Source organism: Actinopolymorpha sp. B9G3, assembly GCF_040120725.1.
Lineage (GTDB): Bacteria > Actinomycetota > Actinomycetes > Propionibacteriales > Actinopolymorphaceae > Thermasporomyces.
The window spans coordinates 1-56,649 of sequence record NZ_JBEEAB010000022.1; the positions used below are offsets into that span (position 1 = coordinate 1).

At 67.4% G+C, this 56,649-nt stretch carries 52 protein-coding genes, 1 tRNA gene and 3 pseudogenes (1 of these 56 only partly in view); 29 read left to right on the forward strand and 27 right to left on the reverse strand.

The window, feature by feature from the left end; translation table 11 throughout:
* From ABNF93_RS28060 to ABNF93_RS28070, 4 genes and pseudogenes are all read left to right on the forward strand, one after another.
* Positions 1–126, forward strand: a pseudogene (locus ABNF93_RS28060) (IS5-like element ISMt1 family transposase); the annotation flags it as partial.
* Between the two features lie 735 nt (positions 127–861).
* Positions 862–1,224, forward strand: coding sequence for a MerR family transcriptional regulator (locus tag ABNF93_RS28065; protein WP_349331215.1), 363 nt, complete (start codon positions 862–864; stop codon positions 1,222–1,224).
* A gap of 120 nt (positions 1,225–1,344) precedes the next feature.
* Positions 1,345–2,004, forward strand: a complete 660-nt coding sequence (locus ABNF93_RS35050; RefSeq protein WP_502877636.1) for an ATP-binding protein — start codon at positions 1,345–1,347, stop codon at positions 2,002–2,004.
* A 333-nt stretch (positions 2,005–2,337) separates the two neighbouring features.
* Complete coding sequence (locus ABNF93_RS28070; protein ID WP_349331216.1) at positions 2,338–2,487, forward strand: hypothetical protein; 150 nt, start codon at positions 2,338–2,340, stop codon at positions 2,485–2,487.
* Positions 2,488–2,873: 386 nt separating this feature from the next.
* Here the strand turns inward: ABNF93_RS28070 and ABNF93_RS28075 are convergent, their stop codons facing one another.
* Positions 2,874–3,443: a hypothetical protein gene (locus ABNF93_RS28075; RefSeq protein WP_349331217.1), complete on the reverse strand. Its 570-nt coding sequence runs from the start codon at positions 3,441–3,443 to the stop codon at positions 2,874–2,876.
* 346 nt (positions 3,444–3,789) lie between these two features.
* Between ABNF93_RS28075 and ABNF93_RS28080 the strand changes: the two genes are divergently transcribed.
* A complete protein-coding gene (locus ABNF93_RS28080; RefSeq protein ID WP_502877637.1) occupies positions 3,790–4,227 on the forward strand; it encodes an Hsp20/alpha crystallin family protein in 438 nt (145 codons plus the stop codon).
* A 582-nt stretch (positions 4,228–4,809) separates the two neighbouring features.
* Here ABNF93_RS28080 and ABNF93_RS28085 read toward each other — a convergent pair.
* The 3 genes from ABNF93_RS28085 to ABNF93_RS28095 all read right to left on the reverse strand — a co-directional run bounded on the left by ABNF93_RS28085 (position 4,810) and on the right by ABNF93_RS28095 (position 7,549).
* Positions 4,810–4,992: a hypothetical protein gene (locus ABNF93_RS28085; RefSeq protein ID WP_349331219.1), complete on the reverse strand. Its 183-nt coding sequence runs from the start codon at positions 4,990–4,992 to the stop codon at positions 4,810–4,812.
* Between the two features lie 104 nt (positions 4,993–5,096).
* Positions 5,097–6,146, reverse strand: a complete 1,050-nt coding sequence (locus ABNF93_RS28090) for a hemolysin family protein (protein WP_349331313.1) — start codon at positions 6,144–6,146, stop codon at positions 5,097–5,099.
* A 5-nt stretch (positions 6,147–6,151) separates the two neighbouring features.
* Entirely contained in the window at positions 6,152–7,549 is a 1,398-nt protein-coding gene (locus tag ABNF93_RS28095; RefSeq protein WP_349331220.1) for a hemolysin family protein, read from the reverse strand.
* Between the two features lie 352 nt (positions 7,550–7,901).
* Here ABNF93_RS28095 and ABNF93_RS28100 point away from each other — a divergent pair, with 352 nt between their 5' ends.
* Both ABNF93_RS28100 and ABNF93_RS28105 read left to right on the forward strand, forming a co-directional pair.
* Entirely contained in the window at positions 7,902–8,918 is a 1,017-nt protein-coding gene (locus ABNF93_RS28100) for an IS481 family transposase (RefSeq protein ID WP_349331221.1), read from the forward strand.
* A 187-nt stretch (positions 8,919–9,105) separates the two neighbouring features.
* Entirely contained in the window at positions 9,106–10,350 is a 1,245-nt protein-coding gene (locus ABNF93_RS28105) for an MFS transporter (RefSeq protein ID WP_349331222.1), read from the forward strand.
* Here ABNF93_RS28105 and ABNF93_RS28110 read toward each other — a convergent pair.
* Entirely contained in the window at positions 10,292–10,786 is a 495-nt protein-coding gene (locus ABNF93_RS28110; protein ID WP_349331223.1) for a hypothetical protein, read from the reverse strand. The two genes, ABNF93_RS28105 and ABNF93_RS28110, sit on opposite strands and share 59 nt — an antisense overlap.
* Before the next feature lie 75 nt (positions 10,787–10,861).
* On the opposite strand from ABNF93_RS28110, the gene ABNF93_RS28115 reads away from it, so the two are divergent.
* On the forward strand, positions 10,862–11,581 hold the full coding sequence (locus tag ABNF93_RS28115; RefSeq protein WP_349331224.1) for an alpha/beta fold hydrolase: 720 nt from the start codon (positions 10,862–10,864) through the stop codon (positions 11,579–11,581).
* Positions 11,582–12,061: 480 nt separating this feature from the next.
* Positions 12,062–12,220, forward strand: a pseudogene (locus ABNF93_RS35055) (DapH/DapD/GlmU-related protein); the annotation flags it as partial.
* A 1,346-nt stretch (positions 12,221–13,566) separates the two neighbouring features.
* On the opposite strand, the gene ABNF93_RS28125 reads toward ABNF93_RS35055, so the two are convergent.
* The 5 genes from ABNF93_RS28125 to ABNF93_RS28145 form a co-directional block, all read right to left on the reverse strand.
* Positions 13,567–14,460 carry an SPFH domain-containing protein gene (locus ABNF93_RS28125; protein ID WP_349331226.1) on the reverse strand — a complete coding sequence of 298 codons (894 nt, stop codon included), beginning with the start codon at positions 14,458–14,460 and terminating at the stop codon, positions 13,567–13,569.
* A complete protein-coding gene (locus ABNF93_RS28130; RefSeq protein ID WP_349331227.1) occupies positions 14,457–14,687 on the reverse strand; it encodes a hypothetical protein in 231 nt (76 codons plus the stop codon). Before ABNF93_RS28130 ends, ABNF93_RS28125 begins: the two co-directional genes overlap by 4 nt.
* Positions 14,688–15,025: 338 nt before the next feature.
* Positions 15,026–16,954 (reverse strand): phosphoenolpyruvate carboxykinase (GTP), encoded by a 1,929-nt coding sequence (locus ABNF93_RS28135; protein ID WP_349331228.1) that lies wholly within the window; start codon positions 16,952–16,954, stop codon positions 15,026–15,028.
* Between the two features lie 220 nt (positions 16,955–17,174).
* A complete protein-coding gene (locus ABNF93_RS28140) occupies positions 17,175–18,287 on the reverse strand; it encodes a TIGR03621 family F420-dependent LLM class oxidoreductase (RefSeq protein WP_349331229.1) in 1,113 nt (370 codons plus the stop codon).
* A gap of 266 nt (positions 18,288–18,553) precedes the next feature.
* Positions 18,554–20,206: an FAD-binding oxidoreductase gene (locus tag ABNF93_RS28145; protein WP_349331230.1), complete on the reverse strand. Its 1,653-nt coding sequence runs from the start codon at positions 20,204–20,206 to the stop codon at positions 18,554–18,556.
* A gap of 16 nt (positions 20,207–20,222) precedes the next feature.
* On the opposite strand from ABNF93_RS28145, the gene ABNF93_RS28150 reads away from it, so the two are divergent.
* The 3 genes from ABNF93_RS28150 to ABNF93_RS28160 all read left to right on the forward strand — a co-directional run bounded on the left by ABNF93_RS28150 (position 20,223) and on the right by ABNF93_RS28160 (position 24,540).
* Entirely contained in the window at positions 20,223–22,319 is a 2,097-nt protein-coding gene (locus ABNF93_RS28150) for a TRAP transporter permease (RefSeq protein WP_349331231.1), read from the forward strand.
* A complete protein-coding gene (locus ABNF93_RS28155) occupies positions 22,319–23,377 on the forward strand; it encodes a TAXI family TRAP transporter solute-binding subunit (RefSeq protein ID WP_349331232.1) in 1,059 nt (352 codons plus the stop codon). Before ABNF93_RS28150 ends, ABNF93_RS28155 begins: the two co-directional genes overlap by 1 nt.
* Before the next feature lie 176 nt (positions 23,378–23,553).
* Positions 23,554–24,540, forward strand: a complete 987-nt coding sequence (locus ABNF93_RS28160) for a DUF5914 domain-containing protein (protein ID WP_349331233.1) — start codon at positions 23,554–23,556, stop codon at positions 24,538–24,540.
* A 117-nt stretch (positions 24,541–24,657) separates the two neighbouring features.
* Here the strand turns inward: ABNF93_RS28160 and ABNF93_RS28165 are convergent, their stop codons facing one another.
* Positions 24,658–26,985, reverse strand: coding sequence for an FAD-dependent oxidoreductase (locus ABNF93_RS28165; protein WP_349331234.1), 2,328 nt, complete (start codon positions 26,983–26,985; stop codon positions 24,658–24,660).
* The gene (locus ABNF93_RS28170) at positions 26,976–27,107 is read right to left on the reverse strand and encodes a hypothetical protein (RefSeq protein WP_349331235.1); all 132 of its coding nucleotides are present in this window, start codon (positions 27,105–27,107) and stop codon (positions 26,976–26,978) included. The genes ABNF93_RS28165 and ABNF93_RS28170 overlap by 10 nt, the downstream gene beginning before the upstream one ends.
* A 108-nt stretch (positions 27,108–27,215) precedes the next feature.
* Between ABNF93_RS28170 and ABNF93_RS28175 the strand changes: the two genes are divergently transcribed.
* On the forward strand, positions 27,216–27,617 hold the full coding sequence (locus tag ABNF93_RS28175) for a lycopene cyclase domain-containing protein (RefSeq protein WP_349331236.1): 402 nt from the start codon (positions 27,216–27,218) through the stop codon (positions 27,615–27,617).
* A pseudogene (locus ABNF93_RS28180) lies at positions 27,610–27,837 on the forward strand (lycopene cyclase domain-containing protein); the annotation flags it as partial. The gene ABNF93_RS28175 and the pseudogene ABNF93_RS28180, both read left to right, overlap by 8 nt.
* A 37-nt stretch (positions 27,838–27,874) precedes the next feature.
* Here the strand turns inward: ABNF93_RS28180 and ABNF93_RS28185 are convergent.
* Together ABNF93_RS28185 and ABNF93_RS28190 are read right to left on the reverse strand one after the other, a co-directional pair.
* Positions 27,875–28,993 (reverse strand): phytoene/squalene synthase family protein, encoded by a 1,119-nt coding sequence (locus ABNF93_RS28185; RefSeq protein WP_349331237.1) that lies wholly within the window; start codon positions 28,991–28,993, stop codon positions 27,875–27,877.
* Entirely contained in the window at positions 28,990–30,477 is a 1,488-nt protein-coding gene (locus tag ABNF93_RS28190) for a phytoene desaturase family protein (RefSeq protein ID WP_349331238.1), read from the reverse strand. Before ABNF93_RS28190 ends, ABNF93_RS28185 begins: the two co-directional genes overlap by 4 nt.
* A 320-nt stretch (positions 30,478–30,797) precedes the next feature.
* Here ABNF93_RS28190 and ABNF93_RS28195 point away from each other — a divergent pair.
* From ABNF93_RS28195 to ABNF93_RS28210, 4 genes are all read left to right on the forward strand, one after another.
* Positions 30,798–30,870 (forward strand) — tRNA-Arg (locus ABNF93_RS28195).
* A 1,791-nt stretch (positions 30,871–32,661) separates the two neighbouring features.
* Positions 32,662–34,536: a CHASE3 domain-containing protein gene (locus tag ABNF93_RS28200; RefSeq protein ID WP_349331239.1), complete on the forward strand. Its 1,875-nt coding sequence runs from the start codon at positions 32,662–32,664 to the stop codon at positions 34,534–34,536.
* Positions 34,537–35,016: 480 nt separating this feature from the next.
* Positions 35,017–35,229 (forward strand): hypothetical protein, encoded by a 213-nt coding sequence (locus tag ABNF93_RS28205; protein WP_349331240.1) that lies wholly within the window; start codon positions 35,017–35,019, stop codon positions 35,227–35,229.
* A 92-nt stretch (positions 35,230–35,321) separates the two neighbouring features.
* Complete coding sequence (locus ABNF93_RS28210; RefSeq protein WP_349331241.1) at positions 35,322–36,581, forward strand: ABC transporter substrate-binding protein; 1,260 nt, start codon at positions 35,322–35,324, stop codon at positions 36,579–36,581.
* Positions 36,582–36,721: 140 nt separating this feature from the next.
* Here the strand turns inward: ABNF93_RS28210 and ABNF93_RS28215 are convergent, their stop codons facing one another.
* The 3 genes from ABNF93_RS28215 to ABNF93_RS28225 form a co-directional block, all read right to left on the reverse strand.
* Positions 36,722–37,441 carry a response regulator transcription factor gene (locus ABNF93_RS28215; RefSeq protein WP_349331242.1) on the reverse strand — a complete coding sequence of 240 codons (720 nt, stop codon included), beginning with the start codon at positions 37,439–37,441 and terminating at the stop codon, positions 36,722–36,724.
* Between the two features lie 275 nt (positions 37,442–37,716).
* Positions 37,717–38,106, reverse strand: a complete 390-nt coding sequence (locus tag ABNF93_RS28220; protein WP_349331243.1) for a LytR/AlgR family response regulator transcription factor — start codon at positions 38,104–38,106, stop codon at positions 37,717–37,719.
* A gap of 332 nt (positions 38,107–38,438) precedes the next feature.
* Positions 38,439–39,488 carry a phosphotransferase family protein gene (locus tag ABNF93_RS28225; protein ID WP_349331244.1) on the reverse strand — a complete coding sequence of 350 codons (1,050 nt, stop codon included), beginning with the start codon at positions 39,486–39,488 and terminating at the stop codon, positions 38,439–38,441.
* A 408-nt stretch (positions 39,489–39,896) separates the two neighbouring features.
* Here ABNF93_RS28225 and ABNF93_RS28230 point away from each other — a divergent pair, with 408 nt between their 5' ends.
* Entirely contained in the window at positions 39,897–40,838 is a 942-nt protein-coding gene (locus ABNF93_RS28230) for a hypothetical protein (protein WP_349331245.1), read from the forward strand.
* 332 nt (positions 40,839–41,170) lie between these two features.
* Here the strand turns inward: ABNF93_RS28230 and ABNF93_RS28235 are convergent, their stop codons facing one another.
* The gene (locus ABNF93_RS28235; RefSeq protein WP_349331246.1) at positions 41,171–41,560 is read right to left on the reverse strand and encodes a hypothetical protein; all 390 of its coding nucleotides are present in this window, start codon (positions 41,558–41,560) and stop codon (positions 41,171–41,173) included.
* Between the two features lie 265 nt (positions 41,561–41,825).
* The gene (locus tag ABNF93_RS28240) at positions 41,826–42,380 is read right to left on the reverse strand and encodes a nucleotidyltransferase domain-containing protein (RefSeq protein ID WP_349331247.1); all 555 of its coding nucleotides are present in this window, start codon (positions 42,378–42,380) and stop codon (positions 41,826–41,828) included.
* A gap of 172 nt (positions 42,381–42,552) precedes the next feature.
* Between ABNF93_RS28240 and sigJ the strand changes: the two genes are divergently transcribed.
* The 4 genes from sigJ (at position 42,553) to ABNF93_RS28260 (ending at position 47,125) form a co-directional block, all read left to right on the forward strand.
* Positions 42,553–43,509, forward strand: a complete 957-nt coding sequence (sigJ, locus tag ABNF93_RS28245) for an RNA polymerase sigma factor SigJ (protein ID WP_349331248.1) — start codon at positions 42,553–42,555, stop codon at positions 43,507–43,509.
* Positions 43,503–44,642 (forward strand): NAD(P)/FAD-dependent oxidoreductase, encoded by a 1,140-nt coding sequence (locus ABNF93_RS28250; RefSeq protein WP_349331249.1) that lies wholly within the window; start codon positions 43,503–43,505, stop codon positions 44,640–44,642. Before sigJ ends, ABNF93_RS28250 begins: the two co-directional genes overlap by 7 nt.
* A 645-nt stretch (positions 44,643–45,287) precedes the next feature.
* A complete protein-coding gene (locus ABNF93_RS28255; protein WP_349331250.1) occupies positions 45,288–46,283 on the forward strand; it encodes a glycosyltransferase family 2 protein in 996 nt (331 codons plus the stop codon).
* Positions 46,284–46,453: 170 nt separating this feature from the next.
* Positions 46,454–47,125, forward strand: coding sequence for a hypothetical protein (locus ABNF93_RS28260; RefSeq protein ID WP_349331251.1), 672 nt, complete (start codon positions 46,454–46,456; stop codon positions 47,123–47,125).
* Positions 47,126–47,149: 24 nt separating this feature from the next.
* Here ABNF93_RS28260 and ABNF93_RS28265 read toward each other — a convergent pair whose 3' ends face one another.
* Positions 47,150–47,590 carry a hypothetical protein gene (locus ABNF93_RS28265; protein WP_349331252.1) on the reverse strand — a complete coding sequence of 147 codons (441 nt, stop codon included), beginning with the start codon at positions 47,588–47,590 and terminating at the stop codon, positions 47,150–47,152.
* 47 nt (positions 47,591–47,637) lie between these two features.
* On the opposite strand from ABNF93_RS28265, the gene ABNF93_RS28270 reads away from it, so the two are divergent.
* Complete coding sequence (locus ABNF93_RS28270; protein ID WP_349331253.1) at positions 47,638–48,012, forward strand: MerR family transcriptional regulator; 375 nt, start codon at positions 47,638–47,640, stop codon at positions 48,010–48,012.
* Between the two features lie 20 nt (positions 48,013–48,032).
* Positions 48,033–48,362, forward strand: a complete 330-nt coding sequence (locus ABNF93_RS28275) for a YnfA family protein (protein WP_502877640.1) — start codon at positions 48,033–48,035, stop codon at positions 48,360–48,362.
* 26 nt (positions 48,363–48,388) lie between these two features.
* On the opposite strand, the gene ABNF93_RS28280 is transcribed toward ABNF93_RS28275, so the two are convergent.
* From ABNF93_RS28280 to ABNF93_RS28290, 3 genes are read right to left on the reverse strand one after another with little or no spacing between them, the layout of a single operon-like run.
* Positions 48,389–49,156, reverse strand: coding sequence for an ABC transporter ATP-binding protein (locus ABNF93_RS28280; RefSeq protein ID WP_349331255.1), 768 nt, complete (start codon positions 49,154–49,156; stop codon positions 48,389–48,391).
* Positions 49,157–49,158: 2 nt separating this feature from the next.
* On the reverse strand, positions 49,159–50,289 hold the full coding sequence (locus ABNF93_RS28285) for a FecCD family ABC transporter permease (protein WP_349331256.1): 1,131 nt from the start codon (positions 50,287–50,289) through the stop codon (positions 49,159–49,161).
* The gene (locus ABNF93_RS28290) at positions 50,286–51,347 is read right to left on the reverse strand and encodes a FecCD family ABC transporter permease (RefSeq protein WP_349331257.1); all 1,062 of its coding nucleotides are present in this window, start codon (positions 51,345–51,347) and stop codon (positions 50,286–50,288) included. The genes ABNF93_RS28285 and ABNF93_RS28290 overlap by 4 nt, the downstream gene beginning before the upstream one ends.
* A gap of 146 nt (positions 51,348–51,493) precedes the next feature.
* On the opposite strand from ABNF93_RS28290, the gene ABNF93_RS28295 reads away from it, so the two are divergent.
* From ABNF93_RS28295 to bfr, 3 genes are read left to right on the forward strand one after another with little or no spacing between them, the layout of a single operon-like run.
* Positions 51,494–52,510: an ABC transporter substrate-binding protein gene (locus tag ABNF93_RS28295; protein ID WP_349331258.1), complete on the forward strand. Its 1,017-nt coding sequence runs from the start codon at positions 51,494–51,496 to the stop codon at positions 52,508–52,510.
* Positions 52,507–52,707, forward strand: coding sequence for a (2Fe-2S)-binding protein (locus tag ABNF93_RS28300; protein ID WP_349331259.1), 201 nt, complete (start codon positions 52,507–52,509; stop codon positions 52,705–52,707). Before ABNF93_RS28295 ends, ABNF93_RS28300 begins: the two co-directional genes overlap by 4 nt.
* 7 nt (positions 52,708–52,714) lie before the next feature.
* A complete protein-coding gene (gene bfr, locus ABNF93_RS28305; protein WP_349331260.1) occupies positions 52,715–53,182 on the forward strand; it encodes a bacterioferritin in 468 nt (155 codons plus the stop codon).
* Positions 53,183–53,220: 38 nt separating this feature from the next.
* Here bfr and ABNF93_RS28310 read toward each other — a convergent pair whose 3' ends face one another.
* Complete coding sequence (locus tag ABNF93_RS28310) at positions 53,221–53,868, reverse strand: nucleotidyltransferase domain-containing protein (protein WP_349331261.1); 648 nt, start codon at positions 53,866–53,868, stop codon at positions 53,221–53,223.
* Positions 53,869–54,051: 183 nt separating this feature from the next.
* Here ABNF93_RS28310 and ABNF93_RS28315 point away from each other — a divergent pair, with 183 nt between their 5' ends.
* A complete protein-coding gene (locus ABNF93_RS28315) occupies positions 54,052–54,720 on the forward strand; it encodes a hypothetical protein (protein ID WP_349331262.1) in 669 nt (222 codons plus the stop codon).
* Between the two features lie 62 nt (positions 54,721–54,782).
* On the opposite strand, the gene ABNF93_RS28320 is transcribed toward ABNF93_RS28315, so the two are convergent.
* From ABNF93_RS28320 to ABNF93_RS28330, 3 genes are all read right to left on the reverse strand, one after another.
* A complete protein-coding gene (locus ABNF93_RS28320) occupies positions 54,783–55,229 on the reverse strand; it encodes a GNAT family N-acetyltransferase (protein ID WP_502877638.1) in 447 nt (148 codons plus the stop codon).
* Between the two features lie 142 nt (positions 55,230–55,371).
* Positions 55,372–56,013: a methyltransferase gene (locus ABNF93_RS28325; RefSeq protein WP_349331264.1), complete on the reverse strand. Its 642-nt coding sequence runs from the start codon at positions 56,011–56,013 to the stop codon at positions 55,372–55,374.
* A gap of 337 nt (positions 56,014–56,350) precedes the next feature.
* Positions 56,351–56,649, reverse strand: the final stretch of a protein-coding gene (locus tag ABNF93_RS28330; RefSeq protein ID WP_349331265.1) for a maleylpyruvate isomerase family mycothiol-dependent enzyme. It continues 436 nt past the right edge of the window; the window shows 299 of its 735 coding nt (coding positions 437–735); its start codon lies off the right edge, out of view — the gene reads right to left on this strand; it ends in the stop codon at positions 56,351–56,353.

Here is a 56,649-nt window from a genome sequence, read left to right on the forward strand (position 1 = left end):
AACCGACTCAAGCAATGGCGCGGCATCGCCACCCGCTACGACAAGTACGCCATCACCTACCTCGGCGGACTCACCCTCGCTGCCGCCATCCTCAACTACCGCCAGGGTTTAGGAGACACGGCCTAGGCGGTGGCCGATGGTCTGTGCCGCAGCAGTGACACCTTGGATGCGGCGGCGCAACGTCGCAGGAACGCTCATCGTGTACTCCCTCATTACGGGGCCGCAGCATTCGACTGTGGCTGCTTGGTGGCCGGGGGGCCTCAGGGGTCGTGTGCGCAGGTCAACGTGTCCTGTCGCGACATTCCTGAGGGTGCTGTTGGCTGACTGGTTCCCATGCAGGGAGAGGGCCGGCGGGGCCGGGGCGGGGCGACACTGCCTCAGGGCGCCCCGGCCCCGCCGAAGGCCGCCGCCCAGGGGGGGTGCGCAGCGGCCGGAGGGGATGGTAGTGGAGTCAGGAACTCGACAGCACCAGCTGGTAATCGGCCTGGAGAGTTCTCAATGTGGCGGCTGTCGCCGCGAGGCGACCAGCGGGTGCAGACACCCCCGCAGCCGGCCTGCCGCGGTCAACTCCGCCCCATCCGCTTCATGCTTGCGGTAGGTGTCTAGCGGCATCGCCGCCGGTCGAGCCGCCCTGAGCGGCTGCCGGGTCCATCTGTCCACCTCGGACGGGTCCGTTCGCATCAACATCGCCACCACCTCCTCGTCCAGGTTCTCGATGACTCCGAGACTGGCGATCGACGCGCTAGTTGAGCCTCAACGGCTCAACTAGATCTATCTGTCTAGTACCAGATATCTTTTGTGTCAAGCATCAGAGATTGATCGCTAAGGCCGCAGCAAACCCGTCAGGCAGGAGAACGTCTCATGTCCGCCGACGAGCCACCAGCAGGCAGCACGAACCACGTTCCCACAGGTGAGGACGTCTCTCCTCGCGGAGATCAAGGGCTGTATCCGATCTCGGTTGTCACCGATCTGACCGGCATCGACAGCCAACAACTCCGCCGATGGGAACGCGCCGGCCTGCTCAAGCCACCTCGCTCCGCGGGCGGAACCCGCCGCTACAGCAACAACGACCTCGCCCGGCTACGTCACATCTCCCGGCTCGCCAGCCGCGGTCTCAACCAGCCCGGTATCGCCGTCGTCCTCCACCTCGAAGATCAGCTCCAACAGCTCCGCAGCGAGAACGACCACCTTCGCGAACAGCTCTCCCGAACCCGCCGCCGGTGACGCGTCCGAGCAGCAATGGTCGTCCCCGACCGGACACTTGCGTTAGGGGAGAGACCCCAACCGGGAACTGGCCGGGTAGTAACACAACCGGCCAGTAACCAACGGGGACAACGTGACCCCATGTCAGGGAGGTCGATCCGCGTGTCGGACGCCACCTGGTGGGCACAAGCAAACCTTCCACCCACCGACACCGCACCGAGGGCTGCCCGGCGGCTACTCGAAGAACTCCTGCTGGTCTGGGACCAATCCCACCTCGGCGCACTGGCCGAGGACGCCCGAGTTGTCATCAGCGAACTGGTCACCAACGCCGTCCTCCACGCCAGCGACAGTGGAGATTCCGTGCACCTACTCATCCGCGCGGACCAAGATGGCAACCTTCACATCGCCGTCTCCGACAGCTCGCTCGACCCCCCAGCCAGACGAGAACTGACCAGCCACGCCGAACACGGACGAGGACTGGTCATCATCGGTCAACTAAGCACCCGGTGGGGAGTCGAGGCCGACGAGACCGGCGGAAAACGAATCTGGGCAGACCTCACTCAGCAAACCCCCAGCGACCAGGACAACAGCGAAGGAGCTGCTGCCACGGACCGTCCGCTCGTGCAGGAGCCGCCCCTCCCCTCCAAGCTCGGTGACGAGTTTGCTCGATCCTCGAGAAGCGGCGAGATGCTGGCAACTGCTGGGAGTCCCTCGAAAGGACCGTGTGTCCCTGCCCCGCACTGCCCATGGGCGACCGCAGCCGCCAAGGTCCGCCCAGCAAAGGTTTGGGCCACCACATAGGCGGACAAATGGTGGATAAGCGAGTTCGGATCCGGAGCGACGCGACCGACGGCTGGCACCCGTGGCGGTTCGGATCCAGATCTCCAGCCAGTTTGGAAACGCATCGCCCACAACTCGGTAGCCGGCGAGGATGTTGAGAGGCTTCCTACCAGACCATGTCCCGGCCTCTTCCTGGTTGGTCTGGTCCTTGGGCCGCCTGGGAACGGTCGCCCATTACCCAGGCGGCCCAACGTTCCTCCATCGGAAACATCGGTGACGCGCCGGGAGGCCGATGGCGCGGGGAGCATATGCAAAGGCGGCCGACGTGCATGGTCACGAGGTCGTACGACCTCAGTGTCCGACGCGATCGACTCGGCGAGCCTCGTGGCTGAGGGGGTGGTGGAGTCCACCGGGCGACGGCTGGCGTTCGTTCTCGTCGACGATCTCGACGGCCTGCCGCGGCGGACTCATGTCGGCAACGTGCGCGGCGCCGGGCGGTGCTGAAAACGAAACTTGGAGCCAGCACCAGATCTGCCGCTCCGGCGATTCTCACCCGGATGCGCGCAGGCTCTCCTCCAGTCTCAATTTCTGTCTCATTCGCCGCCGTTCAGGACTGTGCGCGGAGGGTCTCCGGACGCCGCTACACGCCCAAGAGGGCGTGGGCGATCGCACATGAACGCCGCCCCGCACACCTGCTAAGCGGGTTGACGGCTCAACCCTCTCGCGGGTTCAAATCCCGCCGCCTCCGCCCCTACCAGCCGAAACGCACCGAGTGGGCGCCGTGCCGATACCCGACCAGGGTCCGGCCGGCGGCCCTCAGTCTCAGTTTCCGTCTCATCTGCGCCGATCCGGCGCTGCAGTCCCCGAGCCGTCCTGGCTTTCTGTCCGAGCTACTCATCGGTCGGCTGTGCTGTGGTGCCTCGGCCGCCATCGGTGCTACGGATGCGGGCGGAGGTGTGGTCGAGGTCGGCGATCTGGTCGGCGAGTTGCGGGTGGGTGGGGCGAAGCGCGGGTCCAGCCCGGGAAAGGGGACCGATCAGGTCGGCTGCGTCGTTGCTGCCGAGCGCGGCCCGGATGGGTTTGATCTTGTTTTTGGTGGCGGGTTTCAGGGTTGTGAGTGCAGTGATCTGTCCCGCGAGTTGACGCAGGTCGGCGGCGTTGTTGCGTGCCCAGTCGGCGACGGCTCTGTCACCGGCGCGTTGGTGTCTGGTCGCCTGGACGCGCTGCTCGCGGGTGGATGCTGGTGTCTCCCCCGCCCGCGGGTTGAGTCTGAGGTAGCGGCGCTCCGCGGCTTGGCGACTGGCTAGTCCGAGGGCTGGGGCGATCTCCGCCCAGGTGAGGCCGCGGTCGCGGGCGGCGCGCATCAGGGTCGGTTCCCATCCGGCCAGTTCCTCGCGCAGTTGTCGCAGGGACGCAAGTGCCGCCAGCAGGTGCGGTCCATCCACTCCGAACGCAGCCACGTTCCGGTCGGTATCGGATCGCGACTGGTGTGGTGCGCCATGCGCTCGCGGCGATCGGCGCGCGCGCTTTGCCGGCTTTGCTGAGATGCGGCTCATCGTGTCCGCCAAATGTGCGACCACCTCTTCCGGCGTCGCCGCCAATGGCGTTGTTGGCGTCGGACGGTTGTCTGGATCAGCCGGGCTTGTACGGGCTCGTGCCTGGCGTGATCGGCTGGCCACTCCCCACCTCCGACGTCATCGGTTAGATGACTGAGTTCTTGTCATCGATTGGATGACATGGTACAAGAGGACTGTGCATTGACGGCCACGTCCCAGTCGACGATCAGGAGGTGTACGGACGATGTTGATGCGCACTGACCCATTCCGCGAACTTGACCGCATCACCCAACAGTTCTTCGGCGGTTCGAGCCCGGGCACGTGGTCCCGGCCGAACCCGATGCCGATGGACGCCTACCGGACAGGTGACCAGTTCGTCGTCGCGTTCGACCTGCCCGGCGTCGCGCCGGATGCGATCGAACTCGATGTCGAGCGGAACGTGCTCACGGTGAAGGCCGAGCGGCGGCCGCCGGAGGTGCCCGAGAGCGTGGAGATGCAGGTCGCCGAACGCCCGCTCGGCGTGTTCTCCCGCCAGTTGTTCCTCGGCGACACGTTGGACGCGGACCGGATCGAGGCCAGTTACAACGCCGGCGTCCTGACGTTGACGATCCCGGTCGCCGAGCGGGCCAAGCCCCGCAAGATCGCCATCGCGAACACCGATTCGGGGCAGAAACAGATCAAGGCCTGAGCACACTCTGCGGTCTGTCAGGGGCTGGTGAGCGACTGATGGCTGGAATACACGACGTCCCGGTTGACGAGGCCCGCGCGTTTGTCGACCTCGTGTATGCGGACGAAGACCTGGTACGCACCGAGTTCGACGCCATCGTCGCCGCATGCTGGGAAAGCCCACCACAATGGCCGCCCCGTCCGAAGCGGGCCCCTGCCCGTCCGCGCGAGCCGCAGCCGGACGGACATCAGCCTGAGGCGCGGGTGCTCAACCCGGCTAGCGCAAGGGCACGTGGAACCAGGTGGGCTCGCCAACGCGGCCCTCCGCCAACGGGCCCTCAAACATGCAGGCAAGCGGACAGCAACACGGCATGGACGTCATGCAGCGGGAAGGACTGTACGGAAGGAGGTGGTCACCCACCCGGACTCGGGATCAGGCATCTCACGGGGCTGGCGATGCGGCCGCCCAGCCGAGCACTTGATGCGCCTCGGCCTCCTCGCTCGACACCTCCTCGAGCACGAGCGTTCCTGCTCGGGGCAACGTTCTCCACCGGGTCGCCGCATCGCCTCGCCCCACCCTCCCAGAGCACCCACCGCCCGACAGTCACGGGCGTCTTCGCACTACGCAGGTCAATCCGAACTTCTTGTCGAGTCGCCATTGCGCCGCCCGGTGTTCAGCGCCACGGCGAGTGAGGTACTGGTTCGTGTACGGCTGCTCGTAGTCGGGCTCCGCGTTGTCGGGGTGATCCCTGTACTGCACCAGGATCTCCCAACGCTTCAGCTTCATGGCCGTCTCCTCCGCGGCGGTGACCATCTTCGATTGTTGTGATGACCCTTCTCCCCGGGCGCACGGTGGTCTACGCACGCCAGTTCCCATAAAACCGGGGTCAACTATCCGTGTGCAGAAGTCCGTACGCCGGCAATCGTCGCCGCGCTCGTCGTCGGTGGGGTGGTGAGGAGTTGGTTGAGGAGATCTTGCAGGGTGAGGATCCCCAGAAGTTGTTGGTCGTCGTGAATCACGGCGAGGTGGTTGCGGTTGTCGCGCATCGCACTCATCGCGGTGTAGGTCGTCGTGTCGGCGGTCAGAGTGGCCACTGGTCGCATCAGCTCCGCGGCGGTCACGTCGGTGGGTGCGGTGAGCGTGTCGCGGACGTGGACCATCCCGACCGGCAGACCGTCCTGGCGGACGACGAGTCTGGAGTGCCCGCTGCTGCGTGCGGCTGTCTTGATCTGTTCGATGGTGGCGGCCGCGTCGACGTCGGCCATCTGCGCGGCCGGTCGCACGAGGTCACGGATCGGGCGGCTGTACAGGTCCAGGGCGATCATGAGCTGGTCGTGGCGTCTGGTGTCAAGAGCACCGGCTTTGGCGGAGTGCTGGACCAGCTGCCGCAGGTCGTCGGCGGTGCGGGCAGTGGCTAGTTCGTCGACCGGTTCGACGCCGACCCTGTGCAGGCACCAGTTCGCCAACTGGTTGAGGGTGACCAGCAGCGGGCGGGTGAACCACATGAAGGCCCGCATCGGCAGCGCCAGCAGGGTGGCGGACCTTTCCGGGTGGGAGATCGCCCAGGACTTCGGTGCCATTTCACCGACGACCAGGTGTATGAACGTCACCACGATCAACGACAGGATGAAAGCTGCCACATCGGCCGTGGCTTCCGGCAGCCCCCAGGCTTCCAGGGTCGGGGTCATCACGTGGTGGACAGCGGGTTTGGCGATCGCGCCCAGGGCCAGGGTGCACAGGGTGATGCCGAGTTGGGATCCGGCCAGCAGCAGCGACAGTTCCTGGGCGCTCTTCAGCGCCGCGCGGGCCGAGGCGCTGGTGGCAGCGGCTTCGGCGAGCCGGTTCCGGCGGGCGGCGACCAGGGCGAACTCGGCGGCGACGAAGAACGCGCTGAAGGCGATGATGCCTGCGGAGATCAGCAGGGCGGTCCAGGTGCTCATCCCGGTCACGTGGAGACCTCCGCGGCGGCGCCGCCGTGTTGGCCAAGGCGGGGGTTCCTGGTGGTGTCGGTCAAGTGGAGTTGCACGGTCTGGGGCACGTGGCGGTCTACGGTGAGGACGATCAAGGTCAGCCGCGGGGCCGGGTGGTCGTCATCGGGGCTGGCAGCCAGCTGAAGGGTGATGGCGTCGCCGGGTTCGGGGAGTCGGTGCAGTTGGGTGATGATCAGCCCGCTGATCGTCTGGTAGTCACCGGCCGGCAGGTCGTGGCCGAGGACCCGTTCGGCTTCGTCGATGTGCAGCGTTCCTGGCACCGTCAGGTCGCCGTTGCCGTCGGCGTGCACCTGGTCCTCACCGACCGGGTCGTGCTCGTCGACGATCTCACCGACCAGTTCCTCGGCAACGTCCTCGATGGTGATCACACCGGCGAGGCCGCCGTACTCGTCCATCACGCAGGCGAGTTGTTCACCCGCCTCGTTCAGCCGGGCCAGGACATTGGGCAATGGGCTCGTAGACGGCACCAACACCGCCGGGCGGGCCAGATCACGTACCGGCACGGTGCCCAGATCCTGGGACTCGTCTGCGGCCAGAACATCGTGCAGGCTGAGGACGCCGATCACCTCGTCGATCGACTCGCCCACCACCGGAAGACGGGAGTGGCCGGCGGCCATCACCTCCAGCACCCGGCGAACCGGTTCGGTGCCGGCGATCGCGGTGACGTACGGCCGCGGGATCATCGCGTGCTCGGCGGTGCTGTCGTGGAAACGGAGCACCCGATCCAGTAACGCGGACAGGTCTGCGGGCAGATCGCCGGCGGTACGGGATTCGGCGATGATGTGTTCGAGGTCACGTGGTGTGGCGGCATGTTCCACGTCGTGCACCGGTTCGATCCTCACCAACCTCAGCAGGAGGTTCGCGGCCTGATCGAACAACCAGATCAGCCAGCCGAACCCGGCCAGATACAAGGCGGTGGACCGGGCCAACGCGCGGGCAAGGAGCTCCGGCCGGGCGATCGCCAGGTTCTTGGGGAACAACTCCCCGAACACCATCTGCACCACCGTGGAGAACACCAGCGCCAGGACAGTGCCGACCGCCACGCCGGCCGCCTGCGGAATCCCCACCCCGCCCAGGGCCTTCCCGAGGCCGGCGCCGATCAACGGTTCGGCGACATATCCGACCAGCAGCCCGGTCACCGTGATGCCCAGCTGCGCGCCGGACAACATGAACGAAGTGCGGCCGGTGATGCCGAGCGCGCGTTTCGCGCCGGGGTCACCGGCGGCGACCGCCGCTTTCAGCCGGGACCGGTCCACCGTCATGTAGCTGAACTCTTGCGCTACGAAGTACCCGGTCAACACGGTCAACGCGCCGACCACCAAGACGCCGAGCAGCACGGTCAGCACAACCATCACAGTGGCCGCACCGCCTCAACATGGGCACACGAGGGGCTCACAGCGCCTGGTGAGGGCGGGTCATCACCAGCACCACAGCGCCCAGCCACAGCGCCGCAACCATCGGTACCTTGGGGCAAGTCCATGACCCTTTCACAGGTGGAACGACAACCAGCCGAACCTCAAGTATCCACGAGCAGAGCGCCCGCGCCCGTTCCGCCCAAGGCCAGCCAGGATCGTCCCGCTCTGAACCTGCCTAGGTGTTGCGGATCATGAGGTTGGTGACGCGGGGGGCGTGAGGACGTGAGGCGGGTCTCCGTCGGCAGGATGTGAAGCGCTGACCACACGTCCTGTTCCGAAGGAGACCCGCGTGTCCCACCGTAATGCTCCGTTGACTCCTGCTGGCCGTCTGCGTCTTGTTCAGCGCTGTGAGTCCCGTCCGATCGCTCATGTGGCTGCCGAGGCTGGTGTGTCTCGGCAGTGCCTGTCCAAGTGGGTGAACCGGTACCGGCGATGTGGCCAGGCCGGCCTGCTCGACCGGTCGAGCGTGCCACACGCCTCGCCCGCACAGCTGGCGCCGGAGGTGGTGGAGCTGATCGAGTCCTGGCGCCGCAAGCGCAAGTGGTCCGCCCGCACGATCGCCACCGAACTGGCCGCCCACGGGCACCGGGTCTCGGCCGCCACGGTGGGCCGCTGGTTCGTCCGGCTGGGCATCAACCGCCGCCGCGACCTCGACCCCGACGGGGAGGTGAACCGCAGACCAGCCACGATCACCGCCCGCTATCCCGGCCACATGATCCACCTGGACGTCAAGAAAGTCGGTCGGATCCCCGACGGCGGTGGCTGGCGCGCCCACGGCCGCGGCAGCACCGCCGACCGGGCCGCCCAACGCGCCAAGAACCGCCGCAACGGCGCCGCCAAAGCCGGCTACGTCTACCTACACTCCGTCATCGACGGCTACTCCCGACTGGCCTACACCGAACACCTGCCCGATGAGACCGCCGCCACCAGCATCGGCTTCTTCCACCGGGCGCGAGCGTTCTTCGCCGCCCACGGCATCACTCGGATCACCCGCGTGGTCACCGACAACGGACCCAACTACCGCGCCGCCGCCTTCGCCCGCACCATCGCCGCGTTCGCCTCCCGCCACCAACGGATCCGCCCCTACACCCCACGCCACAACGGCAAAGTCGAGCGCTACCAACGGATCCTGGCCGAAGAACTCCTCTACGCCAGAGTCTGGACCAGCGAAACCCAACGCGCCGAAGCCATCCAGATCTGGAACATCCACTACAACTACCATCGTCCACACACCGCCGTCGGAGACCAACCCCCAGCCTCACAACTCCACCACGGCGTCACCAACCTCCTGACCGGGAACACCTAGGCGACCATCCCCGTGACGTGCGTGGCAGCTCCTGTCCGGCCGGCGATCGTGTGGCGGCTCGCCACCTGAATGACAGGCGAAACGACACCGGCACACCGTAGCGGTTCTTTTGACAATGCCGTCCGATCCGACGGTGCCGTCCAATTTCCGCCAGCAGTCGTGGGCGATGATTCCTAGGGTCACTGGCGTGAGAACCGAATTCAGGGACGATTCCGACCCCGCCCGCGACCTCCGTGGCCCTGTCGTCCTGTTCATGGCGATAGCTGCCGCTGTGGGGACGGCGGCGATCTACCCACTGCAGCCCGCGATTGCTGATGTGGCGATCTCGCTGGGGTCATCGACGGCGGCAGTCGGCGTGGCATTGGCGTGCGGACCGGCTGGCTACCTGGTCGGGCTCGGCCTGCTGGTCCCGTTGGTCGATAGGTTCCCTCCTCGGTTCGTGCTGGCAGCGCAGTTCGTCGCATTGGGCGTATCGATCGGCGCGACGGCGGCTGTCTCCACCAGTTGGCTGTTGGGCTTGTGCGTCCTCATGAGCGGGCTGTGCTCGTCGGTCGGCGCCGGCCTGAGCTCGGTCGCCGGGCGCTTGTCCAGCGCTGGTCGCCGCGCGACTGTGCTCGGCATCGTGACGGCCGGGATCTCAGCGGGAATCTTGGCCGGCCGCATCGCTGGTGGCTGGCTGGCCGATACGGTCGGCTGGCGCGGCATGCTACTGACCTTTGCCGTCGCGTGTCTCTCGATCGCAGGAACTGCATTGCTGGTGCTGCCCAAGGTCACGGGTGGTACGCAGAGCGGCTACCTGGCAACCCTTCGGTCCATGCCGGGCTTGTTGGTGCGGTTCGCATCCCTGCGACTGGCCGCTGCCAGGGGGACGGCATGGTTCTTTGCGTTCTGCGCAATTTGGGCAGGCTTGGCGGTTACGTTGTCGGGACCGCCATACCAATATTCGGCCGAACGGATCGGCCTGTATGCCCTCGCCGGGCTAACCGGGATGATCGCAACCCAGGTTGCCGGGATACTCACCGATCGGCACGGGGCACGCACAGTGATTCTGGTCGGCCTGACGCTGGCCGGCATTGCCGCAGCGGCACTGGGCTTTATCCCTGATAGCCCCGGACTGATGGTCCTCTGGCTGGCGTTGTTCGATGCCGGACTGTTTGCCGCCCAGGTTGCCAATCAGAGCACCGTCCTGGCGATCGACCCACGAGCGCCGGCGCGTTTCAACAGCGCGTACATGATCGTCTACTTCGTCGGCGGGAGTCTGGGCACCGCCTTTGGCGCCGCAGCGGTGGCCTGGATTGGCTGGTCGGGAACCGCCACCGTCGCAGTTGCCGCGATCGCGCTCGGCGCGGCGATCACCTGTGCAGCAAGGTCAGCTACTCGGTCGAGTTCTGAAGCAGCTCCCTCGGAGCCCTACACCTCAAGGACGCGATAGGACCGCATGTGCGCCGTAGGTCTCCTTTGTCACAGGCAGCGGATGCGCGCTGCCGCATGGAAAGGAGTGCGCGGGATCGTTCGATGCGTTTGGCCGAGTCCTCACCAGCGGCGCAGGAAAGCCGGATCATGTCCCGGCTCCGCTCGATGATCTTCCGCGAACGCACGATCATGTCGCCAGAAGGGACTGACGTCGCCCGGTACACCTGCTCAAGCCTGATACCCATGATGTCGCTCATGGTGCGTATTTCGGCGATCCGTTGAAGTTGCCGAGCCAGCGCCTGGTCGGAATAGTGGGAAATAGCTTCGTGAACCGGCCCGATCGAGGCATAGTGCATGAACCGGATATCGGCGCGCAGGACTTGGATATCGGCATCAACGAGTCCGTCGTTCCGTGCATCCATCGGCAGGACCTTCAGCAAGTCGCCAGACTGCAACAGGCGGAGCTTAACAGTTCTCGGCGAACAGACATACGCGACGATGCTGACGATTTCGATTGATACGGTCCGCCCGTGACCCGAAAACGCATGGTCGACGTTTCACCGCTGCGGATCGCCTACCGCGTCGACGGCGACCCTGACACGCCACCGATGGTCCTGCTGCACGGGCTCACCTCTGACGGATCATCGTGGAACTCCGTCTTACCTGCCTTCTCCGCACACTGGCGGGTGTACGTCCCGGACCTCCGCGGGCACGGCGAGACCACGTGGCCGGGCGAGTACGCGTTCGAGCTGATGAAGGACGACCTGCTCGGCTTCCTGGACCGACTGGACCTCGAGCGGGCCGTCCTGGTCGGGCACTCGATGGGCGGCGTCGCGGCGTACCTCCTCGCCCAGGAGTACCCCGGCCGGGTCGCCGCGCTCGTCCTGGAGGAGACGCCACCGCCGGTTCCACACCGCCGCACCGTCCCGGAACGCCCACCCGGACCACTGTCCTACGACTGGGCGGTCCGGCCGGCCGTTGTCGGCCAGGTCAACAGCCCCGAGCCGGCGTGGTGGGAACAGCTCGAAGCGATCAAGTCACCCACGCTCGTCATCGGCGGTGGGCCGGCGAGCCCGTTCGACCAGGACGCGATCGCGGCAGTGGCCGACCGCATCCCCGGTGCACGCATGGTCTCGATCCCGGTGGGCCACGGCGTACACAAGGAAGATCCGACGGAGTTCGTCGCCGCGGTCACTGGGTTCCTCGCCGACGCGTTCCCGGGGCGCCGGAACGTGCCGTCCGCTTCGTGAAGCGCGCGTTGTCGCGCGTGAGACCGTCGCCCACACTGGATCTGACCCGCCTGGGAGAGGATCCGGATGAGCGACGACGGTTCGACGATGCCCGACGCCTACTACGACTTCGCGCCATGGGCGTTCTGGCGTACGGCGAACGACGACGAACGCAAGGCGCAACTCGCCTGGCAGGAGGAGCTGGCCGGTCGGGGTGACATCGCCTTCGGCACCGACGTGTTCGTCTCGCCGCTCGCCGCGATCTTCCCGCAGCGCCTCCGGCTGGGTGACGGCTCCTATCTCGGAGCCCATACGTACGTGCTGGTCGACGATCTCGAGATGGGTACGCAGAGCACGCTCAACCCGTACGCGGTGGTGCGCGGGAAGGTACGCATGGGCGACCAGGTCCGCGTCGGCGCCCACACGTCGCTGCTCGGGTTCAACCATGGGACGGCACCTGACCGGCCGGTGTGCAAGCAGCCGACGACGACCAAGGGCATCGTCATCGGCAACGATGTCTGGATCGGGTCCCACGTCGTGGTGGTCGATGGCGTGACGGTCGGCGACCACGCGGTCATCGGTGCTGGTGCCGTGGTGACGAAGGACGTTCCTGACTGGGCGATGGTGGGCGGCAACCCGGCGAGGATGATCCGCGACCGCCGGGAGGTCAGACGTGCGCCGACGGCCGGTGCTGGCGGGCTCGCCGCACGGTTGGAGTCCTTTGCCGACAAGGCGCGATCGCAGGCGCAGGACGTCCTCGCACGCTGCTGGCACGAGAATCCGGAGGCCGGCGGCAACGCCAAGGAGGGCGCGAGTATCGGCGAGATGGCCGCCGAGCTCGGCGGGCTGTTCCTCGACCGGCCGGACGCCTCACCCACCGTCAGGGCATGGTGCGATGCCGTCGAGATCGCCGATCTGCTTCTGGAGCAGGGATCTCCGCCTCCGCAGGTGCCGGGTGACCGGATCGCTGCGCATCTGCGTTCGTTGCAGGACGCCGAGTCCGGGCTTGTTCCGGAGTACTCCGAGGCCGCGCAACCTTCCCTTGACGGTGGAGCAGCTGCGTACCACATCCTCTGTGTGGGTTACGCATTGCAGCTGTTGGGCACCCGATTCGCCCATCCCGTACGGGCAGTCGCCGACATGGATCCGGCCGACCTGCTCGTACGCCTCGACAACCTGCCATGGGACACCCGTGGCTGGGGAGCGGGCGCGTGGGTGGATGCGTTCGGCACCGGGGTCTGTCGCAACCTCGTCGACTTCGACCTGCGCAGTCCGGTCGAGTCGCTGTTCGGCTGGCTCCTCGCGAACGCCGACCCGTTCCACGCGATGTGGAGCAACCCGGACAGCGGCCAGCGCTGGCTGCAGCCCGTCAACGGTTTCTACCGGTTGACGCGCGGCACCTACGCACAGTTCGGCCTGCCGTTGCCGTATCCCGAGCAGGCCGTCGACACGGTCCTCGCGCACAGCCGGGACCCCGAGTACTTCGGTGAGAATCGCGGCAACGCGTGCAACGTCCTCGACGTGATCCATCCGCTGTGGCTCGCGGCCAAGCAGACCCCGTCGCGGCGGAACGAAGCCGAGCGCTGGGCGCGGGTTCATCTCGACCGAGCGTTGAACCGGTGGCGCGACGGCGAGGGGTTCGCGTTCGCGCTCGAGCCAGGCGCGGGTGCTCGGCACACGGCCGGCCTGCAGGGTACGGAGATGTGGCTCGCCATCGTCTGGCTGCTCGCCGACTACCTCGGGGAGAGTGAGGCGCTCGGCTACCGGCCACGCGGCGTCCACCGCCCCGAGCCCTTCACCTCCGTCGCTCGCCGTTGAATGACGCTGATCGGCTCCGCGGGGTGCGTGCGTGGGGAGCCCCGCCCCTTTGGATGAGGGGCACCCTCATCTGATGGGACCGTGCATGAGGGGACACTTCATCCGAGAGGTTCGCGTGAGGGGCGCCCTCACCCAGCGGTGGTCTGTGTGAGGGTGCCCTTCATCCACATGAGGTCGTGCGTCGAGGATCAGTTGCGAGGCGTGACGTTGATTCCGCTCCCCGCCGGAACCGGAACGACGCTGACCTTGCCATCCTCGACCGCCTTGTAGAGCACGTACGCATCCGGGCCGAGGACCTTCACGAGTTCGCGGATCGACTCCAGTTCGGTGCGTACGGTCTCGTTCCGTTGCTTCTGTGCGTTGTTCTGCGCGACGGCCTCCTGTTCGGCAGTCAATGCCGAGCGGATGTTCTCCGGAGGCACCGGTGCCTGCAGGGTAAGGACCGCGTTGCCACATGGGCCGGCGCCGGCGTACGACGGCTGGCAGAAGAAGTCGGCTCCGGCCTGATCCTTGATGAACTCCGAGGCCAGCATGCCTACCTCGTCCTCCCCGTTCTCCTTGACCGCGGGATCAGAGTAGAGCTCCTTGTAGCCGTACTTCTTCGACACCGCGTCCATTGCCTTGTCGAGCGGCTGCTTGAGATAGACGTTGAGCATGTTGCGCCAACCGTCGGCGGTCTGCCCACCTTCCATCCAGGACTGGAACTTGATGCCGATCCGTTCGTGGAACTGTCGCAGCGTCCTGCAGTCGGTGTTGAGCGCGAAGGTCGCGACACCAGTCACCGTCATCGTCACATTGTCGTTCGTGACAACGCTGATCGGCGGCCCGTCCGACCCCTCAGTTCCACTGAAGTCGTACGTACGTTGACCAAACGGGTAGGTGAAGTGCAGGTCGCGTGGTCCATCCCAGTTACGGGTACTGGGACCGACGCAACTTTCGAACTCTGTGTTGGACAATGGACCGGCGTCATAGGTGAGTCCGGCTTCGTCCGGCTGAGTGTTGATGCTGGTGCATCCATTGAGTGCGATGACGGCGCCAAGTGTTGCCGCGACGGTCAGGGCCAGGACCGCGGACTTCCTCATCCACGCAGCTCCTTCTTCTCATAGGTACGGATCTCGTCGATGATGATGGTGCTGAGGTTGGGGTCCAACTCGCGCTGGTCCCAGGCGATGTCCTTCAACCTGTCGACGAGCCCGCGCAGCGCGGCGTTCTCGCGGCGTAGGCGTTCGGCAGTGATGATGGCCGCGGCTCCCAGGCCGAGCACGAGGACGAAGACGACCAGCACCAACGGCATGATGGCGGCACCCATGAGCTCACCCCGGAAAGTGCGGAAACGTGGCCGAGGTTCCCCGCGCCGAAAGGCGAGGGACCTCGGACAAGTGTGTACTATCGCGCGCCGACTGTGCTGCCGGCTCCGCCACTTCCTGTTCGCGTGAGGGGCGCCCTCAGCCAATCGGGTCGGGCGTCGCTCTCTCGGCGCCGAGCCGCTTTGTGTTCATGGTCGCGGTCGGCTTCTCGTTCGCTCCGCGGGTCGCTCGTTCCTCGCGGACCACTACGCTCACTCGGCGCCGAGCCGCTCCGTGTTCATGGTCGCGGTCGGCTTCTCGTTCGCTCCGCGGGTCGCTCGTTCCTCGCGGACCACTACGCTCACTCGGCGCCGAGCCGCTCCGTCAACCCGTCGAGCTCGCCCCACAGCGTCGCGGGGAGCCGGTCGCCGAACTTCTCGAACCACTCGGTGATCTGCGGCAGCTCCGCCCGCCACTCCTCGCCGTCCACGCGGAGCAGCGCCTCGATCGCGTCGGCGTCGAGGTCGAGCCCGTCGACATCGAGCGCATCTGGCGCCGGCACCCAGCCGACCGGTGTCTCGGCGGCCTCCGCTCGGCCCTCGATACGTTCGATGACCCATTTCAGGACGCGGCTGTTCTCGCCGAAGCCCGGCCACAGGAACGATCCGTCGGCATCGCGGCGGAACCAGTTCACGTAGAAGATCTTCGGCAGCTTGTCCGCATCGTGCTGCTTGCCGACGTCGATCCAGTGCTGGAAGTAGTCGCCGCCGTTGTAACCCATGAACGGCAGCATCGCCATAGGATCGCGGCGTACAACGCCGACCTGACCCTCCGCGGCAGCCGTCGTTTCCGACGACAGCGTGGCGCCCATGAAGACTCCGTGCGTCCAGTCGCGGGACTGCGTGACGAGTGGGATGGTCGTCGCGCGCCGGCCGCCGAAGATGATGGCGGACAGGGGTACGCCGCGCGGATCGTCGTACTCATCCGCGAGGATCGGGCACTGCTTGATCGGTGTGCAGAAACGGCTGTTGGGATGGCTGGACGGCTCCGGCTTCCGCGCGCCCTCCGACCCTTGCTCCCGATTCCGCGTTGACCGCTGGCCCTCGTCACCCTCGGAGCCCTGTGGCGGCCAGGGCCGGCCCTTCCAGTCGGTCAGGTGGGCGGGTGGCTCCTCGGAGTATCCTTCCCACCAGACGTCGCCGTCGCCGGTGAGGGCCACGTTGGTGAAGAGCGAGTTGCCGCGTTCGATCGTCCGCATGGCATGGGGATTGGTCTTCCAGCCCGTACCAGGCGCGACGCCGAAGAAGCCGAACTCGGGATTCTGGGCGTACAACCGGCCGTCGTCACCGAACCGCATCCAGGCGATGTCGTCCCCGAGGGTCTCGACCTTCCAACCCGGGACGGTGGGTTCGAGCATGGCGAGGTTCGTCTTGCCGCAGGCGCTGGGGAACGCGGCGGCGACGTAGTGGACGCGCCCCTCCGGCGAAGTCAGCTTGAGGATGAGCATGTGCTCGGCGAGCCAGCCCTCGTCGCGCGCGATGGCGCTCGCGATCCGTAGCGAGTAGCACTTCTTACCGAGCAGTGAGTTGCCGCCGTAGCCGGATCCGTACGACCAGATCTCCCGGGTTTCAGGGAAGTGCGAGATGTACTTGGTCTCGTTGCACGGCCACGGAACGTCTTCCTCGCCCGGCTCGAGGGGTGCTCCGACCGAATGCAGGCAGGGGACGAAGCTCTGCTCGGAGTCTTCGTCGAGCCTGTCAAGGACGGCTTGCCCCATGCGGGTCATGATCCGCATCGAGGCGACGACATAGGCGGAGTCGGTGATCTCGATGCCGAACAACGGGTTCTCGGCGTCGAGCGAGCCCATACAGAACGGGATGACGTACATCGTCCGGCCGCGCATGGAGCCGCGGAAGAGGTCGGTCATCGTGCGTTTCATCTCCGCCGGGTCCATCCAGTTGTTGGTCGGACCGGCGTCGGCTTCGTTGTCGGTGCAGATGAAGGTGCGCTTCTCGACTCGGGCCACGTCGCTTGGGTCCGTACGCGCCCAGAACGAGTTCGGCTTCTTGTCGGGATTGAGGCGTACGAGAGTTCCTGCGTCGACCAACTGGTCGGTGAGCAGGGTCCATTCCTCGTCCGAGCCGTCACACCAGTACACCCGGTCGGGTTGGCACACAGTCGCGACCTGTTGGACCCAGGTGCGCAGTCGGGCATGTCGGGTAGGGACCGTCCCGGGGCTTTCGCCGCGTGGGCTGATCACATGGCCGCTCGGTGTGGTGGTTGTGGACATGCAGTAACGCTAGGTGGGCATGGCTCCATCGCGGGGTCCGTGCAGGGCGGTACGACGAAATGGGAAAGCCCTGTCCGACCAATTCTTACGAATTGTCTGAAAGTTCTTGCGGGATTCTGCCGAGCACTGTCGAGATCATGCACAAGGCGGCCTGTCCGGTCCGGACCAGCCCATACCTAAGACCGGCCTGCGCCGAATTGAGTCGTTACTGCATGACACCTCAGCGCCCGGCGAGTTTTCCTACGACCGGTGCCAGCTGGTCCATGAACGTCGCGTTCACCGAGATGTAGGAGATGCCGAGTGCTTCACGGCGCCGGAGCAACGTGTCGACCATGTCGTCTGTCGAACCGCGAAGGAGTGCGATCGAGCCCTTCTCCGCCAGCTCGCGCGGATCGGTGCCGCCCAGCATCGGGCGCATCCAGTCGGGCAGGTCGTTGCCCACCGCGGCGATGTTCATGCTGAGCTCCAGGCGCGGGAACCGGTCGCCGGCGATGTCGCGGAGCTCGCCGACCTTCGCCGCCAGGTCGTACTCCGTTCCCTCCGGGCCGACGCCGACACCGATGATGTCGGCCTCCTCGGCCGCGAGCCGGAGCAGCCGCCGCCCCTGACCAGCCACGAGAATCGGCGGTCGGGGCTGCTGGACCGGTCGGAGCTGGCCGGGACCTGTGCTCGTGCTGGCCGTGGCCCTGCGCAAGGTCTCCTTGACGGTACGGATGGTGTCGGCGAGATGGGTGACCCGCTCGCCAGGCGTACCCCACCGGATTCCCAGACGTTCGGCTTCGGTTTCGGCGCCGGGGCGGCCGGCGCCGAGGCCGAGCTCGAACCGGCCGTTCGTCAGCATGTCGATGGTCATCGTGTTCAGGGCGGTTGCGGTGGGCGCGTGGAGCGGTGTGTTGAGGACGAACGTGCCGAACCGCAGGGTGTCCGTCGCGGCTGCCGCGGCGGCGATCGCGGGGAACGGCGAGAACGTCCGGAGCGTGTCGGGAGTGAGCAACGTGTCGTAGCCCAGGTCCTCGGCCCGGCGCGCCATGGTCGTCCAGTCGTGGGCGGTCGGCGCGAGTGCGGACACGATGCCGAAGCGGAACGGTCGTACGGTCATCAGAAGCTCCTTGCTCACCGGGGATGCGAACTCGAGGTCCCAGAATCGCCGCCAGCTGGCGGTGACGGCGTCCACTGGTGAGCGTGATCTCCACTGCCGCCCGAGACGTAGCTCGAGCGCACTGCGTACGCGCGGGAACGTACATGCCGGCTCGCCGCGCGCAGGTCTCCGGTGCTCTCCCGCGGCCTGCGGGCCGGGTGGCTGTCGGCGGTCCACCACCCGTCCGGTGATCATGATCGTGATCGTGAAGGTTCTGGGGCGCTATTTCCCCGTTGCGCTTCATGATCCCGACTCGCTTCATGATCATGGAGAGGTTGCCGCTGTCGTTTGCCGTTGCCGTGTCGCCGGGCCGCCGTGGTACGGGTCAAGCCGCTGGACCTGTCGAGCTGCCCGGAACTCCTGCGACACGTGGGGGTTCGGGCCCGTGATCATGAAGGCGTTCCGAACCGTGAAGCCTTACGGGGGATAGACACCCAACGGCTTCATGATCACGATCATGATCACGGGGAGGGTGGGATCAGGACGCCGGGGTTGAGGATTCCGTGCGGGTCGAGCGTCGCCTTGAGACCCGCAAGGACGACGACACCGACGCGCCCGACCTCGGCGGTGAGATAGGGCGCATGCGTACGACCGATCGCGTGGTGGTGGCTGATCGTGCCGCCGGATGCCGAGATCGCTTCACTGGCAGCGGTCTTGGCCGCATCCCACTGGGCGAGTGCGGACTCCGCGTCGGGAAGCTGCCGCGCCAGCACGGTGAAGTACAACGACGCGCCGGTGGGATAGACATGCGACACGTGCGCCATCACGATCGGCGGCGTACCAAGACCTGTGAGGCTCTCCCGCAGTGCATCGGTCACCGCGCGGTAGAGGCGCGGCAATCCTGACCAGCTCGTCGCCGTCTCCACCGTCTCGACCAGGACCCCCGCGTCCATCAGCGCGTCACGCAGGCGTGGACCGTCGAACCTGTGGTGCCGCCACGACTCACCGGCCCGGGCACCGAGCGAGGACGCCTCAGCCTTGCGGAGTACGGGAAGGATCACCCGGCGCCGGTGGTGGACCGAGTCGTGGTCCCCTTCCCAGCCGAGTACGCAGAACGCCGGGCGGCGGACCCCCCGCACCCGGGACACGAACCCCGCCACTCGTCCCGCGGAACCCTGCGACGCCAGGGCGGTCTCGGTTTCGTCCTCGTCGGACAGGCGTACGACATCGGGGACTTCACCGTCCTGCACCATCGTCCGGATCGCTTCGAGGCCGCGGTCGAACGCGGGGAACGCCCAGATCTCGTACCGCCGCTCGGTGGGCGCGGGCCGTACCCGCAACGTCAGCTCGGTCAGGACGCCCAGGGTGCCTTCGGACCCGGTGAAGAGCGCGCGAAGGTCCGGCCCGGCCGCGTTCGGCGTGCCCGTGCCGAGCCTGAGGGAACCGACCGGCGTCGCCACCCGCAGCCCCACCACCAGTGCATCGATCCGTCCGTACCCTGTCGACGCCTGCCCGGCGGACCGGGTGGCGACGAATCCGCCGAGCGTGCCGCGCGGGAAGCTCTGGGGGACGTGGCCGAGGGTGAGTCCGTGCTCGCCGAGCAGCTCCTCCGCGCGTGGACCGCTCACTCCGGGCTGGAACGTCGCCGTCAGCGACACGTCGTCGAGCGCGAGCAGCTGGTCCATCCGGGACAGGTCGAGCGTGACGACCGCCCGGTGCCCACCGCGGTCGGGTTCGACACCGCCGACGACGCTGGTGCCGCCGCCATAGGGGACGACGGCGACGTCGAGCTCGCCCGCCCTGTCGAGGACCGCGGCAACCTCGTCGTGCCCGCCCGGGCGGATCACCGCGTCGGGAAGCGTGACCTGATGACCAGACCGCCGCCGCAGCAGATCGGAGTACGACTGGCCGCCGGCATGGGCGAGCCGCGCCTCCTCCTCGCCCAGGACGTACGCCGGTCCCACAATTCCTGCGAACGCATCGGCCGCGTCGGCAGGCAATGCCGACTCCGGCACCGCAACGGCCGAGACCGGTACCGGCGGCGTCGGGGTCAGCTCGCCGAGCCGTTCGCGGAGCCACACTAGGTTCCGGCTCGACGGTACGACATCATCGTCTGGTTCGGACCACCGTGCGAACGGGCGCGGCCCGAGTCCCGCACGCGCAAGCTCGTCCATGGGGAGAGCGTGACATATGGCACACGATGATCACCCGGGTAGCGCGAAGGTCGGTGCAACTTCCTCCGAAGGTGATCAGGCTGGGTCCGATGCCGGGCAGATTCTCGCCGAGCACGACGAGGAACGCCCCGGCCGCCAGCTCTCCGGCCCGGTCGCGATCGCCATCACGGCACTGTGTGCGCTGGTCAGTGTCTTCGTCCTCTGGACGGTGTTCCTCCCGCTGGCGAAGGGGACGCAGTACTACCTGACGATCTTCCTCGCGGTCGTACTGCCATTGACGTTCCTGTGCTATCGGTCCGGCTTGCGCCTGAGCGTGGGCCGCCTCAACCGCCGGAGCGAAGTCCCCGCCGCGTCCGTTGACCGCGACAACCCGGCTGCTCTCGACTGGGTGCTCGCCGTCGTCTCCCTGGTGGTGGCGTTGTACCCGCTTCTTGCGTACGACAGTTTTCTCGAACGCCGGCAGATTCCCACCACGCTCGATCTCGTCGCGGGTCTTGTCCTCCTGGTGCTCATCCTGGAGGCGACCCGGCGTACGACCGGGTGGTGGCTGCCCGCGATCTGTCTCGGTTTCTTCGCGTACGCCTACTACGGCGCCTACCTGCCGATCGACTGGTCGCTGGCCCATGTGGGCTTCAACATCGACGAGATCGTGCCGCAGCTGTTCATGGGCACGAGCGGGTTCTACGGCACACCGCTGTCCGTCGCCGCCACGTACATCGTGCTGTTCACGATCTACGGCGCGGTCCTCGACATGTCGGGGGCGGGGAAGTTCTTCATCGACCTGTCGTTCGCGGCGTTCTCCGGTCGGCGCGGAAAAGGGGGGTCGGGTACGGCACCCGGCCGCACGGTCACCCTCGCGGGATTCCTGCTCGGCACGGTCTCCGGATCGGGTACGGCGACCGCGGTCAGTCTCGGCACGGTGTCGTGGCCGATCCTGCGCCGCGCCGGTTACCCGAGAGAACAGGGCGGCGGGATCCTGGCGGCGGCCGGCATCGGCGCGATCCTCTCACCGCCCACGCTGGGCGCGGCGGCGTTCATCATCGCCGAACTGCTGCGGACGAGCTATCTCACCGTGCTCATCTACGCGATCATCCCGACGATCCTCTACTACGTCGGCATCATTCTCGCGATCGAGATCGACGCCCGGAAGCACGGCGCGAAAGCCGTCGAGATCTCCACCGCGTCACCGTGGCGGCTGCTGGGGCGTTTCGGCTACCACTTCCTGTCGCTGTTTCTCATCGTGGCGTTCATGGCGGCGAACATCCCGCCGTTCAAGGCCGTGGTGTACGCGACGATCCTGCAGTTCGGCTGCTCGTTCCTCGACCGTACCCATGCGATGACGCCGCGCCGGCTCCTCGAGGCGCTGGCGACCGGCACCCGCAGCGTGCTCCCCGTCACCGCGGTGTGCGCCGCAGCCGGCATCATCGTCGCCGTCGTCACCCTCACCGGCCTCGGCCTCAACCTCGCGGCGATCATCGTCGACGGCGCGCAGGTGGTCGGCGACCATCCGACGCTTGTCCTGCTGCTCACGGCCCTGTTCGCCGCCGTGGCGGTCGCCGTGATCGGTCTCGCCGTCCCGGTCACCGCGTCGTTCATCATCGCGTCCGTCATCATCACGCCGGCGCTGCTGGAGTTGGGCGTGACCCGGCCCGAGGCGTACATGTTCGTCTTCTACTACGCGGTCCTCTCCGAAGTGAGCCCACCGACGGCACTGGCGGCAGTGGCGTCGGCCGCGATCACCGGCGGGAACCCGGTGCGTACGATGTGGGCGAGCTGGAAGTACGCACTACCGGCGTTCCTTGTGCCGTTCGCGTTCGTCCTCAGCGACAACGGGTCGAACCTGCTGTCCCAGGGCCCGTTGCTCGGCGTGGTCTGGGCCACGCTCGTGTCGGTACTGGCCGTCGCGGCCCTCGCGGCGGCGACGGGCGGTTGGATCGTCGGACCGGCGCGTGCGTACGAACGGATTCTTGCGTTCGGCGCCGCGCTCCTGCTTCTGTATCTCGAACCGCTCACCATCGGCGTCGGTGGCGCGCTCCTCGGTGTCGCTGTCGCCGTCCACCTCATCCGCCGGCGGCTGGCGTCGCCGGTGCCTGATCCGCAAGGGGGCATGTGATGACCAAGGGCGCACAACGGCGCTCACCCGGCCGAGACCGACGACCGCACCACCGTCGTACGCTGCTACTTCGGCTGGGAGTCGCCGCGCTCGCGGGCGCGTTGGCGTTCAGCGGCTGTGGCGGCAAGCGCACCGACACCGAGACCGGTGGCGGCGGTGCCGGCGAGAGCGGTTCGACCGGCGGGCGTCTCACCATCGCGACCGGCAACACGACCGGCGTCTACTACCAGCTCGGTGGCGGTCTGGCCCGGCTGATCGACCAGAACCTCGAGGGTTACAAGGCGACCGCGAGCGAGACCGGTGCGTCGGTGCAGAACATCCAGGGCGTCGTGGCCGGTACGTACGACGTCGCGTTCTCCCTCTCCGACACGGCGCAGGACGCGGTCGAGGGCACGGACTCCTTCAGCGAGCCGCAGCCGGTGGAGGCGCTGGCCCGCCTCTACCCCAACTACACCCACGTGCTGGTACGCACCGACGCGGGCATCGACTCGATCGCCGACATGAAGGGCAAGCGGGTCTCGACCGGCTCGCCGAAGTCCGGCACCGAGGTCATCGCCCACCGGCTGCTCGAGGATGCCGGTCTCGACCCGGCGAGCGACATCAAGGCGCAGCGCCTCGGTCTGCCGGAGACGCAGGACGGCATGAAGGACGGGGCGATCGACGCGATGTTCTGGTCCGGCGGACTGCCGACCAGCGGTGTCACCGACCTCACGACGTCCTTGGGCGACAAGGTCGAACTCCTCGACCTCTCCTCCTCGCTCACCGGGCTGCAGGAGGAGTACGGATCGATCTACGAGGCAGGGTCCATCCCGGCCGATACCTACGGTCAGGCCGCCGACGTGCCGACCATCGTCGTTCCCAACGTGCTCGTCGTGAAGAAGGGCTTCGACCCGGAGCTGGCCGGCAAGCTGGTGAAGCTGATCTTCGACGAGCGGGCGGCGTTGGAGAAGGTCAACCCGGCCGCCGCCGACATCACGCTGGAGCTGGCGCGCAAGACCGACCCGATTCCGCTGAACGAAGGAGCCTCGAAGGCACTCGACGACCTCGGAGCGAAGTAGGCCTCGGCCATCGGGGTAGGACGGCAAAGAACGGCAGCCGTCTTGCTGGTTGATCAACGGTCCCGCATGCGGACCCGGCGAGCGCTCGCCGGCCGGATTCGGGACCGTTGATCACTTCTGGGTGAGGGCGAATGAGCGTACGCGGCAGAATTCGGCGGGGGATCCCGCTTCGGCGGATGCCTCGTGCCGCCTGGTCGGCGCAGGAACCTACCTGGCGGGAGGCCCGACCCGGGCTCATCGAGGCGGCGCTCAAACGCGCCCAGGCGCGACCGTCCGGCAACTGGTACGTCGTCGCGTCGAGCCGGGAGGTCCGGCGCGACCGGCCGTTCGGGCGTACCGTCGCCGGCGTCGAACTCGTCCTGTGGCGCGGGAGTGACGGCGCTCTGCACGCCGGTCCCGGCGCGTGCCCGCACCTCGGTGCACCGCTCTGTCTGGCCGCGGTCGACGCGGGGCGTCTGGTGTGCCGTTGGCACGGGTTGGCGCTCGGTTCGGGCGGCTTCCCCGGGTGGGACCCGTTTCCGGCGTACGACGACGGCGTGCTGGCGTGGGTGCGGCTCGACGAGGTGGGTGGGGAGGAGCCGCTGGCGGAGCCGGTCCTTCCGCGGCGGCCGGCGCTCGGGCGGAGTATCGCCGCCGTCGCGACGATGACCGGGCGGTGCGAGCCCGAGGACGTGGTGGCGAACCGGCTCGACCCGTGGCATGGCGCGTGGTTCCATCCGTACTCCTTCGCGCACCTGAGGGTGCTCGACACGCCGGTCGATCCGGGTCCGGGTTCGGGTCCGGGTTCGGGCGAGGGTGAGGACCGGCTCGTGGTGGAGGTGACCTTCCGGGTGGCGGGGCGGCTCGGCGTACCGGTGCGGGTGGAGTTCAGCTGCCCTGAACCGCGGACGGTCGTCATGCACATCGTCGACGGCGAAGGTGCGACGAGTGTGGTCGAGACCCACGCCACGCCCCTGGGGTCGGATGCGCTGGCGCGGCCGGTGACGGCGGTGATCGAAGCGACGATCGCCTACTCCGACCGACCCGGGTTCGCGCTCGCCCGCCGCGGCGGGTCGGCGCTCCGTCCGCTGATGCGGGCCGCCGCCAGACGGTTGTGGAAGGACGATCTCGCGTACGCCGAACGCCGCTACGCGCTCCGCACCAGTGGCCGCTTCCCCGGCTGACGGGGTGGGCGCCCGACGCGCTTTGCGTTCCCCGGCCGCGGCCCTGCCCTCGGTGGTCGACGTGGCCGCCGGGGTCGACGTGGCCGCCGGGGTCGACGTGGTCGCCGCTGTCGACGGCTAGGGCGCGAAGTGGGCGGCCAGGGCCCGGAACGCGCGCCAGCGCCCGGCATTGGGGACGCTCCACACCGGATGGGTCGGCCGACCCCACGACGCCAGCAGCTGGTTGGCCGCGAGGAGGCCGCTCGTCGCCGCGCGTTCCATGAGGGCGACCGGTGCGTCGACGCGGACCAGGTCGCCGGCGAGGACCACGCCCGGATCGGGCGTCGTGACCGGAGGACGCCCGGCGAAGCCGCCTGGCGGAAACAGCGGGCAGTCGGCTCGGAGCTCGGTCCGTTCGTCCACCACGTCGACACCAGCCGTCTCGGGATACAGGCGATGCAGCTGCGCCAGCAGGTCACCCCGCAAGGTGGCCGGATCGGTGCCGGCTGGCACGGCGTACGCATGCAGCTCGACGACGGACCCGCCGGTGCGACGGGCCCACGCCCGTGCCTCGTCTTCGTACCGCTCCAGCACGCTGACGTTGTCCAGTGGCCCGAACCCGGCGGTGCCCAGGAATGCCGGCCGCTCGGGCGCGACCGGGCGGGCGAGCCACAGCCGGCTGACGAGGAACGGCGGGGCACTACGTTGGGCGGCGATCCGGTCCCGCCACGCCGCGTCCCCGAGGTCAGGGGAGGCGGCCACCACGTCCCGCAACCCGCCGACGTCGCACGCCAGCACCACGCCGTCGACCTCGGCGTCCTCGCCGCCAGTCGTGCGTACGACGAAATGCCCGTCATCGGGGCGCGCCACCTCATCCACGGCCGCACCGAGGCGCAGGTCGGCGCCAAGAGATGCGAGGTAGTCGGCCAGTGGATTCCAGATCGCCTGCGGAAACGGCCGCGCGGGCACATCGAACGGCAGCCCCTCGCTGGATCCGAGGAAGTAGAGGTGAAACATCGTCGCCAGCTCCGCGGCGGACAGCTGCCGCGGATCGGCGAAGAAGCTGCGGGAGAACACCGAGAACGCCAGGTCGCGGGCAGCCGGGGGAAAGCGGATCCGTTCGAGGAACGTCAGGGCGTCGATGCCGTCCAGGCGTTCGTAGATGTCGGGCACGCTCACATCCAGCAACGGCAGCGCCGCCCGGGCATTGACCCGGCTGAGGTCACGGAGCGAGAACGTCGGGCTGGTCAGCGCGAACGTGAGCGCGCTCCACGGCGGAACCCGCGGGAGTCGGACGAAACTGTCACGGGCGCCGCTGGCATGGACCAGGGGATAGTCGCGCAGCGGCACGAGGGAGCCGAGCCCGGGATCGACCCGGCGCAGGAGTGCGCGCAGGTTGTAGTACTGCCGGAAGAACGCATGGAATCCGCGGCTCATCGTCGCCGTACTTCCGTCGCGGAGCGTCGTCGGCCAGCCGGCAAGGCGCCCGCCGAGGTGGGGCTCGCGTTCGTACACGGTGATGGCGATCCCGCGCTCGGCCAGCGCGACGGCGGCCGTGACACCCGCGATGCCGCCGCCGACCACCGCGACCCGCGGGGTCTCGGAGGAGGCCGCGTGATCGCTCGGCGGCGGTGTGACGGGCAGGAGCCCCGCGCGGCGGTCGCGTCCGGGCCGCGTCGTGCCGTACCAGGTGCTTCCGCGGGAAGGACTCGCCCGACGGCGACCACTGGCGGTGGCGGTGGCGGTGGTGGTGGTGGTGGCGACGGCACCGGTGCGTGGCGCCACCGTCGTACCCGCCGGCCGGTGCGCCACGAACGTGTGCACGATCCCGCGCTGCCACCCCGACATCGGTTGGACGTGTACGCCGGTGAACCCCGCCCGCCGCAGGCGCGCCGACAGCGCACGTACGCCGTCGAAGTCGAGGACGCTCCGATGGAGGTACCGGTAGAGGGTCGCGTCACCGGACAGCAGGCGTCCCGCAGGAATGATGATGCCCGCGCAGACGGCGCGCCAGACCGCTCGACTGACGGCCGAGTCGGCGACGGAGTACTCGTGCACCGCGAGCCGCCCGCCCGGACGCAGGAGCGCGCGAATGTGTCGCAGGGTGGGATCCGGGTCGCGGAGATTGCGGACGAGGTACGCCGCGAACACGCCGTCGAACGGACCGCTCACCCCCGCGGCGTCGAGGTGCTCCGCCCGCGCATGGACGAACTCGACGGTCGGCGGCCAACTCTTGCACCGTGCCTGGTCGAGCATCCGTGCCGAGGTGTCGACAGCGACGATTTCGGCGTCCGGAACCACCTCCAGCAGGGCTGCGGTCGACGCGCCGGTTCCGCAGCCGAGGTCCAGCAGGCGCAGGCCCTTCCCCCTGTCCGCTGGGCTCCCGCTGTCGGCCGGACCGAGGTCGACGCAGAGCCGGCGCGCGGACCGCCGAAGCTGTACGTGATAGCCGGGGTTCAACCCCACCAACCGGTCGTACGCGGCAGCCCCGCGGTCGAACCCGTCCGCGACATCGAACCCATCCGGTCCTCGGTCGACCTCGTCCTGCCCCCGGTCGCCGCGCCCTGCGTCCCTTTTCCCGTGATCATGATCGTGATCATGAGGGTTTTGTGGCTCTATGGGCCCGTCAGCTTTCATGATCATGGAACATCTCTAGGCTCACCTGGACGAAGGCGACCCGCTCGCGCCCCTCGCGGGTGCTCCGCGGCGGGGCCTCCGTAGGCGTCGACGAAGGGGGAGGCGGACCGATCGACCGCTACCAGTACCTCCTGCTCATGGCCGCCTGCCTCGTCGTCACCCTCCCGCTGGAGTGGGTGCTCGGTGCCCGCGTCTACCGTCGGCCGCGACGGCTCGCGCTCGTTCTCGGTGTCGTGGTCGTGGTGTTCCTCGTCTGGGACGCCGTCGCGATCGCGCGCGGACATTGGCAGTTCAGCCCGCGCTACACCACCGGAGCGCTGATGCCGTTCGGCATCCCGGTCGAGGAGCTGGTGTTCTTCGTCGTCGTACCGCTGTGTGCCCTCCTGACCTACGAAGCCGTCGGCACGCTCCTCCGACACAGCCGACGCAGCGGACGCCCGGGGCGTGGCCCCCATGCCTGAGTACACCGTCGCGGCCGCACTCTCGGTCCCCGCCGTGGTCGCGCTCGAACTCCTGGTCCTACGGACCCACCTGTTCCGCCGGCCGGCGTACTGGCTCACTGTCGTCATCGTTCTCGGCTTTCAGATCCTCGTCGACGGTTGGCTCACCAAGCTGAGCGCGCCCATCGTGGTGTACGCACCGCGCCAGGCAAGCGGGATCCGCTTCCCGTGGGACATCCCGGTGGAGGACTTCGCGTTCGGATTCAGCCTCATGACGCTCACGATTCTGCTGTGGGAGCGTCTCGCCCGCCGGTCTCAGAACGAGGATGTACGCCTGACGCCCCGGCGGTCCGCGTTCTCTCACCCGACGCCGAACCCGACCGGGACGCCGAACCTCCCGTCGACGCCGGCGAACCCGCCGCCACAGACGGAGGACGACGCAGCATCGACCGCACCGCCACCGCCGCCTTCTCCCGACCGGGAACCCGGACCCGCGTGCTGAAGACGTCGTACCCCGCGGCCTCGATCCGGTCCAGGATCCGCGAATACAAGATCCGCGCGGTGTGTACGCAGCGGGCCGAACGCCCTGGCAGCAAAGGGATCCCGGCGTCGGCCGACGCGTAGATCCGGCGGTTCCGCTCGATCTCGAACCGCATCAGCGCCCGCCATCGCGTACTCACCCGCCGTTCGCGCGGATCGACGCCGAACCGCGCGAGGTCCTCCTGTGGCACGTAGATCCGTCCCCGGTCGAGGTCCTCGCCGACGTCGCGCAGGAAGTTCGTGAGCTGAAAGGCGATGCCAAGGTCGCGGGCGGGGCCGAGTGCCTGTGTCGCGTCGTACGGGCGGAGTACCGGCAGCATCATCTCCCCGATGACCGCGGCGGAGCCGTCCATGTACCCCATCAGGTCGTCCCAGGTGTCGTACGCGGTCGTGTCGAGGTCCATCGCCATCGACCTGAGGAATCGTTCGAAACAGGTGGGGTCGATGCGCCGCCGCCGGGCGGTCTCGACGACGGCGGCGAGGACCGGATGATCCGATTCCCCGCGGGCGAGGTCGGCCCGGAACCTTGCGCCCAGCTCCGCCAGCGCCCGGCGCGTCTGCTCTGCGTCCGCGTCGCCGGCATCGTCGACGATGTCATCCGCGACCCGACAGAACGCATAGACGGCGTGGACGTCGCGTCGTTGCTGGGCGCTCAGGAGGCGGGCCGCCATCGCGTACGTCTTGCCGTGGTGGCGGGCGACGCGTCCACACAGACGGTACGACCGCCGCACCAGGTCGGCGCGTCTGCCATCCCCGTCGTCGCGGTCCGCCAGTACGTCGTGGTCCGCCAGTCCGTCGCCGTCTGCCAATCCGACGCGGTCCGCCGGCTCGTCGTCGTCCGCTGACCCGGCCGTCACAGCTCCTCCACCCGTTGCGCGGCGAGCCGACCCGAGATGAGCACCATCGGTACGCCGACACCGGGCACCGTGCTGCTTCCCGCGAACACCAGGCCGGGCATCCGCCGGTCGACGTTGGGCGGCCGGAAGGGCCCTGACTGGAAGAACGTGTGCGCGATCGAGAACGGCGTACCCATCGCCATGCCCTGCTGCGCCCAGTCCGTCGGATCCATCGTCTCCTCGACCACGACGTCGCTCGGATAGCCCCACCCGTCGACCAGCCGGGCGAGCCGGTCGCGGGCCTCCTGGCGTTCCGACGTCCAGTCCACGCGGCCGGTGAGATTCGGCACGGGTTCGAGAACGTAGAGCACCGACGAGTCCGGTGGCGCCAGACCGGGCTCGGTACGGCTCGGCACGGTGACCAGCACCGACGGGTCGGGCATCCGGCGTCCTCGCTTCAGCAGGGTCCGGAACGACTGCTGCCACTGCGTACCGAAATGGATGTTGTGATGGGCCGCCTCGCCCGGAGGCAGACCGCGCACGCCCGCGTGCCATACGAACGCCGAGGGCGAGTAGCGTGCCCGCCGTAGCGCCGGGGGTGTGCTGAGGTCGGGGAGCAGTGAGCGGTACGCGACGGGCATGTCGGCGTTCACCACGACGGCGTCGGCGGGGAGTTCGGTGCCGTCCGCGAGGCGTACACCCCGGACGCGGCCCGCGCTGTTGCGGAGCACCTGCTGCACCCGTGTGTCGTATCTGAACATCGCTCCGGCCTTCTCGGCCGCCTTCGCCAGTGCGACCGGCACGGCGCCGATGCCGCCCTCAGGAAAGTAGACCCCGCGGACCGTGTCCATGTACGTGATGATCGCGAAGACGGCGAGTGCCTCTTGCGGAGCGAGTCCGGCGTACATCGACTGGAAGCTGAACAACCGGACCAGGCGATCGTCGCGGAAGTAGCTGCTGACCGCCTGCTCCAGCTTGCGAAGCGCCCCGAGCCGGAACAGTCGCAGCGCCGGTCCTAGCGGGCGGGCCAGGTCGCCCACCTCGTCGTAGTTGCGGTCGATGAACGCCGGCATCTCCAGCCGGTACAGCGACTCCAGCCAGCGACAGAAGCGCGCGAAACCCGCCGCCTCGGCCGCGCCGCACTGCTCCCGGATCTCGGCCGCCATCGCCTCCTGCCCATGGCGTACGCGAATGGTGGACCCGTCGGCGAACGTCGCGCGGTACGAAGGGTCGAGCGGACGCAGTGTCAGCAGGTCCGACATCCGTGCCCCCGCCGCCTCGAACGTTGTTTCGAGCAGGTCGGGCATGGTGAGCACCGTCGGCCCGGTGTCGAACGTGAAGCCGTCCCTGGTGAGCCGCGCGGCGCGCCCGCCCGGACCGCTCGCCTGCTCCACCACCGTCACCCGATGGCCGGCACCGCTGAGGTGGCATGCGGCGGAGAGCCCGCCGAGTCCAGCGCCGACGATCACGACTCGGCGAAAGCCTCGGGTCAGCAGTGCGGTCACCGTGGCTCCTCTCCCGGGGACGCTCGCGTGCGTACGGCGCGGTGCGCTCCCGGCGGCAGTATGAGAATCCTGTCGCAAATGACACGTCGGTGCGTACTGTTTCGATCACTCTGTGGCACCGAACGCCTCTGATCTTCGTACATGCCCGCAAGATCGTGATCTGCACCCCCTCGTCCAGCTCGAGGCCGCGCCCGAACGTTGGAGCACTGCTTGGGGTGGTCTGAGGGTGGTGTCCGCGTCTGCGCGGAGCTGGGTCAGGTGATCCGGACTAACCTGATTCGGAACGCCGGTCGCCGACCTGTAGACTCGGCAACCGCCCAGCGCTCGTAGCTCAACGGATAGAGCATCTGACTACGGATCAGAAGGTTGGGGGTTCGAATCCCTCCGAGCGCGCCCTATCTCCGCAGGTCAGGGGGGTCGTCTTCCTAGGATGTGGGATGGGACCCTGCCGGGGACCGTCTCACAACTCGTTCTGGACTTGTTTTGCTGGGTCAAGCGAGCTTGTGGATCTTGGCGAGGGTTTCGGTGCCTCGCTTCAGGTCCTCATCGCTCGCGCGGACGTACTGGGAGCGACACTTACGCCGGACCCGAGCTTTTTACCGGTCCAACGGGTTCCTTGCCATTCGCGAGACCCAGCTGCCTGGACGGGATAGCGCCGCCCTACTTTGGCCCGCCCGCTCGTCTGATCCAGCGGGACGGAACGCGCGAACGACCGCCCCAGGGTCTACTCCAACCGAACAGAAGGAGTACATCCAAGTGTCCGCCAAAGCTACAAACGATCTCAACGGCGGCCTGCGCACCTGGATCGCCGCCCAGGATCCCGGCCGTACAGCCGTCGAACTCCGCGTCGACCATGGCCACTGAATCCGGAGCGAACTGTTCATCTCGACATGCGTACGTACGGAAGGACGCCGCGGTGAAGTAACCGTCTGGCCCGACGCGACCTCGTCGACGAGGTCCTTAAATACAACACGGCATCGACAACCGAGCTGGCCGTCCTGGACTATGCGACCGCTCTGGCCACCGACGAATACAACTGACGTCTAGTCCGGCAAGGTCGGGTGAATTCGCGCCGGCTTTGTGCCTTCGTTGCTCTACGGCCAGCCGCTGAGCGGCCTCGGAGCTGCATCGCCAGCGGTTTCTCCGCCCGCGACATCACCGTCGAGAGGTCGTCCTACACCGACGAAATCGGATTAGTTGCTGCCGGTCTCTAGGCATCGCCCTACTGCCGCAGAGGCTTCCCATCTCCTTGTGTCGGGAGTGACTTTCTTCCCAGTCGCTTCGCCCAAGCTAGCGTCTCGAGTCCTGCTCGCCATCAACCACAACGCTGAGGATCTCATCGCAATCGTTTCATCCAGCACAGTCGTCTCGCTTACGCGAAGCAGTAACGCACGTAGTTGTCGAAAGGATCGATTGCATCTCTTCGCTGATGGGGCGCATTGCCACGGCGCCCAGTCTGAGAATGTGAAGCCATCCGGATGCCTTCCAGAGTATGTAGTTGAATAGCGCCGAAAGTATCCACCGCGTGCGTCTTCTAGTCCGTTTCCGCCAACTCCAAGATCGCCTTGAACTAGCACAAACCGGCTGAGCAGATAGCCAACCCGTTGCCCACTGGCGAGCAGCTCCATCGCATGTTCGGCATCGACGTAGGGTGAAAGTACCAGAATGCCGATCTGCGGGAGTTCTCTGTGGATCGCTCTGGCCATGCAGTCTTAGATGTCGTGTGTGGGAGGCATCCGAATGTCGACAATGGCCAAGTCTGGGGCTTCTCGCGGACCAAGCGACGAGACTTGCGCCGGCGCCGATCAGTCTCACCACGCCGAATCCCGACCGGGTGAGCAAGCTTGCCACGCCCCCGCGGAGCAGGAGGTCATTGTCGTCGGCCAGCATCACATGCCCCCGGCTCGCAACGGACCGGTGCCGTCCCGCTTCGGGCGGTCCGGACCCTCCATGGTCATCCCGGCGGTCATCTCAGCCAAGCCTCGACGGCGAGCACACAGGGAGGCGGGGGTGGGGACCTTCATGGGGAGGGTTGGTGACCGCTGCGTTCGCCGCCGGGTCTGACGTCCCGGCCCTGAGTGCCCGTGCGTCGATCGCGTTCAGCGTACCGTCGGTCGACGGCACGGATACTCGGCTCGGCCCCGCCGCGCCACACGCGTACCGGTGGCAGCCATGATCGGCGGCATGACGGGTCGCATGATCGGTGCGACTGGCCTGCTCACGGCCATCGTCAGCATCGTCTTCGCCCTTCTCGTCGTCGCCGTCAGCGACATGCGCGAGTCGGCGGAGGTGCTGAGGCACTCTCGTGAGAGGCTCGCAGCAGCCAACCTAGTCGAGCGGGACATCATCGACCTCGAGACCGGCGTGCGAGGCTTCGTCATCACGCGTGAAGAGCGCTATCTCGAGCCGTGGGATGCCACCCGATTCCGCTTTCCTGCCGACGCATCGGAGCTGGTGCGCCTTGCCGACCAGCCTGGTCAGAGGAGCCGTGCACGTCGGGTCCTCGAGGCCGGTACGTCGTACATTCAGGGCTACGCGGCCCCGCTCGTGAGCGACGTGCGGCAAGGGGATGCGTCCGCGAGCAGCGTGGAGGCGACGGAGGAGGGGAGGCGGCGCGTCAACGCGCTCCGGCGCGAGCTCGACGGTTTCGCGGCGGTCGAGCGCGTCGCCATCACAGCAAGCCAGGAAAGAGCCGACGCCGATGCTCGGCAGGCGATCGTCGCGGCTTCGGTTGGCTTCGCCGGATCGATCGTGCTCGTCGTCCTTTTCGCGGGCTATCTGACCAGAGCGATCGTCGGCCCCGTCCGCAGGGTGGCCGCCATGGCAGGGAGGCTGGCTGGCGGTGACCTCAGCACCCGTATGTCCCAGACCGGTGTTGGGGAGATCGGCGCGCTCGAGCGTTCCTTCAACTCGATGGCCGAGTCGCTGCAGCGCAGCCGGGACGGACTCCGGCGGATCAACGACGAGCAGGCTGCGCTGCGGCGTGTGGCGACGATTGTCGCGCAGGGGAGGTCGCCGGATGAGGTGTTCGCCGCGGTCGCGAAGGAAGTCGGGCTGCTCCTGGGTGCCGAGGCCACGAGGCTCCTGCGCTTCGAGGCCGATGGCAGAGCCACTGTCATGAGCGGCTGGACACGGGAGGGCGATCCCGTGCCGGCCGGCGGACGCATCGCGATCGACGGGATTGTCGCCGCGATGGTGCGGCAGAGTGGACAGCCGGCGCGGAAGACGGAGCAGCTCAGGTGGGTCGCCGGATTTCTGCCGGGGCCGGGCCCCTACTCGGCGGTGGGCTCCCCGATCATGGTCGAGGGGAAGCTTTGGGGAGCGGCGACCGCCTTGTCGCCACACGACCGCCCGATGCCGCAGGGCGCGGACGTCCGGATGGGCGAGTTCACCGGACTGGTCGGCACCGCGATCGCCAACACTCAGGCGCGGGCCGAGCTGACTGCCTCCCGGGCGCGGATCGTCGCCGCCGCCGACCAGACGCGACGACAGATCGAGCGGGACCTGCATGACGGCATACAGCAGCGCCTCGTCTCGCTCACGATCAACCTTAGGGCTGTCGAGGCGAGCGTCCCGCCTGAGCTACCGGAGCTGCGCGCGGACATGGGCGAGGTCGTGGGAGGTCTGATTGGTGCGCTGGAGGATCTTCGGGAGACCTCACGTGGCATTCACCCAGCGATCCTGTCCGAGGGTGGCTTGGGGCCCGCACTCAAGACGCTGGCCCGTCGGTCCACCATTCCGGTGGAGCTCGACGTGGAGATCGCGCACCGGCTCTCCGAGCCGGTGGAGGCGGCGGCGTACTACGTGGCGGCCGAGGCTCTCGCGAATGCTGCAAAGCATGCCCACGCGTCGGTCGCCCGCGTCGAGGCCGGCATCCGGGACGGTCGATTGCATATGTCGGTGCGGGACGACGGTGTTGGCGGCGCCGATCCGGTTCGTGGATCGGGCCTGATCGGGTTGACAGACCGGGTTGAGGCCATGGGAGGCTCGCTCGAGATCATCAGCCCTTCGCGACAAGGCACGCTCCTGCAGGTCGAGCTGCCCGTCGAGATCGACTAACCCCTGGGGCTACTCTTCGGAGCCCCAGGACTCCGGACTTCTGACCCACATTGTGTATTTAAGGCGAGTCGGCCGAACCGCGTTGCCGCGTTGGTGCCTTCGAGCGAGCAGGTGCTATGCCGCTGGCAGCACGCCCTCACCTCAGATCGCGGCCTGCGCTGACGCTTAGCGCCGCGGAGTCCGAAAGACTTTCAGGAGAGGCGACCGCGTGCGTGCGGGTGGGCGCTGGAGTCGATCCCGACTCGAGTGCATACGCGTCTTCGGCGGCGCCCGCATCGTATCTACCAACCGGGCCGCTTCCTGCTATCGAAAGCGTGAACTTCCGGCTCGCGTGTGCCCGTCGAATCCCACGTCTCCGGCTAGGCAATGCAAGCGGAAGGAAACACCGAAGGCACCTGAACCAACGCTGAACTTCCCGAACTTTGGCCGAAGAAGCCAGGCCAACTACGGCTGTTAGGATCCAGTTCAAGGAGCCTTGAGATGGTAAGGCTGGTAACGATTACTCCCATTCTGCGCTGGTTTAACGGGCTTCGGCCAAGCCTGGTGGGTGTGGCTGCATTAACCGGCTTCGTCGCGTTGCTCTATCCGTACGAAATGGTGCTTCACCTCCGAGTGCTCTATGTGCTGGTTAGCATGCTGATCGCCGGAGTGTGGGCCACCGCGCTCGCGACGGCTATGCTCGAAATTCTATGACTCGACGGAAGATGGCCTAGTTTGGCGCGACAGTTCCGTCGTCGAGGTCTGCGCAGAGAAAGAATCCTGCAATGTAAAAAGGCGGAGGACCAATGATCAGGACGAAGGCGATCTGCGCCGGGAGTGCTGTACTCGCGCTCCTCGTCGCGCTCGTGCTGTCCGGTTGTGGGTCGAGTGACGCCTCGGAGGGTAATACAGCGGGTGGCCGGACGCACATGACGTGGTTCATGTGGTCGGGTTCGGATGAGGAGGTGATGGCGTGGAAGGTCGTCAGTGACATGGTCACAGCGACGCATCCGGACATCACGCTGACGTTCCAGACGACGAGCTGGAGTGATTACTGGACCAAGTTCCCGGCGCAAGTCGATCGGGGCAATGCTCCATGCATCTTGGGAATGCAAAGCATGCGGAACCCGCAGTTCGGCAATCGGCTGCGACCGTTGGACTCGATGCTGGCCTCGAACGATGTCGAGTTGTCACAGTTCGACAAGTCGATCGTGGACGGTCTGAAGGTCAACGGCACGCAGGTCGCGGTGCCGTATGACTTTGGTCCGCGTATCATGTTCTACAACAAGACGGCGTTCGCCAAGGCTGGTTTGGCCGAACCGAAGCCTGGTTGGACGATGGATGAGTTCCTGGCTGATGCGAAGAAGCTCACCAGCGGATCGCAGTACGGGTTTGCCGCCTATCCGTACCTTGACTTTGTGGTCCCCTTCACTAGGTCGCTCAACGGCGCGCTACCGGTCAGTGACAGGGGCCAGTTGCAGTTGACGGATCCGAGGTTCAGGCAGGCCCTTCAGTGGTACGCCGGGCTTGTACAGAAGGAGAAGGTCGCCCCAGCGGTCCCGCCAACGAGCGACCTGACGTGGCCGTTCAGCCAGTTCGTCGCCGGTAGGGCCGCCATGGTGGTCACCGGTCCGTGGGACCTCATCAACGCGAAGAGGCTGGCGAGGTTCGACATAGGCATCGCGCCGATTCCAGCTGGTGCCAATGGTTCGAAAAGCGTAACCGCCGGCTCCGGGTTCGGGATCTCGGCCAACTGCAAGACGCCGGACAAGGCGATGCAGGCGATCTCCGTCATCACCGGTCCCGAGGCGCAGCAGTACCTCGCCGAGCAGGGCCGTGCGTTCCCGGCCCGCAAGGCGCAGCAGGAGTTCTGGTACAGGAACGCCGTTCCTGGCGCCAAGAAGAGCATGGACGCGGCGGTGCGGAGTTCGGTCCCGTACGCCACGACAAAGTCGTGGAACAAGGTCAATCAGTTGTTCACAAAGTACGGCGTGCCGGCGACTAACGGCCAGGTGCCGGTGGATCAGTTCCTCAACACGGTGCAACAGCAGGCTGGGGCGCGGTAGTTAGCGGGGATGCGCACAGAAGGACAGCCGGGGATCTTGAGGATATGGCCGGCAATGCCTCCTCGTCGATGACAGCGCCCGCTCCCTCAAAGCAGGTCGCAGCGAAAATGGCCAACCCAAGATCGACCCTTTCTGGGATTCTATTGGCTGTCCTCCTGGGTGCTTTCCAAAAAAGTGATCACGGCACGTATCCGCCGGTGATCATCACCTGTATCCGGAAGCTGTAGTTTCGTCATGATGTGTTGAATGTGCTTTTCGACCGTCCCCTCGGTCACCCATAACTTGTGGGCGATGCCGAGGTTGGACCGCCCTTCAGCCGCGAGCGCGAGCACCTCGCGCTCGCGGCTGCTCAGCTGTTCCAGGGGATCGTGTCGGCGGCGCACTGCAAGGAGTTCTTGCACCAGTACGGGATCGACAACTGTGCCGTCTCGACATATCCGATCGAGCGCTTCGAGGAATTCTGCTAAGCCGGCGACGCGATTTTTCAGCAGATATCCGATTCGGCGTCCTTCCGCTAGGAGCTCACGGGCGTGCTCAACTTCGACGTATGCGGATAGCACCAGAATCCCTATATTAGGGAACTCCTTGCGGATTGTGCGGGCCGCCGCAAGTCCTTCTGTGGTGTTGCTGGGCGGCATCCGAATGTCGACGATGACCAGATCGGGTATGGATTCGCGGACCTTGGCCATGAGCTGCTCGGCATCGGCGGCAAGCCCGACGACGTCGAAGCCGGACCGGAGGAGCAGGCTGGCAATTCCTTCGCGTACAAGCAGATCGTCGTCGGCGACCACCACGCGGCCCTTGGACGCCGGAAAAGGATTTTTCCCCGAGTCATCGATCAGCTCGGGCCTGCCGTTCATCAGTCCAGCCTAGCGGCGCCCCACTGCGACCTGCGCTACCCAGGCGGTGCGCCGGTGTCCTGCGCTCGTCCACGAGCTCGTCACGTTCCGACGCCGCAACGAGGTGTTGGCCTGGCTCAGCACGCCGTACTCCCGCCATGTTCGGGATTGTCAGGGAGTCGCTGACGTTTCCGGAAAAACGGCTGAGCCGGGCATCGGTAGCGTATTCGGACGGCCGACGCCCGACGTATGCGCGTTCGCGAACGATGATTACGCCGGGGCGGGCGTCGGGGCTGCTATGCGTGGCCGTCACCGCTGACGAGACCGTGGATGGCATGAGCCGAGAGGTCTGACTTATCTAGGTATCCACGGGCTCGACTGGCGGCGATGAGCTCCCCGAAGTCATCGGCGTGAGTCGAGACCAAGATGATCTCCGGCCGCTCTGCGGGTGGCGCTTGCGTCCGCTTGCGCTCGTCGAGGCGGCGGGCGAGTTCGAAGCCACTCTCGTCGCCGAGGTTGATGTCGACCAGCACGACGTCCGGCTGGAGCTCTTCGGTGCACCGGAGAGCATCGACGATCGTCGACGCAACGCCGACGACGGCGATGCCTTCGCGTTCGAGCAGGGTTCGCGCGGACGCGAGGAACTGCGCGCTGTCGTCGACAACGAGGCAACGCAGGGACGGCATGACTCCAGGATTGCAACCACGTAATCCGTGTGCATTCCCGCTAACCCGAACGTTTGTGGGTTGGCCCGGTGACACGAGGCCTTGACGGTATCGCAAACCGGCATCTTCGCCGGTTTGTGGACAAAGCACCGCGGATAATAAGTCGTGGCCCGATCGCTGCTGACCGGCCCACGGCGTCCGTGGGGATCTCCACCGGACGTTGATCATGACCCTGGGTAGGCCATGGCTAAACGGACATTGTTTCGGGTCTAGTGCGTACGGATCCGCGGCTTCGACATTGATGGATCCGAGGGTGACCTGGGGGACGTCCCTGGCGCCCACTCTAGGCGGGCTCATGTTGGCGAACGTCGGGCGTCGCGAATGTTGGCCCCACCCTGGTTCGGATCTTCGCGTCCGATGTTGTCGGCGGTTGTCTGCTCAGGCGCCGGTCGAGGGCAGGGACCGCGTTCGAGGATTTCGGCGAGGAGCCCGGCGGTGGCGGTGAGATGTTTCTGGTCCCAGGTCCGTATGTTCCACCCCAGGTGGGTGAAGCCGATCTGCAGCTCGTAGCAGTGGTGGCGTACGGCGGCGTCGACGAGGGCGCTCTCGTCGGCTCGTAGGCCTGGGTCCTGGAGCAGTCCGGACAGCGGGTCGGTGGCGGCGATCCCCGGGTAGAACACGGGCCCCCAGACACTGCACCAGGCGGCGTCGTAGAGGAAGTCACCGCGTAGCGAATTCTTCCAGGAAAGCACCGCTTGAATCCGGCGACAGTCCGGACTCACCAGCACGTTGCCGTGCAGGAGATCACCGTGGATGAGATCGCGGCGCTCGGGGCAGGCCGCGATCAGCGTCCTCACCCGGTCGCAGACCGCTGCGGACAGGGCCGCGAGCTTCGGGTCGGCGTCCAGGGCGGCGCGCCATCCGTGCACCCGGTTCCCCGGATCGTCCACCAGCCTGGCGAGGACAAGGTCGCGCCAACTGCGGGCCGGCGCGCCTGCCGGGTGCCACATCACCGGGGTACCGGGGGATGCGGGTACCCGGTAAAGCGCGACGAGCAGGCGGGTGAGGGTGGGAGCGACGGCATCGGCGCGCTCGACCGGCGTCTCCTCCAGGAACCGCCCGTGATGACGTACCGAGATGGCGTAGGCCTGCCCGGTCGGTGTGGTCCCCACCTCCCTGACCTGCGGTACCGGCAGATCCGGTCCGCTGAAGGCCATAGCCATCCGGTCGGCTTCGTACCAGGAACGTTCACGGCCGAAGCGGATCACCAACTCTTCGCCGCCCGCTCGGTAGGCCCATGCCGATGACCACGCTCCGCCGGTGAGGGGCTCCAGGTCGCTGGGAGTGCCGCCGGAGTGCTGGGCGAGGAATGCAGCGACCTCTTCGTGCCTGGGATGTTGCATCCCGCCAGTATCCGCCCAGGTCGTCCGCGGGGGCCCATTGACGGGTCGCTTGGCGCGCCAACCATGAGCCACAGGCGCCGACGCGGATCGGACGTGCGACCGTCCGCAGCTCCTGCATGGGCGCTGGCTTCGCGGGACGCTTTGCTCACGGCGTTGCTCACAGTGGGTCAGTCGCGACCCGATAGGGAACGTGCAGAGTTCCTGCGGTGCTCAGACATACGAGGACCGCCGTCGTCTCTCGTTCCGTCCGTGAGATCCCTGTCCGGAGGGTGTCGTACCCAGGCGCTAACGTCCCGGGCCATGCCACGACACCATCCTCCACCGGCAAGACCGCTGGGGCCGGACGCCGAGGGTCGGTGGGTTCGCCGTTGGACGTCACCGGAGTGGACGCGCACCGTAGATGCATGGGTGAGCCGTCGGCTCGCCGAGCAGGGCCGCTGGATCATCGGCGAACCCGTCACCTACCGAGCCCGCTTGTGGTCCGTGGTCCGCTGTTATCGGTCCTCCGAGGGGCTGGTGTGGTTCAAGGAGACCAATCCCGGGCATCGGTTCGAGGCTGGCCTGACTGCTGCCCTGGCACGTCTGGCACCCGATGCCGTCGTCGCGCCGATCGCGGTAGATCGGTCCCGCGGCTGGCTGCTCACCAACGACCACGGAACGACACTCGACCATGAAGACGTCGCTGATCAGTCCACCCGGTGCACCGTGGTCCGCGCATTGGCCCGGCTCCAATGCTCACTGCTCGGCCATCTCGAGGTGGGCGAGCACCCTGGGCTTGTCGTGCTCCCACCCAGCGCCGCCGGCGACCGGGTGCGCGCTGTCGCCCGCGACTGGGCTGCGTTGCCGGCGGGCCATCCACTCCACGCCGAACCGGACACGCTGGAACGGGCTGACCAAGCCGCGGGCGTACTGGATCGGTGCACTGCGCCCCTCAGCAACACCGTTCCACTCGACCTGGAAATCAACGACGTCTATGCCGCGAACATCTGCGCCGACCGCGGGGCCGGCACGCTACAACTGCGGTTCTTCGACTTCGGCAATGCACTCTGGGGCCACCCGTTCGTCACCCTGCACGGCTTCCTCGCCTCGGTGGAGGAGTGGAACCAAGCCCCGTTGTCATCTTCGGACCGCGAAGCGCTCTGCGACAGCTACCTGATGGTGTGGCGCGAACACCTGCACGCCGACCTACAGGTGCTGCACCGCGACCTCGCCGCAACCCGAGTCCTGGTCCACGTGCACCGGCTCGTTTCCTGGCTGCGTCTTGTTCCGCACGCCGATCTGACCGAAATCCGAACCAGAGCAGAGATACCACGGCAGCAGATGGCCAACATCGCGGCACTGGCCGACTGACCTTCCCTCTGGGATACGGCCTGGCTCGCTCCGGCCCTTCGTCCCCAGGCGAACTCGATCACGATGTACGTCTTTGATGTGGGACCACATCCAGGCATATGGGTGATCGTCGACAGATGATCAGGATGCTCTGCGTCGTGACCCTGACGCGTCCTCACCCCGATCGGCTTGATCAGCTGAGGCACTCGCTGTTCGGAGATATCGAGTATGCGAGCGATGTCTGCGCCCGTGAACCGCGATTCTTGAGTGTGTGAAACGCCGTCGGCAAGGGCTCGGGCTGGTCAGATGACCGGCCCGAGCCCCGGCCCTTATGTTCAACCGCTCCGGTGCTGTTAGCCAGCTTCCTGGCAGGGACTCTTCACACCGTTGCTCTCCAATGAGATGTACTTGCCCGACTCATCGATAGCGCGAACGGTCCAGGTTATGTCTTGGTCCACGCCGTAGAAGTTGGCGATGGTTGACTGAGAACCGGAAAACCACACTCCGTCGGCGAAGATCCTGTAGCCGAACGCGTCCGGAATGGCCGTCCACTGCAGGACGAGTTCCTGGCCGATGCACCCCGGAGGATGCATGGTGATTGCCTGCTGGGTCGACGTGGTGCCCACAGCCTGTGAAGCGGGCTCGGCGGTGGTAGCGGCGGTGGCTGGTGCTGCCACCATCAGCAGGGCACCGGCGACCAACGCGGCCGCCCCCCATGTTCGTGCCGCGCGGGCAGTTTTCATTGCCATACTCGGCCTTTCCCGTGTCGTGATGAGCGATTGCGTGTGAGGCCTCATCTGCTCACACGACTGGAGTGACGCATCCGTTCATCCCTGGTCCGGCGATGGCCAAGCTCCTGGGTTGGGTCGGCTACGAGGAACCCTGATCGGCCACCGTCTTCTCCTTGGCGGACAGGCCGCCGCCCTGGAAGGGAGGAGCCGGCGGGTACAGCGACTCGGATTCCAGCGAGACGGCTTCGACGTGGCGAGCCAGGCAGTGTCGTGGCACCTACTCAGGCGGGTGTGCGAGCAATTCTCGGAGGGTGGCGATGTCGTGGACATCCTTCGGGCGCCATGATCGACCGTTGCGCAGCTTGGGAAACTGCTCCTTCATCGCAAGCATTCCAGCGACGCTCATCGCCGGGATGGCATGGCCGCCAAGAACGCCGGGAAAATCGCTGAAGGAGTCGGCAGGGAACACCCAGTCAGACCAACGGCCCTGTGTGCGGAACGTGCCGTCCGGATGCGCGTCGAAATACGCGGTGCTGAAGGCGACACCGTTCCAGGTGAACTCGCGCGACTCCTCGGGCGGCTGCGTTTCCAATAGGACGGCGCCCTCCTCCACAAGCGCCGCCGTGCCGCGCTCGCCGTCCGATCTCTCGACCCAGAACTCGATGTCGCCGTGCTCGCGGGTGATCCGACCGATCCGAGCGTCGAGACCCCACCCTCCGAACAACCAGGCCGCCACTGCCGCTCGGCGTAAGACCTCGAGGACAGCGTAGATGCTCACCAGTTGGGCGCGACCGCGCCGGTAGAACGTCTCTGCAGGCGTCTCGCTCGACATCTTTCCATCTCCACTGGACTCCAAGCTGGCCATGCCCGCCGGGCATGCTAACGCCCTTGCCACAGGAGCGCTGAACGGTTATCGATCCCGGCCGGCGCTACCGGCGGATGGAGCCCATCCGTCCCTAGAATCGGAGGTCGATCGCTGATCCGAGTGGGCAAGGGGGCCGAGGGTGGGGTCGACCATCACGTTGTCGGAGGCCGACTGGGAATCGCATCGCCCTGCGGTATTCGGGGCGGCCTACCGGATTCTCGGCACCGTGGCCGAGGCCGAAGACGTGATGCAGGAGGTCTGGTTGCGTGCCGCCACGGTCGACCTGTCCGAGGTGCGGGATCTGCGGGCCTGGTTGGTGACCCTGGCCGCGCGTACGTCCTTCAACGTGCTGAAGTCGGCGCGCGTCCGGCGCGAGTCCTATGTCGGGCCCTGGCTGCCCGAACCGCTGCTGACCGGGCCCGACGCCGCCGCACAGGTGCTCATGGACGAGTCGGTCAGCACCGCGATGCTGGTGCTCATGGAGAGGCTTACCCCCGCCGAACGCGTCGCACTGGTGCTGCACGACGTCTTCGACTTCCCGTTCGGCCAGATCGCCGAGGTGCTTGGCGGCACGCCCGCCGCCAGCCGCAAGCTCGCCTCCCGTGCGCGGGCGAGGGTCGCCGCGGTCGGGGAGCTGCCCAGGGCGTCCAGGGCTGAGAGCGAACGCGTGCTCAAGGCGTTCAAGGCGGCGGCCGACGCGGGGGACATGGCCGGGCTCGTCAAGCTGCTGGCCCCCGAGGCCGTCTATGTCGGCGACGGCGGCGGCAAGGTGACCGCCGCGCGCAGGCCGGTGCACGGTGCCGAGACGATCGCCCTACTGGCGATCAGGCAGATCGAGATCAGGCGCCCCGACGCGTTCCAGATCATCGAGGTGAACGGGTCCCCGGCCCTGGCGACCTACCGTCGTGGCGAGCTGGTCTGGCTCGACACCGTGGAGATCGTCGACGGGCGGATCACGGAGTACAGGAGACTGGCCAATCCCGAGAAGCTCGCCCGCATCGGTCACATCCGAACCCGCCATCTTGTCTCCCTGCCGAACCCTCCGATCCCGGGGGCGAGGCTCAGGAGAGGACAAACACGATGGGACACGTGGTGATCATCGGAGGCGGTTTCGCGGGCGCGTGGAGCGCGGCGGGAGCGGCGCTGGTACGCGGAGACGCCGACCTGCGCATCACACTCATCGCACCGAACGAGCACCTGGTGCTGCGGCCGCGCCTGTACGAGCCGGAGCCGGACCTGGCCAAGGTGGAACTCAGCAGGATCCTCGAGCCGATCGGCGTCGAGCACCTGCGGGCCGCGGTGAGCACGATCGACACCGACCGCCGCGTGGTCGTGGCCGACGACGAGGAAATCGGATATGACCGGCTGGTGCTGGCGGCGGGCAGCAAGCTCGTTCAGCCCCAGGGCCTGCCCGGCGCGGAACGACTCTTCGACATCGACACCCTGACCGGTGCCCGGCGGCTCACCGAGCATCTGCGCGACCGGGAGGACTACTCGGCCGTGGTCGTCGGCGCCGGGTTCGTCGGCTTGGAGGCCGCGACCGAACTGGCCGCCCGGGGCCGGGTGCTGCTGGTGGACCGGTCGGAAGTGGTCGGACACCAGCTCGGCCCGGGCCCGCGCGAGGAGATCGGGGAGGCTCTGAACGAACTGGGCGTCGAATGCCGCCTCGGGACCACGGTGACGGAGGTCGGCGACGGGTACGCCGTCCTCTCCGACGGCACCACGGTCGAGGCCGATGCGGTGGTCTGGTCCGTGGGAATGAGGGCCAGCGAGCTCACCCGGCAGGTCTCCGACGAACTCGACCACCTCGGCCGGGTTCCGGTGGACCAGTGGCTGCGCGCCCTTCCCGAGGTGTTCGTCGCCGGGGACACGGCCGCCGCGGCGTTCGACGCCGAGCACACGGTCATGCAGGCCTGCCAGCACGCCACCCCGCTCGGCAAGGTTGCCGGATACAACGCGGCGGCAGACCTGCTGGGCGTGCCACTGCGCGACTTCACGCCCGGTCCGTACGTCACCTGCCTGGACCTGGGCGGTGCCGGTGCGATCTTCACCCGGGGCTGGGACCGCAGGGTGATGGCCTCAGGCGCGGAAGGCAAAGAGATCAAGGTGCGGATCAACCAGGCCATCCATCCGCCGGTCGACGACGCCTCGAAGATCCTCGCCGCCGCCGACAGGGTCTACCTCGAGCTCCCCTTCTTCCCCCGCTCCGAGGAGGAGGCCGCGGCATGACTCCCGCACCCCTCCGGGACGCGGCGGCCCTACCAGGCCGCCGCGTTCCCGACTCCCGCTCGTGCGGCCTGCCGCGGACCGTGCTGCGTTCGGACACCTTGGCGAGCAACACCCTGGGCGGGCTGAACAGATCCGCACTGCCGGAATTGTGCGTGGCCCGCTCACGGCGGCGGCGGCGGTCATCGATCCGCGCGACGTCGCAGCTGTCGCTGCCTGCGCGCTCACCGACGACGTGCACGTGGGTGCGACCTACCGGCTGACCGGACCCCAGGTGATCAGCCGCCCCGAACACGTCCAGGCGATCGGCACGGCGATCGGGCGGGACCTTCGCTTCGAAGAAGTCCCCGTCAAGGACGCGCGAGCACAGATGCTTGCCGACGGCCGCCCACCCGCCCTGGTGGACGCCCTGCTGTCGGCAGCCGAGACCCGCTCGGCGTCGACCCTCGTCACGTCGACCGCGCAGACCTCACCGGGGAACCACCGCACAGCTTGCTGCACTGGGCGCGCGATCACAGCGACGCCTTCCGTTGACCCAGCCGCAGTACAAAGCGTTTCCGTGCTTTTCAGACGTCGGCTGGTAGCCTCGACGATCCTTCCGGCGTTGACGAGGACCACATGGCAGGCAGGGCAGACACACTCCACGGGGTGTCCTATGTCATGCCGGTGCTCAACGAAGTCGAGCACATCGAGGCGGCCGTCGAGAGCCTCATCGGGCAGGACTATGACGGCCCGTGCGAGGTCGTCCTGGCGCTCGGACCGAGCGTGGACGGCACCAACGAAGTGATCTCGCAGATGGCGCGGGATGACCCGCGGATCCGCAGCATCCCGAACGAGCTCGGTTCGACTCCCGGTGGCCTCAATGCGGCGATCATGGCTTCGACCTACCCGATTGTCGTGCGAGTGGACGCCCACTCAGTCTTGCCGCCCGACTACACCCGCATCGCGGTGGAGACTCTCCTGCGCACCGGGGCGGACAACGTCGGCGGCATCATGAAAGCCGAGGGCACGACGCCGTTCGAGAAGGCGGTCGCTCACGCATATGGCGCCCGCGAAGGGCTCGGTGGGACGCCACACCACGTCGGCGGCGAGGAAGGACCGGCAGAGACCGCATACCTTGGCGTCTTCCAGCGGCATCGTCTCGTCGAAGTCGGCCTTTTCGACGAGGGGATCAGGCGTGGACAGGACTGGGAACTCAACCGCCGCATGCGCGCGAACGGCGGAACTGTCTGGTTCACGCCCGAGCTCGAAGTCGTCTATCGTCCGCGCTCGAGCCTACGCAGGCTCGTCCGCCAATTCGTCTCGACCGGCATCTGGCGAGGCGAACTCGCACGTCGGTTCGGCGCCGAGAACTCTTTGCGCTACTTCGTTCCGCCGGTAGCGGTACTCGGGGTGCTCGGCGGCGCAATCCTTGGGATCATCGGCCTCGGCGCGGGCTTGGGGTGGCTGTGGATCGGCTTCGCCGTTCCCGCGCTCTACGTACTGTTCGTCGTTGTCGCGTCGACCATAGCGACGCGCGAAGGGATCCGCACCGGGCTGTGGTACCTCGCAGTCCTGCCATGCATCCACGTCGGGTGGGGCCTGGGCTTCATCCTCGGATTCCTGAAGCTGACGAGAAATATCACAGTTCACACGGGAAGGTGACCGCTTGTCGCTGCAACTGGAGATGATCACTTCGGAGAACGTCGGCGCTGCTTGACCGGTTGCGCGTCCGGCCTGAGCAGGAGGGCGTGTTCCTTCTCCATTTTTCGCACAGGTCAGGAGACCATTTCAAGACTTATCTTTCGGCGTCCAGTGCCACAGACTCGTGCCCCATGGATGAGATCGGGGTGCGCACTGAACGACACGGGGAGACTGCGGCGGTGAGGGCACGGCTCCAGCACGTCTACTGGATCGGTGGCGGGAGCGGCGCGGGCAAGTCCACCATCGCTCGCCGCCTGGCCGCTGCGCACGGTCTGCATCTCTACTCGACAGATGACGTGATGTCTGATCACGCCAGCCGGAGCACACCCGAAGACAGCCCGTACCTGAGCGAGTTCGTGGCCATGGACATGGACGAGCGATGGGTGAACCGACCTCCGGAAACCATGCTGGAGACGTTCCACTGGTGGCGGGGCGAGGGATTCGGCCTGATCGTCGAAGATCTTCTCCGCCTTCCGAGAGAGCCTCGCATCATCGTCGAGGGCCACCGGGTGTTGCCAGGCCTCGTGAAGCCTCTCCTCGCCGCGCCCACCAACGCCGTTTGGCTCCTCCCGACTCCCGACTTCCGCCGGGCTGCGTTCGACAGCCGGGGTTCGACCTGGGAGATAGCGCGGAAGACCAACAATCCGAAACGTGCTCTGCACAACCTGCTCGAGCGTGATCGACTGTTCACGAACCGGCTTTACAAGGAAGCAGCGAGCCTCGAACTACGCGTCATCGACGTCAGCACCACGATGACCGAGGATGACTTGGCTGAGCGGGTAAGCGAGGCGTTCGGACTCTGAGCCGCGCAGGAGCAGGCGACCTGATCAGGAGTCCGCCCGCGCCGACGCGGTGGTGACGGCGCCGTCGTCGCTCGTCCTGATGTCGAAGCCGGCCTTGCGCAGCCGTTCCAACAGGCCCGGGAATCCGTCGGCGACATGTTCGGGGACGTGATCGATCTCGTCGAGGGCTGCTTGCACCATCGGTTCGTCCTCGCCGGCAATGCGGTAGATCACCTGATCGTCGTACGTCGTGACCGTGTAGGTCAGGAACGGACAGCATGCCGCCTCCCGTTCGGCGAGGTCGCGCACCCACGCTTCGACACCGGCGCGGGCGGTGAACCGCCAGATGACGGCGTCGTCGGTGCGTTCCCGTCCGGCGAGTGCGTGGTCGAACAGTCGCGCGTACTCGGCCATTCGTTCCTCCGGGGTGTCGGAGGCGGTGGTCATGTCGCAGACGAGGGGAGCGGAGCTGGATGAAGTAGTCATTCCACGACCGTAGACTCTGGACCCATGTCCAGGGTCAAGGGTTGGCGATGAAGATCGGTGAGGTTGCCCGGCGTGCCGGAGTCACGATCGACACGATCCGGTTCTACGAACGACGCGGCGTGCTGTCGGTGCCGGCCCGCCGCCCGTCGGGGTATCGCGAGTACGGCGAGGACACGGTGGGGCGTATCCAGTTGGCGAGACGGATGAAGTCGTTGGGGCTTTCGCTCGACGAGATCATCGACGCGCTCGCCGCGCATGACGCCGGTCCGGTGACGTGTGAGTCGGAGCGTTGGCGGTTGGATGCCGCACTCGATCGGGTCGATGCGCGGATCGCGGAGTTGAAGGCGTTGCGAAAAGAGATCGTCTCCGCCCGAACGGCGTGCGAGCAGGGGAGCTGCACGTTCGTCACGGGCGGCGCGTGAGGAGACTGGCGCCCGTGAGTATGACGAAGTCTTTGCTGCTGTTCGTCGCCGCCGCCGTTGCCGAGATCGGCGGCGCTTGGCTGGTCTGGCAGGGAGTCCGCGAGCACAAGGGGTGGATCTGGGTCGGCGCCGGCGTCCTCGCGCTGGGCCTCTACGGATTCGTCGCGACGCTGCAGCCGGACGCGCACTTCGGCCGCATCCTGGCTGCGTACGGCGGGGTGTTCGTGGCCGGGTCGCTGGCCTGGGGCATGGCCGTGGACGGGTTCCGACCGGACCGGTACGACGTCGCCGGAGCTCTCATCTGCCTGGTCGGGGTCGCGGTCATCATGTACTCCCCGCGAGTGGCCTGAGCTTCCCCAGCCGGGCCGCCCGCGGCTCAGGTGTGGCGAGTCGGCACGACCGCAGGCGCCCCGTCGATCTCGACGACCCGTGCCGTGAGGCCGAAGACGGCGCGCAGCAGGTCCTCGGTGAGGACGTCTCGTGGCGTGCCCTCGGCGGCGATGCGTCCGGCGTCGAGCACCACGATGTGGTCGGCGAACCGGGCGGCGAGCGTGAGGTCGTGCAGGACGCAGACGACGGTACGCCCGCCGTCGTGGGCGACGGACCGGACGACGGTCATCACGTCGACCGCGTGGGCGAGGTCGAGGTAGGTCGTCGGCTCGTCCAGCAGGAGGTACGCCGTGTCCTGGGCGAGCACCATCGCGAGCCAGGCCCGTTGGCGCTGCCCACCGGACAGTTGGTCGACGGGATGGTCGGCCAGGTCGAGCAGCTCGACCCGCTGGAGTGCCTGGCGTACGGCCTCCTCGTCCGCACTGCTCCAGCGCTGGTACCACGCTCGGTGCGGGAACCGGCCCCTCCCGACCAGGTCGCCGACCGTGAGGCCTTCGGGGACCAGCGGTCCCTGCGGCAGGAGTCCGAGCCGCTTCGCGAGTTCGTTGCCGCCGGTCCGCGCGATGTCGACGCCGTCGAGGTCGACCCGGCCGGTACGCGGCCGGAGGAGCCGGGCCATGCCCCGCAACAGGGTGGACTTGCCGGACCCGTTCGGGCCAACGATCGCGGTGACCGTCCGCGCGGGGATGGTCAGGTCGACCCGGTCCACGACGAGGTGCTCGCCGTAGCCGAGGCTGAGGTCGACGACGTCCATGCTCAGCCAGCCCTCCGGATGACGGGGCGCGTGCGCGCCACGACGTACAACAGGTACGGCGCGCCGATGGCCGCGGTCAGCAGCCCCACCGGCAGTTCGGTCGCTCCGAGCCCGAGCCACGAGAAGCCCTGGCGGGCGCACACGTCCGCCCACACGACCGCCGCGGCGCCGACCGCGGCGCTCGTGAAGACCGGCGGATGGGGAAGCCGCGCGGTGCGCTGGGCAAGCTGCGGCGCGCCGAGGGCGACGAACGCGATCGCGCCCGCCGCCGAGGTGGCCGCCCCGGCGAGCACGGTCGCGAGGAGAAGGAGCACGACCCGGCTGCGGTCGACGTCGACACCGAGCCCGGCGGCGAGGTCGTCGCCGAGGGCGAGTACGTCGAGCCGGCGGTTGAGGACCACCAGCGGCGGCACGACCAACACGAGCGCGCACAGGGCGCCGATCGAGCGCGCCCAGGTCGCGGCGTGCAGCGATCCCGCGAGCCAGGTGATCGCCGGCCCGATTTGGGCCACGTCGCCGAGGGTCAGCAGCCAGGACACGACCGACCCGCCCGCCGCGGCGATCCCCACGCCGACGAGCACCATCCGCATCGGGTCGAGCCGCCGGCCGGCGAAGGCGAGCGCGTACAGGACCAGGCCCGACACCACCGCCCCGGCAAGCGCGGCGGTGGGTAGGCCGACGGACGCCGCGAGCCCCGAGACGCCGCCCGCCGACCCGGCCAGGACGACCACACCGACCGCTGCCACGGACGCGCCGGCGTTGATGCCGAGGATGTCCGGGCTGGCCAGCGGGTTCCGGGCGACGGACTGGAGCAGCGCACCGCTCAACCCGAGCGCCGCTCCCACCAGGACGCCCGTGACGACACGCGGCAGGCGCAGCTCGAACACGATCAGCTCGGTTCCACTGTCACCCAGCCCCACCAGGGTCTGGAGCACCGTGAGCGGCGGGAGCCTGGTCTCGCCGACGCTGGCCGAGAACACGAGGCCGGCGAACGCGAGGACGATGGCCAGCGCGGCGACGGCGTACAACCGCCTGGCCGACGAATGCCCGATCCGCGGCCTGGTGTGCGGAGAGCCGGGCGGGCCGGAGGGGTCCGAGGGGCCGGGACGCTCGGACCGGGTCGCCGTGGTCACAGCGCCAGACCTCTCCGGCGTACGACCCAGATCAGGACGGGCGCACCCAGAACCCCCGCGACCACGCCGACCTGCAGCTCGCCCTGACCGGCGACGACGCGCCCGGCGACGTCGGCGCTCACGAGGACGAGCGCACCGACGAGCGATCCGGCGACGAGGGCGGGCATCCACCGGGCGCCCGTCACGGCCCGGGCGAGCTGGCCGGCGAGGAGCCCGACGAACGCGATGGCTCCGCACGCCGCGACCCCCGCGGCGGTGAGCAACGCGACGGCGGCGAGACCGGCCAGCCGGGAGCGGGTCACCGACAGTCCCATGGCCGTCGAGACGTCGTCGCCGAGGGCAAGGAGGTCGAGCGAGCGGGCGTTGACCAGCGCGATCAGGAGCCCGCCCATGGCGAACGGCAGGATCACGAGTCCCGTGTCGGGGTCTCGGCCGGAGAGTGAGCCGACCGCCCAGAACCGGTACGCGTCCAGTGACTGCGCGTCGAGCAGGACGATCCCCGACGTCAGGGCGGCGAGGAAGGCCGTCGTCGCGGCGCCGGCCACCACGAGCCGGGCGCCGCCCTCGTGCAGACTCGAGCGCGCCATGGCATAGACGGCGAGGGACGCCACCAGCGCGCCGACGATCGCCGCGTACACGCTCTGTTCGAGCGTCTCGACCAGCCGCAACCGGAGCCCGAGAACGACGCAGAACGCCGCGCCGGCACTGACCCCGAGCAGGCCCGGCTCGGCCAGTGGGTTGCGGGTGTGACCCTGCATGAGGACGCCGGCCGCACCGAGGCACGCGCCGACCAGCAGGCCGAGGACGGTCCGCGGGAAGCGGAGCGTACGGACGATCGTGTCGGCTTCCTGACCGCTGGCGGAGGTGAGCGCGTGCCAGACCTCGGCCGGGCTGGAGGCGTTGGAGCCGATCGCGAGGGAGAGCAGCGCGACCACGGGTACGAGCGCGGCGAGCAGCAGGAGCCGGCGCGAGACGCCGCCCTTTGGCGTCGCCCCGCGCCCTCCCGTGGCCCCGGTCCTTCCCGAGGCACCGCGCCTTCCCGTGGTCAGGCCGGGCATGTGGCCCCTCGCTTGCCGGAGTTAGGGTAACCTAATAGAGTCGTGCTTTAGGGAAGCCTCACCTTATTGGTGGGACGTTGATTGGCTCCACTTCGGGCCGGCAAGCGCCGGGTCCGACCGTGGAGCCTTCGCATGAAGGAGTCCGGGTGCACCGCAGGATCCTCACCGCGTTCGTCGTGGCCGCCGCTCTGCTGCTCGCCGCCTGTGGTGGAGGCGCGTCGACCTCGGACTCGACCGGCTCGTCCGGTGCATCCGGCCAGAAGGCGTCGGACGACTCCCGCGGCGCTGCCGTCACCGTCACCCACGCGATGGGGACGACGAAGATCGAGGAGCCGCCGCAGCGGATCGTCGCACTCGACTCGAGCTACGCCGACGCGGCCCTCCTGCTGGAGGCCAACCTGGTGGGCATCACGACCTACCGGTCGTACTCCACCGACCTGCCCGACTACCTCGGCGGCGCCCGTACGAAGTACGCCGGCGACGTCGTGTCGGTGGGCGAGCTCGAGGCGCCGAGCCTGGAGAAGGTCGCCGCCCTGAAGCCCGACCTCATCGTCAGCGCCAAGGTCCGCCACGAGGCGCTCTACGACCAGCTGACCGCGATCGCCCCGACGATCATGAGCGAGACCACCGGGGCGACGTTCAAGGAAAACATCCGGATGCTGGCGAAGGCCCTCGGCAAGAAGGACCTCGCCGAGGAGAAGATTCGGGCGTACGAGACGGCCGCCAAGCAGGTCGGCGAAGCGGTGAAGGCGAAGGCGGGCGACCCGACCATCTCGGTGACGCGGTTCCTCGACGGACCGACCCGGCTCTACCTCAAGGACACCTACTCCGGGATCGTCCTCGACGACGCCGGACTCGCCCGGCCGAAACCGCAGGACACCACCGGCTTCGCGCTCGAGATCTCCGAAGAGAACATCCGGAAGGCCGACGCCGACAAGATCTTCGTCACGACGTACGAGGACGAGAAGGGTCTTGCCGTACGAACCAAGGAGGCATTCGCGGCCAACCCGCTCTGGAAGCCACTCGCGCCCAAGGTGACCGAGGTGTCGGACGCCACCTGGATGACCGCGGTGAGCGTGCAGGGCGCGTATTACATCCTGACCGACCTCGCGAAGGCTTTCGACGTCGAGCCTCCCGCGTTGCCGGAGGACCTTTCCTCATGATCATCTGCCACTGTGAAGTTGTGACCGACGGCGCTGTCGTCGAATCGATCAATGGTGGCGCCCGAACGCTGGCGAACATCTGCAAATCCACCGGTGCCGGACGAGGCTGTGGCGCGTGTGTCTTCTCGCTCAAGCGACTGCTGTGCGAGCATGAGCCAAGCAGTGCGTCGCCGGAGGTGGAAGTTGCAGCCAGTTAGTCCACGCGTGGTCGAATTGCTCAACGATGCCCTGACTCTCGAACTCACCGCCACCAACACCTACTTCCTGCATGCCCGCATGTGTGATCACTGGGGCTTCGGACATCTCGGCAAGGTCTTCTACGACCTGTCGATCGAGGAGATGCGGGACGCCGACGACCTGATCCGCCGGATCCTGTTGTTCGACGGGCACCCGAACGTGCAGCGGCTCAACCCCATCCAGGTCGGCGAGTCCCCCGAGGAAGTTCTCCGGCTGGCGTACGACAGCGAGAAGGTGGCCGTCGCGCAGTTCAACGCCGGTGCACAGGAGTGCCACCAGCTCGGCGACCACGGTACGGCCGCGGAGTTCGAGGACATGGTGCGCGACGAGGAGAAGCACGTCGACCTGTTCGAGAGCCAGCTCGACGCCATCGAACATGTGGGCATCGCGCACTACCTTGCCCAGCAGATCAACCACGGCAGCTCAACCGACTAACGTCCCGTAGATCCTGCTGGGGCGGGACTTCGTACACCTCAGTTCGCCAGTTGGGTGAGCCATGGGTGGGCTGGATGCGTGAGGGTAAGCGCGTCTCGCAGCCACGTGCGTTGGCTCGTCGTGAGGATCGGTAGCAGGGCGAGAAAGTCGAGTTCATCGTGAGGCCGAAGATCGCCGGCCTCGGCTGGAGCGAGGTGCCCGCCAGCCTTGTAGAAAAGCGCGATCTCCGGGAGTGCTGTGGGTATCTGCCACGCGGACTGCTTGACAGCATGGCCGATTGGTAGTGCGACACGTGGCTCGTGGGCAAGGACCCACTCATCGGTGGAGCGCTCGTTGAGGAGGAACTCGAACTCGAACTCGGCGTTGAACCTTGCAGAGGACGAGGCCAGAGTGCTCCGGGGATGGGGAACGTGGATGTGGGCGGGCAGATCGAGGTGGCGTCCGTCCCATGGCTCGTTGGTGTCATCGGGGACGTGGGGATCGTGCGCGATCAGCTCCCAGCCGTCGAGGTGGTCGAAGACGGCACGCTGATCATCGTGGAAGACGACGATGTCGACGTCACCGTGGTCGCGAGACTGGTAGCCGAGCCAGGCGTCCACCGCCCAGCCGCCGCAGAGGAACCATGGGTGTCGGAAGCCGGCCATGAGGTCGGCGACGTACCTGACCGCTTCTGGGACGGAAGCCATGAACAGCACACCTCTCACTCGTACATCGTCGAACCGGTTGTGTTCGGCTCTTGCGTGCCAGGGAATGCATCGCACGCTCTCAGGAGTGGAGGGTCATTGTGCGGAACCTACAGATCAGCCGCCGGCGCGAGCAACGCATTTTCGACGAGGTCGAGGGAGCCCGCTTCTCGACGAGGTTTGGCCGTGTTACTCGCCCGGTGTCCGCGGGAGGGAACCACGACGTGGCGGCTGGTGTACTACGCGCGTGAGCGGGATGTCGCGGAGGCGTTGGGCGTACGTCCACCTTGCCGTGGTGGGTGGGCTGGTCACGATGGGGTGTGTGGCGCGGTCGACGGGGTGAGGTCTGACCCCTCCGGGGTGGAGGCGTACCAGACCCTTCCGGCCTCGGCGGACCGTGCCGCTCCATCTGGAAGGTCGGCCGGATCGACGCCAGCAGTGGAGGTCACCCGACGATGTGGAAGCGACTATGCGGAGGACTTCGACGCGGGCCTCGGCGCTCGGACGGTTGGTGCCGGGCCGGTCGAGCTGGTCGCGTTCCGCGTCTCACCCGTCCCGTCGGGACACTCTCCCGCGAGGATGTTCAAGGTCATGATCCGGATCGCACCGGGGAGTCAGGCGGCGCTTCGCACCGTCACGGCGGGCACATCCCTGGCCTACGACCGGGCCCGGTTCGCGAAGGACAACATCTACAGCCTGTCTGACGGAGAACCAGCCGTACGGTTCGTGGGCTGCCGGGATCGCTCCGCGGTGTTCAACGGAGGGATCCTGACCACCGGGCCCCGCACGGTCCGGCTGGAGATCATCCACGATGACCGGCACCTTCCGGTCACAGTGCGGGCGTACGACGGCTGAACGCGGACCCGGGCCCTGCCACTCCGACGGCTGGTGATCTACGAGCACCCGGAGTGAGCAGCTCAAAGGTTGCGAACCTCTCCTTGGAGGGGGAGGTCGAACCACATCAGCTCGGCTGGCCCCACTACGGTCGTTCCGACCTCAGCGAAGCCAACCTTGCGGTACAGCGAACGCGCAGGCGGGTTGTTCGACGGAGTGTGGGTGACAACCGCCTCGAGCTCGTTGCCGACTGCCCAGTCGATCAACGTGCGGCAAAGAAGGGCCCCGACCCCTTGTCGGCGACACTCCGGAGCTATCCGCATCCGGCTGAGGTGCGCCACGCTGGTACGACCCTCGGTGAGGCCTGGTGGAACGTCGGTACCGGGAAGATCTGCGCCCACCATGCCCACCAATACCTCGCCATCTCCACGGGGTTCGACAGCCACCCAGAACGCGAGGTAGCACTCCTCGATGCGTTCCAGATCCGTGAACCATCCGGGCGGCTCAGGGCCCTTGTGCCACGGTGGCAACACGCGATCGTGCAGCGTCCGGATATGTGGGCGGTCAGCTTCCCGATACCGACGCACGGAGATCACCTCGAGCATCCTGGCAAGCCGAGCGGGCGGCAGCAATCGAGTTTGAGGCCGGTGCAAGATGCAGCCCTCAACGCGGTCAGGTGCACGCCTCGAGAACCACGTGATTCTTGCCGAGGTGGTCGATGACTCCAAGGCCAGCAGACTCGAAATGACGCGCATATCGCCTCGCGATACTCGCGTGTATGACCGCGAAGACCTTGCCGAACTCCGCACGCTTCACCAAGCCGGCCATGAGCTGCGCCGACTCGGACGCATTGACGTGGGTCGGGACGTTACAGACCGTGAGTGGAGTCATTGGTACGCGGAGAGGATCGGGATCGCAAACCAATTCGAGCGGCACGTTGAGATCGGCGGCATTCTGCCTCGCCAGCCACATTGCCAGGCAGTCGACCTCCGTGCCCACCGCGGACTTTGCTACGGAGTTCAGCACGAGGCCAATTGCCAGCGGCCCGTATCCGGTACCTATGTCTGCCACGACGTCGACGGCCCGATAGTTGAGGGCGACTTCGAGCAGGAGTGCGGTTCCCTCGTCGACCTGGTGTGGAGAGAAGACCCCATAGTCCGCACGCAGTCTCGCCTCGTGGGCTCCGAGTTGAGCGGTGAAGCTTGCTGGTTCTGGAAGCGACTGCGCGTGGGGCGGCGTGCCTCTCAGACGCATCAGCCGACCCTGGCGCTCCGTCTCGAGGTTCCAGCCGATTCCTTCCAGAAGACGCTTCACGGCGTTGGGTCCTTGCCGCTTGGCGAGGTACCAGGAGACCTCTGCGTTCGGCTGGGCGAGGCGCGTGGCAAGCCAGGCGAGGAGCGGCACCAAACTCCGTGGCCGGTACGAAGGAAGGTGAACGTCGACGCGCGGCGCCAAGGGCGGATTCTCCTCAGGGAGCACGTCATGGAGCCCGCGGACCTCTGAGGTGAATGGCGCTGCCGCGGCCAGGTCGCTGGCAGTGAATCCGACAATCCCGTCCTCGCGGTCCACCGTCTCGGGTAAGCCGATATGCCAACAACGAACTGAAGCGCGACTCAAGGGGGACCTCCAATCTGAGCCTTGAACGGTAGCGCTAGTCCGTGGAGCTCAGGCCGCGAAGCTCCGCGACCCGGTCAGGCTGCTCGGTGGGCAGGTCGAGGCGCCGGTAGAGCCAGAGCAGGAGGTCGGTCGTCGTGCCGCTGACGGTCGCCGGACCGGCCGCGCCCGGCGCCCAGAGAAGGGCGGCGAAGGGCTCGGCCTGGGAGATCGTCCACGACGATCCGGTGTCGGTCGCGGTGAGGATGACCGGGCCGGAGAGGGATCGACCCAACCGTTTGACGTCGTCCTGGTCGGCCAGGGAACAGGTGAGGAACTCCTCGACCGCGTCGGCTG

Excerpts from the sequence above, each read along its gene's own strand:
- ABNF93_RS28135 (WP_349331228.1), bottom strand. The coding sequence starts at position 16,954 with ATGTCCACAACCACCACACCGAGCGGCCATGTGATCAGCCCACGCGGC.
- ABNF93_RS28065 (WP_349331215.1), top strand. The coding sequence starts at position 862 with ATGTCCGCCGACGAGCCACCAGCAGGCAGCACGAACCACGTTCCCACA.
- ABNF93_RS28290 (WP_349331257.1), bottom strand. The coding sequence starts at position 51,347 with ATGCCCGGCCTGACCACGGGAAGGCGCGGTGCCTCGGGAAGGACCGGG.
- ABNF93_RS28300 (WP_349331259.1), top strand. The coding sequence starts at position 52,507 with ATGATCATCTGCCACTGTGAAGTTGTGACCGACGGCGCTGTCGTCGAA.
- ABNF93_RS28090 (WP_349331313.1), bottom strand. The coding sequence starts at position 6,146 with ATGAGCACCTGGACCGCCCTGCTGATCTCCGCAGGCATCATCGCCTTC.
- ABNF93_RS28160 (WP_349331233.1), top strand. The coding sequence starts at position 23,554 with ATGCCTCGTGCCGCCTGGTCGGCGCAGGAACCTACCTGGCGGGAGGCC.
- ABNF93_RS28125 (WP_349331226.1), bottom strand. The coding sequence starts at position 14,460 with ATGAGGAAGTCCGCGGTCCTGGCCCTGACCGTCGCGGCAACACTTGGC.
- ABNF93_RS28170 (WP_349331235.1), bottom strand. The coding sequence starts at position 27,107 with ATGATCACGGGAAAAGGGACGCAGGGCGCGGCGACCGGGGGCAGGACG.
- ABNF93_RS28280 (WP_349331255.1), bottom strand. The coding sequence starts at position 49,156 with ATGGACGTCGTCGACCTCAGCCTCGGCTACGGCGAGCACCTCGTCGTG.
- ABNF93_RS28235 (WP_349331246.1), bottom strand. The coding sequence starts at position 41,560 with ATGAAAACTGCCCGCGCGGCACGAACATGGGGGGCGGCCGCGTTGGTC.
- ABNF93_RS28145 (WP_349331230.1), bottom strand. The coding sequence starts at position 20,206 with ATGGACGAGCTTGCGCGTGCGGGACTCGGGCCGCGCCCGTTCGCACGG.
- ABNF93_RS28310 (WP_349331261.1), bottom strand. The coding sequence starts at position 53,868 with ATGGCTTCCGTCCCAGAAGCGGTCAGGTACGTCGCCGACCTCATGGCC.
- ABNF93_RS28240 (WP_349331247.1), bottom strand. The coding sequence starts at position 42,380 with ATGTCGAGCGAGACGCCTGCAGAGACGTTCTACCGGCGCGGTCGCGCC.
- ABNF93_RS28225 (WP_349331244.1), bottom strand. The coding sequence starts at position 39,488 with ATGCAACATCCCAGGCACGAAGAGGTCGCTGCATTCCTCGCCCAGCAC.
- ABNF93_RS35050 (WP_502877636.1), top strand. The coding sequence starts at position 1,345 with ATGTCAGGGAGGTCGATCCGCGTGTCGGACGCCACCTGGTGGGCACAA.
- ABNF93_RS28085 (WP_349331219.1), bottom strand. The coding sequence starts at position 4,992 with ATGAAGCTGAAGCGTTGGGAGATCCTGGTGCAGTACAGGGATCACCCC.
- ABNF93_RS28095 (WP_349331220.1), bottom strand. The coding sequence starts at position 7,549 with ATGGTTGTGCTGACCGTGCTGCTCGGCGTCTTGGTGGTCGGCGCGTTG.
- ABNF93_RS28215 (WP_349331242.1), bottom strand. The coding sequence starts at position 37,441 with ATGAACGGCAGGCCCGAGCTGATCGATGACTCGGGGAAAAATCCTTTT.
- ABNF93_RS28275 (WP_502877640.1), top strand. The coding sequence starts at position 48,033 with ATGACGAAGTCTTTGCTGCTGTTCGTCGCCGCCGCCGTTGCCGAGATC.
- ABNF93_RS28130 (WP_349331227.1), bottom strand. The coding sequence starts at position 14,687 with ATGGGTGCCGCCATCATGCCGTTGGTGCTGGTCGTCTTCGTCCTCGTG.
- ABNF93_RS28265 (WP_349331252.1), bottom strand. The coding sequence starts at position 47,590 with ATGACTACTTCATCCAGCTCCGCTCCCCTCGTCTGCGACATGACCACC.
- ABNF93_RS28140 (WP_349331229.1), bottom strand. The coding sequence starts at position 18,287 with ATGATCACCGGACGGGTGGTGGACCGCCGACAGCCACCCGGCCCGCAG.
- ABNF93_RS28270 (WP_349331253.1), top strand. The coding sequence starts at position 47,638 with ATGAAGATCGGTGAGGTTGCCCGGCGTGCCGGAGTCACGATCGACACG.
- ABNF93_RS28210 (WP_349331241.1), top strand. The coding sequence starts at position 35,322 with ATGATCAGGACGAAGGCGATCTGCGCCGGGAGTGCTGTACTCGCGCTC.
- ABNF93_RS28200 (WP_349331239.1), top strand. The coding sequence starts at position 32,662 with ATGACGGGTCGCATGATCGGTGCGACTGGCCTGCTCACGGCCATCGTC.
- ABNF93_RS28205 (WP_349331240.1), top strand. The coding sequence starts at position 35,017 with ATGGTAAGGCTGGTAACGATTACTCCCATTCTGCGCTGGTTTAACGGG.
- ABNF93_RS28080 (WP_502877637.1), top strand. The coding sequence starts at position 3,790 with ATGCGCACTGACCCATTCCGCGAACTTGACCGCATCACCCAACAGTTC.
- ABNF93_RS28220 (WP_349331243.1), bottom strand. The coding sequence starts at position 38,106 with ATGCCGTCCCTGCGTTGCCTCGTTGTCGACGACAGCGCGCAGTTCCTC.
- ABNF93_RS28150 (WP_349331231.1), top strand. The coding sequence starts at position 20,223 with ATGGCACACGATGATCACCCGGGTAGCGCGAAGGTCGGTGCAACTTCC.
- ABNF93_RS28155 (WP_349331232.1), top strand. The coding sequence starts at position 22,319 with ATGACCAAGGGCGCACAACGGCGCTCACCCGGCCGAGACCGACGACCG.
- ABNF93_RS28260 (WP_349331251.1), top strand. The coding sequence starts at position 46,454 with ATGGATGAGATCGGGGTGCGCACTGAACGACACGGGGAGACTGCGGCG.